This window comes from Bacteroides ndongoniae (assembly GCF_900108345.1).
GTDB lineage: Bacteria > Bacteroidota > Bacteroidia > Bacteroidales > Bacteroidaceae > Bacteroides > Bacteroides ndongoniae.
The window spans coordinates 576,714-633,196 of record NZ_FNVV01000014.1 but is presented as its reverse complement, the minus strand read 5'-3'; the positions used below and the strand labels follow the sequence as shown (position 1 = coordinate 633,196).

Genomic DNA, 56,483 nt, shown 5'->3' with positions numbered 1-56,483 from the left:
CTTTCCTCATCACTATTTTGGAGGCTATCCCATTATTCCTGTATTCTTTTTTGTCTTCGGAGTGTTTACTATCAGCATGACGGAAATGTGCCGCAAGCACTCTCCCAAGTGGATGTTGCAGATCTACTTGCTGCTGAAAGTGATGCGGATGCTGTTTGCCATCATTGTGATGGCTATTTATTGCGTTGCTGTCCGTGAGGAAATCCGGGCTTTTTTGCTGACGTTTATTGCAAATTATCTGATTTATTTGATATATGATTCATGGTTCTTCTTCACGTTCGAAATGAACCGTAAAGCGAAAAAAAGTAAGAAAGATGAAACGAAAGCATAATACGTGGTTCGTAATAATCCTGTTGATGGGATTCCTCTTTTCGGAAACGGTGTATGCCGACACTGTGGCTGCGGTGACTCCCGCCAGTCAGATGGCGGCCGACACGACTGTCGTACAAAAGAGCGAATCTGCAGCAAAGGAACAGGAAGAAGGTACAGTTGATGTGAAAGAAATTGTTTTCGGACACATCGGCGATGCCTATGAGTGGCACATTACTACGTGGGGAAAAACTCATGTCACTGTCCCTCTGCCTATTATTGTCTACAGCCAGACAACCGGATGGCATGTGTTCTCATCGGCCCGGCTCGAAGAGAATAACGGGTCATACGAAGGCCTTTCCATTGCCCCCGAAGGCAGCCGTTACGAAGGGAAGCTCGTAGAGTATGATGCCCAGGGCAATGAAGTACGCCCGTGGGATTTCTCGATTACCAAAGTAGCCTTTGCACTGATATTCAATAGCCTGCTGCTGATGATTATCATTCTGAGCGTGGCACGCTGGTATAAGAAACACCCGCAGGACAGTGAGGCTCCCGGAGGTTTTGTCGGCTTTATGGAGATGTTTATCATGATGGTCAACGATGATGTTATCAAGAGTTGTGTGGGACCCAAATATCATAAGTTTGCTCCCTATTTGCTCACAGCTTTCTTCTTTATATTCATCAACAACCTCATGGGGCTGGTTCCTTTCTTCCCGGGTGGTGCCAATGTGACGGGCAACATAGCCGTTACGATGGTGTTGGCCGTATGTACCTTTATTGCGGTCAACCTGTTCGGCAACAAGGCATACTGGAAAGACATATTCTGGCCCGATGTTCCCTGGTGGCTGAAGGTACCTTTCCCGATGATGCCCCTGATTGAGTTTTTCGGTGTGTTTACCAAGCCGTTTGCCTTGATGATCCGTCTTTTTGCCAATATGCTGGCCGGTCACATGGCCATGCTAGTACTGACAAGTCTGATATTCATATCGGCCAGCATGGGACCTGTACTGAACGGTTCGTTGACGTTTGCTTCGGTGCTGTTCAACATCTTTATGAATGCGTTGGAGCTGCTGGTAGCCTTTATCCAGGCTTATGTGTTTACCATGCTGTCGGCCGTGTTCATCGGATTGGCGCAGGCGGAACATGAAGAAAAGAAAGAGATAAAAACAGAAAAAGAAATACGAGAATTGAATAACTAAAAAAATAACCATTTAAAAATTTAGAAAACTATGTTACTATCAGTATTATTACAAGCCGCTGCGGCAGGTGTGGGAGTCAGCAAATTAGGTGCAGCATTAGGTGCTGGTATTGCTGTAATTGGTGCCGGTCTTGGTATTGGTAAAATTGGTAGCTCCGCTATGGAAGCCATTGGTCGCCAGCCCGAGGCATCAGGAGATATCCGTATGAACATGATTATTGCTGCCGCTCTGATTGAAGGTGTGGCTCTGTTGGCAGTCGTTGTGTGTCTGTTGGTATTCTTCCTGTAATGACCGGAGGGTACCTCCTGTTTCAATTGATAATTCTTAATTTGTAAGTTGCCGGGTTAAAGGTGCGTAAGTTCTTCCGTTATGGTGTTGAAACATCGAAGGACTGACAAGCTTATGAATCCGGAAACCGAGAAACTAAATAGTTAGAAATATGTCATTGTTATTACCCGATAGTGGTCTGCTGTTCTGGATGCTTCTTTCGTTCGGCATTGTGTTTGTAGTGTTGGCGAAGTATGGCTTTCCGGTGATAACCAAGATGGTTGAAGGCCGTAAGACATACATCGACCAGTCTATGGCAGTAGCACGCGAGGCGAACGCTCAGCTTTCGAAACTGAAAGAAGAAAGTGAGCAACTGGTGGCTGCCGCCAATAAGGAACAAGGACGCATCCTTCGGGAAGCGATGCACGAGCGCGACAAAATCATTGTCGAAGCCCGTAAACAAGCAGAAGTCGCTGCGCAGAAGGAACTGGACGAGGTAAGAAGACAGATACAGCTTGAAAAAGAAGAAGCCATACGCGATATCCGCCGTCAGGTGGCCATGCTTTCTGTAGATATTGCAGAGAAGGTTATCCGCAAGAATCTGGATGATAAAGACGAACAGATGGGCATGATCGACCGTATGCTGGATGAAATTTTGGCTGCTTCGAGAAATAAACAGAATTAATGTTGAATTGTAATTCCTGATGAAAGGAATGCTTTCTTCGGAACTTCCGACTTATATCAGGAATTGCGATTCTGTAGTTGAATTTAGATAAGATGGATATAGGAATTGTTTCAGTGCGGTATGCCAAAGCACTCATGAAATACGCCCAGGATACGAAAACGGAAGATTCGGTCTACGCATGTGTGCGTATGCTCGAACATAGTTTTCAGAATCATGCGGATTTACATGCTGCGTTGGATAATCCCATTTTGACGATACGTGAGAAGTATTCGCTTATCAGTACGGCTGCTGCCGGAGATGCTCCAATAAGTCATGAATTCAGCCGTTTTATAACATTGGTGCTGAAGAATGGCCGTGAAAGCATGCTCCGATACATCTGTTTGGCCTTTTTGGATTTATACCGGAAGAGCAAACACATTGGAGTGGCCAAGTTGATAACTGCTGTACCTGTAACTAAGGAAGAGGAAGAACGTATCAGAAACAGTGCCTCTACCTTGTTGCATGCCCGCATGGAGTTGCAGACCGAGGTAGATCCGTCAGTTTTGGGTGGATTTATCTTTGACGTTAACAATTTCCGTCTGGACGCGAGCATTGCGACCCAGTTGAAGAAAGTGAAAGAGCAGTTCATTGATAAGAATAGAAGAATCGTTTAATTGCGACTGGTGTTTGACTGACGATAATGCCGGTCTTTTTAAAAAGGAATAAAATGTTGTCTGAAAATATAAAAGTAAGCGAAGTTTCCGATATCCTCCGCAAGCAACTGGAAGGCATTGATACCCGGGTGCAGCTGGACGAGGTTGGTACGGTGTTGCAGGTCAGCGATGGCGTGGCACGTATCTACGGTCTGCGCAATGCCGAAGCCAACGAGTTGCTGGAGTTCGACAACGGTGTCAAGGCTATCGTGATGAACTTGGAAGAGGACAACGTGGGTGCCGTTTTGCTGGGTCCTACCGATAAGATAAAGGAAGGATTCATCGTGAAACGTACAAAGCGTATTGCCTCTATTATGGTAGGAGAGGGAATGTTAGGACGTGTGATAGACCCGTTGGGTGTTGCGCTCGATGGCAAAGGACCGATTGGAGGTGAACTTTGCGAAATGCCGTTGGAGCGTAAGGCACCGGGAGTTATTTTCCGTCAGCCGGTAAATCAGCCTTTGCAGACTGGTCTGAAGGCGGTGGATGCCATGATTCCTATCGGCCGCGGACAGCGTGAGCTGATCATTGGCGACCGTCAGACAGGTAAGACTGCCATTGCCATTGATACCATCATCAACCAGCGTGCCAATTACGAAGCCGGCGATCCGGTATATTGTATTTATGTAGCCATCGGCCAGAAAGGTTCGACTGTAGCCTCTATTGTCAACACCTTGCGTCAGCACGGAGCCATGGACTACACCATTGTGGTAGCCGCTACGGCTGGCGATCCTGCAGCCATGCAGTACTATGCCCCCTTTGCCGGTGCTGCTATCGGCGAGTATTTCCGCGATACCGGCCGTCATGCCTTGGTTGTTTATGACGACCTTTCCAAACAGGCGGTTGCCTATCGTGAGGTATCATTGATTTTGCGTCGTCCTTCCGGACGTGAGGCCTATCCGGGTGATATTTTCTACCTGCATTCACGTCTGTTGGAACGTGCGGCACGAATCATCAACCAGCAGGAAGTAGCATGCCAGATGAACGACTTGCCCGACAGTCTGCGCGGAAAAGTAAAAGGCGGCGGTTCACTGACAGCCTTGCCTATCATTGAAACGCAGGCCGGCGACGTATCGGCATATATCCCGACCAATGTGATATCTATCACCGACGGACAGATCTTCCTTGATACCAATCTGTTCAATCAGGGCAACCGTCCGGCTATTGATGTCGGTATTTCGGTGAGCCGTGTCGGTGGTAATGCACAGATCAAGGCGATGAAGAAAGTGGCCGGTACGTTGAAGATCGACCAGGCTCAGTATCGCGAACTCGAAGCATTTACCAAGTTCAGTGGCGATATGGACCCCGTTACCGCGCTGACTATCGATAAGGGACAGAAGAATACCCGTTTGCTGGTACAGCCTCAGTACAGCCCGATGCCTGTCGAAAAGCAGGTGGCTATTCTGTATTGTGGTACACACGGATTGCTGAAAGATGTGCCTCTGGACAAAGTGAAGGAGTTTGAGCGCAGTTTCCTTGAACAGCTCGAAATGAATCACCGGAACGATGTTCTCGATGTACTGAAGACAGGTGTCATCAATGACGAAGTGACTCAGAAGATCGAAGAGACGGCAGCAATGGTCGCAAAAATGTTCAGCTGACCGTAATAAGTTCAACATTCAAAACATCAAGAAATGGCTTCACTGAAAGAGGTAAAAAATAGAATAAGTTCGGTCAAAAGTACCCGCCAGATTACTTCGGCTATGAAGATGGTGGCTTCGGCCAAACTTCATAAAGCGCAGGGACGGATAGAGAATATGCTGCCTTATCAGCGGAAACTGAATGAGATTCTGACTAATTTTTTAAGTACAGATGTCTCGTTCGAATCGCTCTATACAGAAGTGCGCCCTGTAGCTCGGGTTGCCATTGTGGTATTTTCGTCCAATACTTCGCTGTGTGGTGCTTTCAACTCCAACGTCGTTAAGATGTTGGAACACCGGTTGGAGGAATATCAGGCATTGGGCAAGGAGAATATCCTGATTTACCCAGTAGGGAAGAAGGTGGAAGAAGCCGTAAAGAAGTTGGGATATGTACCACAAGGCACGTATCAGCCCATGTGCGACCGTCCTTCGTATGCCGATGCTTCGCAACTGGCCGCAACGCTGATGGAGCAGTTCATCCAGAAGGAGATCGATCAGGTAGAACTGGTGTACCATCACTTCAAGTCGACCGGATCTCAGGTCTTGATGTACGAGAACTATCTGCCCATTGATCTGGAGAAAATCCGACAGGAAGCGGGGGGCGACAAGGTGAAGGAGAACCGGTTCAACAACGACTATATCGTAGAGCCTTCGGTTGCCGAGCTGGTAACCAACCTCTTGCCTAAGGTTTTAAGTCAGAAGATTTACACCGTTCTGCTCGACTCCAATGCTTCCGAACACGCGGCACGTATGTTGGCCATGCAGGCCGCAACAGACAATGCCAACGAGTTGATACAAGACCTGACGAAGCAGTACAACAAGAGCCGTCAACAGGCCATTACGAACGAGTTGCTGGACATCATTGGCGGTAGCTTGAAGTAAAAAAGGCCGAAGGTTGAAGGAAACAGAAAAATAAATCGGGTGGGGATGTTCCGAATGAGACGTCTCCACCCGATTTTTTTCTACAGGTTGCTATGTTGTGTCTGTAGGTGCGAAGTTCATTGAAAACCGTGTCATTGGGGAGATGGCATCAGCTTCGTATATTGACAATTCCTGTACTCTTAAAGACGCAGTAAAGAGTTCTTTTCTGATACCTTAAACCCTCTTCGGTCACTTCATTACATTCTCGACCCAACTCTGAATGGCATTACGGCTGGTACTGTTCAGCAGTTTGCCATTTTGCCAAAGCAAATCAGGATAGGCCTTCCTCAGCTCCTTTACGCTGTTGTTTATTCCGCTTCCTCCGGATGTGGCAAAGGGTATCAGCGTTTTGCCTTTCAATGAGTGGCTTTCGATAAAGGTATTGATGATTCGCGGCGCTTGATTCCACCAAATGGGATAGCCGATGAAGACGACATCATACTTGCTGACATCTGTCTGCGTTTCTTTCAACGCCGGGCGGGCTTTCGGATTGTTCATCTCTACAGAGCTGCGCGACTGCTTGTTGTTCCAGTCAAGGTCGTCGGAGGTGTAGGATTGTTGGGGAACAATTTCATGCAGTGTGCCGCCGGTGACATCCGCAATTGTGCGGGCAGCGTTGGCAGTGGTGCCGGTAGCAGAGAAATACACCACCAATGTTTTTCTTTCAGTTTGCATACGTTTTCCTCCTTTGTTTTGGGCGCAAGCGACAAGGCTCAGAGTCATGATCGCCGCCAATGCTAAGATAATTTTCCTCATAACTTGATTGTTTTTGAAATAATATTGTAGTATCACTTGATTTTTAAATCAGGTATCAGCGGTTCCACGTCTATCAGTTCCAGTTCTTTCACCATCGACAGTGTTCCTTGCTTGTATTTCTGGAAATGGGGCGTTTTCAGATGACTTTCGTATGCAGTCTGGTCGGCATAGATTTCCAAAATGGTCACTTGGTGTGGGGCTTCTTTCTCGGCTGTGGCGTAGAGCGTCAGTACGCCTGGTTCCAGACGCATCGAGGCTTCTATCTCTTCTTTCAGAAAAGCGTTATAAGCATCAATCTGTGCCGGGTCAACGGTTATTTTTGAAAGGCGCACCAACTTGTTTCCGGTAGAGACAGGTTGGCCATATTCCTGTTTAATGATGCGCAAAGCTTTGATAGCGGCAGGAAAACCGATGTATGGCAGACACTGAATGACTGCGGCAGTCAACGTTTCGGGTGTGTTGCCCACATTGATATTGCCGTGATAATGCGAATGTAACTGACTTTCAGCTTCGAGTGTGGTCAGAACGCAATAACCTAATAGTTCGCGTGTCTGCAAGTCGAGTGCGCCACGGCTGTATATTTCGCCAAAGAAATAGTCTGTCAGAAACCGCTCCACGTGCTTGCCCATATCTGCGGGCAATCCTTCCATCACCGAGGCAATGCCGCCGGGATAAAGTCTGTTCTGAATCGTTTTGCCTCTTTCGTGTCGGTTGTTCTCCGTTACGGTTCCCTGTTTCTCTATCGGTAAGGAAATTTCGCGTTCCTTGAATACTTCGTTCACAGTACCCACTGCATTCAGCATCTTCGGGAAGCCGATAAAGGGAGCTGTGAGATACATTACTTCGCGAAGCTCTTCGGGAGTGACACCAACATTGAGAGCCGCTTCGGCATGTGCTTTTAGCTGAGGAAGGGTTTGCATAGTGGCAAGGGTGATGCAGGTGATCATCTCCCGCTGTTTCAATGTCAGGTTGCCTGTCTGGAATACTTCTCCAAAGATAAACTTTTGCAGGATGTCCATCATTTCCGGGTCCGTTCCCTGTCCGGTCAGTGCTTCACCGCCGAACAGTGTGTGATAATTCTGTTTGCAAACTTCAATTCTGTCCATATGGCTCTCCGTTGTTTGTGCCATCGCAGGCAAACTGCCCGCCAATGCAAAGGCAATCATTCTCATTATCTTTTTCATCGCTTTCTCTCGTTTTCTATCTGATACAAAAGTACGTCAGGTGAAGCGTAGATTTTGTAATCATAAGTGGGGGAAAGATACCTTTTTTACGGAATTTGGCGGGTGCTTAGAACCTCGTCCTGTCAGTATGTGGCAGAAAGGTCTCCCTAAAGTCCCTCTTTCCCTCCCTAAACTCCCTCTTTACGATCGTAAAGTGCCTCTTTCGGTGTAGGAATATAGGCTTTTTTATTTATCTTTACCCCCAATTGAAAATACGCATACGGTCATGGAGCAGAATCAGGAATTGGCATTGGCATGGGAGTTTATTGAAAATACCGGTACTCATCTTTTTCTTACAGGAAAGGCGGGTACGGGGAAGACGACGTTTTTAAGGAAACTGAAGGAAGACAGCCCGAAGCGGATGATCGTGCTGGCTCCTACGGGGATAGCCGCCATCAATGCCGGAGGGGTGACCATCCATTCCTTTTTCCAGCTTCCGTTTGCGCCTTACGTGCCCGAAACTTCTTTCAATGCCGACGGAAAGGCTTCGTACCGTTTCCGCTTCGGGAAAGAAAAGCTGAACATCATGCGCAGCATCGACTTGCTGGTGATCGATGAAATCAGTATGGTACGTGCCGACTTGCTGGATGCCATTGACAATGTGCTGCGCCGTTTTCGCGACCGGACAAAACCGTTTGGTGGCGTACAGCTGCTGATGATAGGCGACTTGCAACAGTTGTCGCCGGTGGTGAAAGAGGACGAATGGCAACTGCTGGGCAGGTTCTACGACACGCCTTACTTCTTTTCGAGCCATGCGCTGAAACAGACCGAATATTGCACCATCGAGTTGCAGAAAGTATACCGTCAGAGCGACGGAGATTTTCTGGAACTGCTGAACCGCATTCGCGAGAACCGTTGCGACAAGGATGTGCTCGATGTGTTGAACCGTCGGTATATTCCTGATTTTCATCCGCAGAAAGAGGACGGATACATCCGGCTGGTGACCCATAACTATCAGGCACAGCGCATCAACGAGCACGAGCTGGAACAACTGCCCGGGAGGGTATATACTTATCGTGCTACCATCGATGGCAAGTTTCCCGAATATTCTTATCCTACCGACGAACTGCTGGAGCTGAAAAAGAATGCCCAGATCATGTTTGTGAAGAACGATACGTCGGGCGAACACCGTTATTACAACGGTATGATCGGCGAAGTGACGGATATTTCGCAGCAGGGCATTGTTGTGCGTACGCTGGAGAATCCGCAACCTTTTGTATTGCAGGAAGAAGAATGGGCCAATGCGAAATATGTGCTCGACGAAGAGACAAAAGAGATCACCGAGGACATTGAAGGAACATTCAAGCAATATCCTGTAAAGCTGGCATGGGCCATCACGATTCATAAGAGTCAGGGATTGACTTTCGACCGAGCGGTGATTGATGCCAGTGCATCGTTTGCCCACGGACAGGCTTATGTGGCTTTGAGTCGTTGCCGCACGCTGGAAGGCGTGGTGTTGAGTGCTCCGTTGTCGGAACGGGCCATTATCAATGACGAGGCGGTAGAAGCCTTTACATTGAAAGCCCGTGACAGTCGTCCGGATGCGATGCGGGTACATACGCTGCAACAGGCTTATTTTCTGGAACTGCTGACGGGGTTGTTCGACTTCTTCCCGCTGGAGCAAAGCTTGCGCAAGTATGTGCGTCTGATAGACGAGCACTTGTATAAACTTTATCCCAAACAGCTTGCTTCCTATAAAGAGGTGGTGGAGCAGGTACATGAAAAAGTGGTGATGGTGGGGCAGAAGTTTAAGCAGCAGTACACGCGTCTGGTAGGTGCCTCCGTCGATTATATGACGGACCAGCATCTGCAGGAACGCATTCATCAGGCTGCCTTGTACTTTGGTGAGCAGCTTCAGCCGCTGGAGGAACTTCGGAAGAACCTGATACTGCAATCGGACAACAAAGAACTGAAGAAAAAACTGCGCGATGCAGCAGATGAACTGGTGGAGGGTATATTGCAAAAAACAGGATTGCTGAAGTTTGTCGTTCAGGAGGGTTTTCATACAGCACCGTATCTGAAGCAGAAAGCACTGTTGTCCATCACAGACCTTCAACAGGCAGCCGGCAAGCAGGCGGCTAAAGGCAGACAGAAGGCAGCTGCCGGAGGCGGAAAAGCCGATGTGCCTGCCGATATTCTTCATCCGGAGCTGTACAACCGCCTGGTGGCATGGCGCAATGCCGAAGCGGGCAAGCAGGGGATGCCGGTATATACGGTGCTGCAGCAGAAAGCAATATTGGGAATCAGCAACCTGCTGCCTACTGATGAAGCCTCGTTGCTGTGCATTCCGTACATGGGCAAGAAAGGGGTTGAAAAGCACGGAGATGCTATTCTGGAGATGGTGAAGGCTTATCGGAGAGAACAGGGAATGCCCGATGATGCGCTTTCGTTAGATTAAGCCTACAGCGTGATGGATGGCGTTTGTCTGCTCTTTTTCGTGCAGATATAGTTGGAAATATTCATTCCAGTTTTTTCCGGTTTCGAACTTCAGCAAGTCATTGAAATAGGCTGCTGACAGTTTCAGGGTGGCGGCGCAGGTGGTCGGAGGAGGGACCTGTATCTTATCCGGATGACAGCCTTCGGTGTAGCGGTCAATCCATCTTTCGGTTTTGCAGACGATGGCTTTGTTCTGGTTGTCGCGGGTGATGAACTGACGTTCGTAATAGCGTGTGCAATATTCGAGCATCAACTCGATGTGGTACGATAGGATGACACTGCTATGAACGTCGGCCGGATAGCGCAGCTCGTTTTCGAGGTTTCTGAGGCAGCATACGATTTGTTCGGTTTCGCGTTGGGACAAGTGCAGGGCCTCGCTCTTGGCGTAGTCGAAGAACGAGTATTTTTTGATTCGTTTGCTCAGTGATGTGTCGAACTGGTCGGGCTGAAAAACGAGCAGATAACCTTTCGAGGGAAGCGAGTGTTCCTTGTCCATGCGGAAGGTCTGTTCGGGAGGCAAAAATATCATAGTGGCATACGAGTAGTCGCAGCTTCCTTTTCCGCAACAGCAATGGTTCTTTTCGCATTTCTCAGCCAGAATGATGGCATATACTCCAAACTTTATGCTTGTTTGCTGCATGCAGGAGTCCGACAGATTGATAATGCTTATTTCGGGATGCAAGGTCCGGCTTCCCAGGCATAGGTTACACTCATATATGTTTTTTAGCTTCAGCATGTGTCATTCTGTTGTCATATCTGCCGGCAAAAATAGTGACTTATGGCTGTATCCGGATAAACATTATTACGGATTCTGTTATCTTTGTTACGGTTGCAGAGGAGCTGATTGGGTCCGTAAATGCGAGCAATCCATGCCTGAGTATAACGGAAAGTCTGTCCCGCTAATTTTTGATAACCCCGCTTCTGTAATTTTGGTACTGAAATCAGTAAATAGTTTGTTGCGCTGACAGATTTTTCTTCCTTATTTTGCAAGGTGTTTTTCCGGTTGTTTGTGCATTGGAGGGAGGAGATAACAGATCTGTCTGATGCTGGTCGGATGGAAAAACGAATGTATCATAATCATTAAAATATAGAAGCAATGGCAAAAAAAGTGTTGATTTTATCATCCAGTCCTCGTCGGAGAGGAAATTCGGATACGCTTTGTGATGAGTTTATGCGTGGAGCCATCGAAGGCGGTAACGAGGTTGAAAAGGTGTTCTTGCGCGACAAGAATATTCATCCTTGTCTGGGATGCAGCGTGTGCAGTTACGAAAAGAAACCCTGCCCGCAGAAAGACGATGCGGCTGAAGTGATTCAGAAAATGCTGGAAGCCGACGTGATTGTAATGGGCACTCCTGTCTATTTTTATGCGATGAGTGCGCAGATGAAGACGCTGATAGACCGTTGTTGCGGTCCGTATACCGAAATGAAGAACAAAGAATTCTACTTTATCGCTACCGCGGCCGAAGACTACCCTTCGATTATGGAACGCATCGTTGACAGTTTCAGCGGATTCCTCGATTGTCTGGAAAATCCGATGCTGAAAGGTACCGTGTTCTGTGGCGGGGTATGGCATCCGGGCGAGATAAAAACAAAACCCGAAGCCATGCGCAATGCTTACGAGATGGGACTTCGGGTATCGCTTGATTGAGCAGTGTCGGCAGAGGGTCAGTAAGGAGAGTTTCGTCCTTGCTGCACTTCTATACGGAAGCCGAACGAACCGTCCTGCGATTTCAGTTCGAAAGCACCTTTAAAATTATTTTTTTCCCAGGGAAGGGCAGAAGGATTGAATACCTTTCGTCCTTCCTTGTTGTATTCGCCGTAGGTGTTGATACGCATGCCGTTCTTCAGTTTAAAGCTGCCCATTTGCAGGTTGTCCATCAGGCTGCCTACAGAGTTCAGACCAAAAGGATTGAGATAGAAAGACGAACCGCTGCTGAACATGTTGCTAAGCCCCGACGAGTAGGTGACGTCCGGATTGAGCCGGAATAGCTGGCTGTAGTCTTTGCTTGCATTGGGAATGACAATCTTGAAAGACTTGCTCAGGTCGGGAGTCGGCATTTTGATCAGGCTGTTCATATCTATCAGGAAGCCTCCGTAGTTTCGGGTTCCGTCGGGTAGAAGTTGCTCTTCAGCAGGGGGAATGTTGCCTGTCTCCTGGCGCAACGTATCGGTTGCCACTTCGTTTTGGGCAAAGGCCATGCTGCTGTACAAGGCAATGATCGTGAATAGAAATAAAAAACGTTTCATTTTATCTACACATTTTGTCTGCTTCAAAGATAATGCTTTTCTGCCGACCCTTTCGCGTGTCTTAAGACTATTTATCTGTTTTTTCAATATTGCGTGAAAGATGACTTAGCGACATTTCTATTGGGTAATCAGTTTATATCCGATGCCGCGTACATTGATGATACGTATATTTTCGTCCTTGGCCAGTTTGTGGCGCAGTTTGGTGATGAAGACGTGCAGGCTTCGTTGGTTGAAGAAGGAGTCATCACCCCAGAGGTCGAGGAGGATGTCGCGCATGTTCACCACACAGTTGCGGTTCTGGCAGAGGCGGCGCAGTATTTCGGTCTCACGGTGCGACAGTTCCTGTTGGCCGCCTTCGTGAAGGAGGAGTTGACGTCGGATGTCGAGCTGGTAATTGCCAATCGGGTAGAGGGAGGGGGCTTCCACTTCGGCTGTTGTGTAGGTGCAGGCACGGCCTACCAGTGCCTTGATGCGTATGATAAGTTCCTGCATGCCGAATGGTTTCTTCAAGTAGTCGTTGGCACCCAGTTCGAAGCCTTCGACAACATCGTTTACGGCCGAGCGGGCAGTGAGGAAAATGACAGGCGTACGGCGGTCGCTTTGCCGGATACGGCGTACCATTTCGAAGCCGTCCATGCGGGGCATCATGATGTCGGCTACCACTACGTCGGGGTGAATCTCGAAAAAGAGGCGCAGGCCTTCTTCCCCATCTGCAGCGGTATGGATAAGGAACCCCTGACCTTCGAGGGTGTCCTTGATGATCATGGCAAGGGTCTGTTCGTCTTCGACGAGGAGGACGGATATAGAACTGTCGAGCCTCACCCCCGGCCCCTCTCCCAAGGAGAGGGGGGAGGGGGTGTGTTTACTATCTTTGGTTATCATTTTTGCTGTTTCTGTTTTTTGTATTAATCAAAAGTTGGATAATATTCATTATATATATTTATTATCAGATACATCCATTTCCTCCCCTCTCCCTGGGAGAGAGGTCGGAGGTGAGGCCTTGTCTGCCCTCAATCTCACTTTAAACTCACTTCCTTTCCCCGGTTCGCTTTTCACTTCCACCGTACCGCCATGCTTCTCTACCATTGTCTTCACATAGAACAGGCCGAGGCCGTAGCCTTTCACCTCGTGCAGGTTGCCGGTGGGTACTCGGTAGAACTTGTCGAATACGTGGGGCAGGCGGTCGCGGGCGATGCCGATGCCGTGGTCGCTGACACTGATTTCTGTATAGACTTGTCCGTCTGTGTCCGTGTAATGGTAGCAACGGACGGTGATGTCGGCCTGGTTGCGCGAATACTTCACGGCATTGTCCAGCAGATTGCTTACGATGTTGGACAGATGGGGGCGGTCGGCAGGGACGGTCAGGTCTTCGGGGACGATGTCGAGCGTGATGTGGACAGGCTTGTCGGCTTTCAGCTTATGCAGTTCGACGAGGGAGGGCAGGAGGGTAGCTAAGTGTACTTCTTCCCAATGGAGGCGGAAGGTCTTGCGTCGCTCCATCGACATGGAAAGTATCTGCTCTACCAGCCCGCCGAGGCGTTGCAACTGCTCCTGGCAGATGCGCAGGTAGCGTTCGCGCTTGTTGGGATCATCGGCTTGGTGGAAGTTGAGCAAGGCATCGGTGGCGGCATAGGCCACGGCAATGGGTGTCTTCAGCTCGTGGGTGATGTTGTTGGTGAAGTCGCTTTTCATTTCCTCCAGCGTCTTCTGTCGCAGGATGGTACGGATGAGGTACCAGAACGAGAAGCCGAGGATGAGGAGGATGACCGACGAAGTTATCAGTATGCCTGCCATCTGCCGCAGCACGAGGCCGCCCAACGGTTCGGTGGTAAGACGATAGACGTCGTGTTCCGACGAGGAAAAGGCGTATTGGTAGCTGACGGCATCGGGACCGGGCACATAGCCGGGTGTGCCGCCTGTGGCCAGGGTGTCGGTATAGAGCCAGCGGTCTTGGGCGTCGTAGCCAGAGTACAGGTATTGCAGGCGGTAGCGTATGGGGATGTTCATTTCCCTGAGGCGGGTGTTGAGCAGGCTGTCGTATACACTGAAATCGGGACTTCTCAATATGTCGAGCCCCGAGTGCAGTCCGCGTTGCAGGTAAATGGCCATGCCGGTCATGGTGCGTTGGTTGCGCAGCAGCATGTCGAGCCCTTCCTTGGCATGAAGCATGGCGTCGGGGCGCACGGTATCTGTCTCTATCCGCTGTAGCGTATCGTTACGGGCGGTGAAGCCCTCTATCACAGTGTCAGATACCTGATGCAGCACGGTGCTGCTCCGCACAAACTGCTTGCCCTCGTCGTCAAAACCAGTGGAGATGGAGACTTCGCCATGCTCTCTGTTCCTTTCCTGTAGGTGTTCGATACGCACCAGCATCTCGTTGTAGTCGCTGATGCGCATGGCTTCCGTGATGTTGCGCTCCAGGTCGGTGCGCATGGTGCGGTAGAGGCCCGTCAGCCAGTAGGCCTGATAGGCAAAGATGCCCGTCAGCGAGAGGATGACGAGCAGGGCGATGTATTTCGAGGGCAGTTTCATGGGGATAAAGATACGCACTTCCTTTTTATCTCCCGATGTCTGGTAAGACTAAATAACACTTCTTTTTCGGTACTCCGGTGGCTGGATTTCTTCTTATATTCGGTTGTATGTATTAATTTTGTTGCCCGAATTAAAATTGCTGAATATATGAAACATATTATTGATGTAGATACCTGGGTCCGTCGTGACAACTATCGTTTCTTTGAGACCTTTGTCAGTTCGTGGTATGCTGTGGCTACCGAAATCGACTGTACCGAAGCCCGTGCGGCAGCCAAACGCCGGGGGCAGTCGTTCTTTCTCTATTACTTGTATGCCGTGGTACGTGCTGCCAACGAAGTGGACGAGTTGCGTTACCGCATCGACAAGCAGAATCAGGTTGTCTTTCACGATCGGGTGGACATCATTACACCGATTGCTGTGCCCGGCCGTACGTTCTTCACCCTGCGCATACCTTATCACGAAAGTTTTGCCGACTTTTACGCTGAAGCCCATCAACTGATTACCAATATCCCGCCCGACGGCGATCCTTATGGTGCCGAGAAGACGCTGATGGCCCAAGGCGACTACGATGTGGTGCATCTGAGTGCCGTGCCCGGCATGTATTTCACATCCGTTACTTATACGCTGGCCGAAGCGGGCAATGCCTGCAACTACCCTTTGATGACTGCCGGCAAGGCCGTCATCCGCGAAGGCCGGTTGGTGATGCCGTTGTCCATTTATGTGAACCATGCTTTTGTCGATGGCTCTCACCTTTCGCTGTTCTTTCAGAAGATAGAGCAGTATCTGAAGGAGATTGCGGAGGACGTGTGATTTTTTGTTCCCGAAAGTTTGGACGAATTACCGTATTTGCGTATTTTTGGAATGAGAATTGAACATTTTCAAGATTACTTTTGAACATTTCAGTGGTAGGTTTTAAAGTTTTTATATAATGGAATATCTTAGGAAACAATATAATACGCTGAAGGAACGTATTGAAGAGCCTCGCAAATTCATACAGGTAATTGCCGGACCGAGACAAGTCGGAAAGTCAACATTGGTCAGTCAGGTACTCAGACAGATAGAGTTGGCCTATATGATGGAAGTGGCTGATGGGGTAGATTCCAAAGATACGGATTGGATAAGACGGGTGTGGGAGTCTGCCCGTACAACCATGCAGCTTCGCAAGAAAAAAGAATTTCTGTTGGTTATCGACGAAATTCAGAAGATTGACAACTGGAGTGATGCCGTTAAAAGAGAATGGGATGAGGATACCCGGATGGGGTTGAATTTGAAGGTGGTGCTTCTGGGCAGTTCGCGTCTGTTGTTGAAGAAAGGCCTTACGGAATCCTTGGCGGGGAGATACGAATTGATAAGGTTAGGGCATTGGAATTATTTGGAAATGCAGGAAGCATTCGGTTTTACATTGGATGAGTATATTTACTTTGGAGGCTATCCTGGTCCGGCCCATTTGATAAAAGACGAGCGGCGCTGGAAGAAATATGTGAAGGATTCGCTTGTGGCTCCCGCTATCGAGAAGGATGTCATCATGACTTCCAATATCTATAAACCTGCATTGATGAAGCGGCTTTTTGAATTGGGATGTGGATATTCTGCAGAGGTTCTGTCGTTGACCAAACTGATCGGACAGTTGCAGGATGCCGGTAATGTGACGACATTGGCCGGGTATTTGGAAATCTTGAATCAATGCTCTTTACTGGCCGCTTTGCAGAAGTATGCCAAGGATGATGCCCGTAAATATAACTCGATTCCCAAATATCAGGTGTACAATAATGCGTTGATGACAGCTTATAAGGGACGAACTTTTGAAAAGGATCGAATTGACCCGAGGGTTTGGGGCCGATGGGTGGAAAGTGCGGTCGGGGCTTATCTGCTGAGTATGGCCGAGGAATTGGAATATCAGTTGTATTATTGGCGTGAAGGAACCGATGAAGTGGATTTTGTTATCGTGAACGGAGGAGAATGCATTGCCATTGAAGTAAAAAGCGGCCGCAGAGGAATGAACAGTGGACTTCCCAAGTTTGTAAAGGCTTTCCATCCGAAGCGTTCCTTTGTAGTGGGAACATCCGGTGTATCATTGGAGGATTTTCTGAAAAGTGATTTGGAAGAACTAATTCACTGGACGTAACCGGTTCGAGAGGACTTTATCGTCTTTTTCTATATCCGATAACACTTGATAAGACTTCATAAGCCTGCGATAACGCGGGCTTTATTTGTCTCTGTCTATCTTTGTGCCACCGAAAAGAACGGCAGAAGGATACAATCATCCCCGTTGATGGCAAGAATCATCCCGGTTGATTGGGGGAATCATCCCGGATGATTGTATCCTAAGGTCATGAGGAAGAAAGGCTGGGTGCAGGCATACACCGCTCCTTGTCTGCGACACTGGCGGCCGGACTTCGGAGTGATCTATCATGCTGTACAAAAATGAAGAAAAGAATGATGAGACAAAAACTATTGGCATCGGCGGCCTGCCTGCTGCTGGCTTTGCCGCTCTCCGCCCAGGAGAATCTGGAAAAAGAAAACACGCGTACGCTGTCGGCCGACAGCATTCTGACGGGCGATGCCCGCATGGACAGTCTTTACCGGCATTTGCCCGAGGTGATGGTGACCGGCGAACGTCCCGTCGTGAAGGCTTCGGCCGGTAAGCTGGAGTACGACCTGCCGCGGATGATCAAAGACCGCCCGGTGGATAACGTATACGAAGCCTTGAAAGAACTGCCCGGCGTGATGGAGCAGGACGGAGCACTGACGTTGGGCATGCAGGCGGTCACCATCGTGCTGGATGGCAAGGTGACCAACATGAGCGGTGCGCAGCTGTACGCCTTGCTGAAATCGTTGCCTGCCGACCGCATCGAACGCGTCGAAGTGATGTACAACGCGCCTGCCCGCTATCAGGTACGCGGAGCGATGATCAACGTCCGCCTGCGCCACCGCATCGGCGACCCGGGCGTGATGCAGGGCGAAGTTTATGGAAAATACAATCAGGAGCATGAAGCCTCGTTCGAGGAACGTGCTTCCTTGTTATACAACGGGCATCGGTTCTCGGCCGACTTTCTTTACTCTCACACCCACGGCGAAAGCTTTAACACCACCGACAAGAAAGCCCGCCACTGGCAGCAGGCTGACGGTTCAACGCATCTCATCGACAACTACGAGGAGATGCGTGCCCGCAGCCATACCCACAGTTTCCGCTTGGGTACGGACTACACGCTGGCCGAAAACCATTCGCTGAGCTTTGTCTACAACGGTGCCTATGCGACGAGTCACACCCGACAGAACTCTACGGGCACACAGACGGCCGAAAGCCTGAGCGAACAGACCTCGTGGTTGCACAACGGCCGTCTGGACTATCAGACACCCATCGGACTGAAGGCAGGCGTGGAGTTCACATGGTACAACGCTCCGGGCAATCAGCTGCTGCACAGCCGTATGGGTGATGATGCCCTCGACTTCTATACCGAAGACGGACAGCGCATCAATGCCTGGAAGTTCTTCCTTGCGCAGGAACATCAGCTGAAGAACGGCTGGGGGCTGAACTACGGTGCAGTCTACACCACGAGCGTGGACCATTCATACCAGACGTATGAGGAGTTGATTTCAGTTGACAAGTTGACGAGGTTTCAGGCCACAAGGAGCTTGTCCCCTTGTCAACTTGTCCACTCGTCCCCTCGTCAACTGAAGGACGTCAAGTCACGCCGACGTGAGCAGACGCTCAATCTGTATGCTGGTTTCAGCAAATCCTTCGGACAGAAACTGATGACCGATTTCTCACTGGCCGTGGAGCGCTACAAGACACCCGTATGGGACGAGTGGGACGTCTATCCCGTCCTCAATCTGACCTACCTGCCTGCCGACGGGCACATCCTCCAGCTCAACTTCAGCAGTGACAAGAGCTATCCCGGCTATTGGGCGGTGCAGGACGTCATCTCGTACTTGGGTGGTGGCTACAGCGAGATACACGGTAACCCGTTACTGAAGCCCGCCATCGACTATTCCACTTCGCTGACTTATATCCTGAAGTCGAAGTACGTCTTCCGTGCCTGGTTCAACCACACTAAGGACCGTGCCGTGCAGACGCTCTACCAGTCGCCCGACGAACTGCTGGAACTATACAAGTACTTGAACTTCGACTTTGAACAACAAGCGGGCCTGCAAGCCTCCATACCCTTCAAAGCCGGACAGTGGCTCAACTCGCGCCTCACCCTTATGGGCCTTTGGATGCGCCAGAAAGACAGCGACTTCTACGACCTGCCCTTCGACCGACATCGCCTGTTAGGCATCGCCGTGCTGAACAACACCTTCACCCTGAGTCGCAAGCCCGACATCCGCCTGACCATCGACGGACGTCTGCAGGGGCGTGCCATACAGGGCATCTACGACATTCCCACGTGTGGCGACCTTTCGGCCACGCTGCGCTATACCTTCCTCGGCGGTAATGCCGTGCTCACCGCTTGGTGTCGCGACATTCTGCAAACCTCTATGCCCTGCCCGCAGATACGTTATGCCCATCAGTGGGTGACAAACGAGTACTCCAGCTTTCGCAGCGTGGGCCTATCCTTTGCCTGGAAATTCGGTGGCTACAAGGAGAAGAAGCGCGAGGCGGTGGATACGTCGCGGTTCAAGTAATGAGTTGTAGAAAATAAATACTATCTTTGCCGGAAAGTAAAACATTGGATATGAAATCGAGTTTATTGCTAAGTCTATTGTTTGTTACTTTCTTGGGAATTTCTTGTACCGGTTATGAAAAAAAACAGACGAATAAGACAGACATTATCGACAGTATTGTCCGCCCGACTGCCGATACAGCGTTTGTCAGAAAGAACGGGGCTGCGCTTCATACAGCCTTATCTTCCAAGATACACTCCTTGAAAGATACGTTGCTTCGTTGTAATATCATCGGCTACGGTATGGGAGAGTATGAGAACGTCTATCTGATAGCCAACACACCGGAATGGCAGGAACGTTTCAGAAAAGAAGTGGCCGACCATCCTCTTATCCGTTTTCATGGTTACGACGGGAACGATGTCTGCAAGGAAGAAGGCGTGAACCATCTGTACGGCTTGCATCTATGGATCGAAGCGGAAGTCCGGCCCTTGTCCACACAGACTCTTTCTTGTGTATTCAGCAACGAAAGCGATACGGACATCTTATGCAGCAAGCACTACTCCCTGGCCTACGAAAAGTCTCCCGGCCACTGGTGCTACTTGCCCATCAACACTTATGCCGAAGATATCGGCATCATTGTCAAGCCCGGAACCGAACATCGTTTCACAGCCCGTCTGTATCCCGAACTCTTCCCCAATCTTCCCACCCGCTACCGCCTGTTTTATGAGGTGTGGAGAGAATGGGGAGAAGATGCAAGAGAGAAGATTGTACTCATGGAAGAATTTCGAATGAAGGAATAATATGAAAAAGATTGTTTGGCTAAGTATATGTTTCATCTGTCTGCTGAGCCTGTCTCTTCGGGCAGAAGTCGTGCCACTTGATACGATACCTTTCGAATTGGGTACCGACAACCGTTTGTATGTGACAGTCTATATCAACGGGCAGGATGACCGTCCCCTGCGCTTTCTGCTGGATACGGGGGCGACGGATGTGGTGCTCAATTCCAATTCGCTGCGCACCGAAGGGCTTGCCACCTTTACGGGAAGTGTGGAGAACAGTGGCGCCAATTCGGTGGAAACCATTCCTTCCACAGAGTCCTCTCAGGTGGTGAGGATGGGTAGCCGGGCCATTTCCGGCTTGAAACTGATAGCTATTCCTTATCCGCCCGATGCCTGGGACGGTGTGCTGGGGCTTTCATATCTTAGAAATTTTGATGTCCGTATCGATTATAGGCGGAAATCCATCTTCCTGTATGAATTGGGTGACGGGCAGAAAGCGGCATCGGACAAGGATGTCAGGCTGAAGATGGACTATTGTCTGGGAGTGCCGGTCGTTCCGGTCGGCGTGCGTGTCGGCGGAGTGGATTATCTGGTGTCGGTAGAGGTGGATACCGGTTCCGACCGTGTGTTCGATCTCAATACACCTTTCGTCCGTCGCAACGGTCTGCTGGGCACACAGAAACCATTTGCCATCTCGCGCATAGCCGGTACGGTGAAGGACGGCGGTGAACTTCAGAATGTGTACTTCGATTCGGTAACACTGGGAGATGCACTGACTTTGCCTCGCATACCCGGTGCCTTTTCTACAGTGACGGCAGGGGTGCAGGCCAGTGACGCGATGGACGGGGTGTTGGGCAACAATTTCCTGCAACGCTTCAACCAACTCTATGACTTCAAGAACAATTATCTCTATCTGGAGGTGAACGACCGGCTCTATACTCCTTTCTATGACTTTCTGGTTCGTTGAACAGGAAGTTCATATCATTGTAACGCTTTGTACATACCCCTGACACATCTTGTGTTCATCTTTGTATCAAGAAAAACAACAAGCTGAACAATGATGCGTCTACGTACATTTTATTCTACCATTGTGTTGTCCGACATTCATCTGGGGACATCACATTCCAAGACAACCGAAGTGACTAACTTTCTGAAATCGGTGAACTGCCGCCGTCTGATATTGGATGGAGACATTATCGACGGATGGGCTTTACGCAAGGGGGGCACCCGCAAGTGGCAGGCACGCCATACGGAGTTCTTCAAAGTTATCATGAAGATGATGGAGAAACAGGGAACGGAGGTTATCTATGTGCGGGGCAACCACGATGACTTTCTGGACAGTCTGGTGCCCTTTACTTTCTACAACATCCGCATTGTAAAGGACTTCATTCACGAAAGTCACGGCAAGCGTTACTACGTGACGCATGGCGACATCTTCGATACCGTTACTACAAACATGAAGTGGCTGGCACAGTTGGGTGACTTGGGCTATACCTTCCTGCTGTGGCTGAATAAAATCTACAACAACTATCGTACGCGTCACGGTCAGCCTTATTATTCGCTCTCACAAGCCATCAAGCAGAAGGTAAAGACTGCTGTTTCCTACATTTCCGACTTCGAACAGGAGTTGGTGAAATTTGCCCGTGCCCGCAAGTGCGACGGAGTAATATGCGGACACATTCATCATCCGGCCGATACGTGGTACGATGACATCCATTACCTCAACTCGGGCGACTGGGTAGAGACTATGTCTGCCTTGGCTGAAGACGAAGACGGCAACTGGACGGTCATCCGTTATGGAGAGTTGCAGATGGAGCAAACCGGGAATCCGGTTCGTCAGATTGCCTCCTGATTTTTCAGTATCTTCATTGCGATGTCCATATACCGTGTGATGTCGGTAGTAATCTCTCGGTCGTATACATCACAACGTTTGCGTCCCAGACGTACGACGATGGCATCCATCTCGGGGATGGCGATGATGTACTGTCCCAACATGCCGCGCAGGTAGGGGCAACGCATGCCGTGATAATCCATGATCCACGTCTGGAAGCCATAATAGCTGAGCGTATCTTTACCCCATTGGTCTTTCAAGTACGAGGCAGGGCGCATCAGTTCGTTCATGTAGGCTTCCGATACCAATTGGCGGCCTTGCCAGTTACCATGATGCAGTAACAGGCGGGCAAAGCGGGCTACATCGCGTGCCGTGGTGTGGAAGCAGCAGAAGGCTTTCTCGTCACCGTCTTTCTTGTCCAGCAGCCAGTAGGCATCCCGTTCGGCTTGCATGGGCTTCCAAAGTTTTTCTTCTGCATAGTCACTCAATGTCTGCCCAGTGGCGGCTTCGATAACGAAGGCCAACAGCTGTGTCTCCCCGCTACGGTAGGAGTATTGCACACCGGGTTTATCAATCACTTCCAGGCCGGTTACCAAGTCGTACAAGTCGTTGCCGTAGTAGCCGTGTGTGGTGACGGAGAAAAGCGAAGCATAGGCTTCGTCCCACGCCATGCCGCCGCTCATGGTAAGCAGGTGACGCAGAGTGACGTCGGCCTGCATTCCTTTCGTATAGGCAGGAATGTAGCGCGACACGGGATCATCCAGATTGTGTATCTTTCCTTCGTCGAGGGCAATACCGGTCAGCAGTCCTACGATGGTTTTCGTGGCAGAATAGATGTTCGAAGTCAGCGTGTCGTTCCAACCGTCGCGATAGCTTTCAAAGACGATGCTGTCGTGATGGATGACGAGGAAGGATACGGTATGCAGACTGTCCAGATAGTGCGCATCATTCTCCGTCAGCCGGTAGCGGTTATAGTCGGAAGAGAGGGGCCAGTGCCATACGTCATTGGGATTGTGGTGTACCGTATGGCGGTGGAAGGTTTCCAGATCATCGATGACGGGCATCCAATGGATGAGTGCCTGACGGGCATAGTAGGGTAGAGAGGCATAGACGATGGCGAGCACTGCTACCAAAGCGATGAGCACGCGGAGGGTGGTTTTCTTTTTTGTTTTCATAGGTTTACTTTTTGTTCTGGATACTCAGGCAATATTCCGATGGCGTCATTCCTGTTTGTTTTTTGAACATCCGACTCAGATGCTGGGAATATTCAAATCCTAAACTGTATGCTACTTGGGTAACTCCTGTTCCACTAGCAAGCAGATTTTTCGCTTCTTGAATAATATACTGACGGATATGATTGCTTGCCGTATCTCCAGTTGTCTTTTTTATGAGATCGCCAAAATAGTTGGACGACATGCAAAGTTTGTCTGCAAAATACTGAACTGTGGGCAGTCCGAACGATAATTGTAAGTTCTCATCGAAATAATTCCGCAACAGATTCTCGAACTTGATGAGTATATCCGAATTTTCCAGTTTCCGTGTCATAAATTGTCGGTTATAGAACCGTTGGCAAAAATTCAATATCAGTTCAATGTATCCGACAATGATTGCATCTTGGACGGCATCATGCTTGCGCTCGATTTCCTTATGGGTCTGTTGCATTAGTGTGATGAATAAATCGTGTTCTTCGTCTGTCATGTGCAAGGCTTCGTTGACGCGATAGTCGAAAAACGAATATTCCTTGATTTTCTTTTCCAAATGCGTTCCGTGTAGCAGGTCTGGGTGAAATAGCAAGGCCCATCCTGTCAGATTGACTTCTTCACCGTTATCTTCTTTGCCACCTATCTGGCCGGGAGCTACACAAATGAGTGTCCCTTTATGGTAATCGTATTTCCCACGTCCGTATGCTAAGTCTATTTCTGATTCGTCGTGCAAAAATATTCCATAAACTCCATAGTTATTCAGGCAATGGCGTACAGGCGAAACTTCTGCAAAGTCTATAACGTTGACACATGGATGAAAGTCTGTAGCTCCGACATAGCGGCTGTAATCACTTACGTTTTTTACTTTCAGTATCTTACTCATGAAGTTTATACTAATTTGATGTTCAATCACAAAGATACGTCTTTCTTGTTAGAGAGAGAAGTAAAAAACGGGTTTATATCAGTGAAATGGATACAAACATCCCACTTATTGTCACTTTTGTCTTGTGAGTGCTTTCTAATTTTGCATTAAAATAATGATATACAATTATGAAAAGAAGAGATTTTTTGAAAATGACATCCATATCGACTCTGTTGGCAGCAGGAGAATGGATGGGACTGTCTAACGTATTTGCACAATTTCCATCGAAGTCGGTAAGCGGATATTCAAATGGTAGTTATCAGTCGGACAGTAGCATGGAGCATAGAAAGCTGAAAGGTTTGGATGTTTCTGCTATCGGGCTTGGTTGTTTGCCGATGGTAGGTTATTATGGTGGAAAGTTTGACAAGCGTGACATGATTGCCTTGATACGTCGGGCATATGATAAAGGAGTAACTTTTTTCGATACGGCAGAAGTGTATGGGCCTTATACTAGTGAGGAGTGGGTTGGTGAAGCACTGGCTCCGTTTCGGAAGGAGGTTAAGATCGCCACAAAGTTCGGATTCGGTGTTGAAGAAAGGCAACCGACTGCACTTAATAGTCATCCCGATCATATCCGCCGTGCAGTGGAGGGATCGTTAAAACGTTTGCGTACGGATCATGTTGACTTGTTGTACCAACATCGTGTCGATCCGAATGTGCCGATGGAAGAAGTTGCAGGTGTAGTAAAAGATTTGATACAGGAAGGAAAAGTGTTGCATTGGGGAATGTCCGAAGCGAGTGCTTTTTCTATTCGACGTGCTCATGCAATATGTCCTGTTTCGGTTGTGCAAAGTGAATATGCCATTTGGTGGCGCGAACCTGAAACAAAAATATTTCCTACACTCGAAGAGCTTGGCATCGGTTTTGTTTCCTATTGTCCGTTAGGACGTGCATTTCTTACTGGTATGATTGATGAAAACAGCCGTTTCAAACAGGGAGATCGGCGGTGGAATTTGCCACGATTTACTCCCGAGGCTTTGAAACATAATATGCCACTTGTGGCACTTGTCCGTAAATGGGCGCAACGTAAAGGATTGACACCTGCTCAGTTCGCACTTGTTTGGATACTTTCGCGTAAGCCATGGATTGTTCCGATACCGGGAACTACCCATCCCGGTCACTTGGATGACTTCCTTGGTGCAGGAATCATTCGTCTGTCGGCTTGGGAAATGGAGGAATTCGATAAAGAATATGCCCAAATTGATCTGATGGGGCATCGTGCCGATCCGTTTACTGAAAGTCAAATTGATAAATAAGAATAAGCAATGGATTATGTAACATTAAATAATGGTGTACAGATGCCGATGCAGGGATTCGGAGTTTTTCAGGTGTCAGATGCATTTATGTGCGAACAGGCTGTTTCCGATGCCATTAAGGTCGGTTACCGGCTTATTGATACGGCATCTGTGTATGGGAACGAACGGGCTGTTGGTGCTGCTGTTCAAAAAAGTGGTATTCCGCGGCAGAATTTATTCATTACAACCAAAGCATGGATATCAGAAATGGGATACAAGCAAACCATGCAAGCTTTTAAAGATTCGCTTATCCGTTTAGGAATGGACTATATTGATCTTTATCTGATTCATATGCCTTTTAATGATTATTATGGAGCATGGAGGGCCATGGAGGAACTCTATGCGTCAGGACATGTACGTGCTATTGGAGTTTGTAATTTCGAGCCGGATCGCTTAATAGACTTATGTTTGAATGTAAAAACTGTTCCGGCCGTTAACCAGATTGAAGTACATCCTTATACCCAACAGATAGAAGCAATGAAAATTATGCAATCACTTGGCGTACAGATGGAGGCATGGGGCCCTTTGGCTGAGGGTATGAACGGATTGTTCACAACCCCTCTTTTAACCGCTATTGGGCACAAGTATGGCAAATCGGCAGCACAAGTTGTGTTGCGCTGGCATCAGCAGCGTGGGACAGTTGCTATTCCGAAGTCGGTTCACAAAGAACGCATGGAAGAGAATTTTGCCATCAATGATTTCGTATTGAGTCAGGAAGATATGGAGACCATTGCTACGATGGATACTGCTCATCCTACAATTCTTGATTTACATGCTCCGGCAGAAGTTGAACGTTTGTATCATATCAAACCTATAAGTTGAAAATGTTGGTATAATTATTATAAATGGTCTGTATTATAATCAATAGTTGTACGGAAACAACAGCGTAAATATACTCCCTTCACCGGGACAGGAACGGACGTCGATGCTGCCACTGTGTTGGTGCATAATCTGCCGGGCAAGCGTGAGGCCGATGCCCGAACCTCCGGGCTTGGTAGTGAAGAAGGGGACGAAGATACGTTCCTGCACTTCGGGTTCGATGCCTGTACCATCGTCTGTCACGCGAAGAAAGATACGGCCAGTAGGGGTGACACCTGCCGATAGGGTGATACATTTGGCATCGTTCTCGCGGGCATTTTTAATCAGGTTGATGAGCACCTGCTCCACTTGACCTTTGTCAGCCAGTAGGCGGAGTGGGGCAGGAGGTGGTGTGAAACGCAAATCGTTCTTATCAGTCTGCATGAATCGGAGGACGTCTTCCAACAGTGTGGCAGCGTCAAGAGGTTGCAGCAGGGGCGAGGGCAGGTGTGATACTTCCCGATAACTGCCTACGAAGCGGGTCAACGCATTCCCTCGTCGGGCAATGGTGGCAAGCATCTGTCGCATGTCTTCCTTGTCTTGTTGGTTGCCTTTCAGCCCGTCTACTTGCTTGCCTAACAATTCGGCCAGGGAGACAATGGGGGTGACGGAGTTCATGATTTCGTGGGTCAGTACCCGTATCAGTTTCTGCCAGGCCAATGTCTCTTGGGTGTCCAGTGCCGAATGGATATTCTTCAGGCTGGCAATGACCAGCTTTCGTCCTTGTAGGATGAATTCCATGCCCGACAAGGCCAGTTGTGTTCCTTCTTCCTGTTGGTGAACCTGTATTACGTGCAGTGAACCGGGACGCAAGTCACGTAGCAGGCGGGGCAGATCGGGATGGAAAAGGCGTAAATCATCTACAGTCTTGGGGGCTTTCAATATCCAGGTTTCTGCTTGCAGTTCGTTTACAGTAGTGGTCAGCAGACGTGTAGCGGCCTCGTTCTTCCATTCGATGTTGCCTTGTGGCGTATAGACCAGTACGGCGGTGTCGATGTGGTTGGCCAGTGCCTGAAAGTAAAGCAGGCGCCCTTCCTTGCGTTGCAGGTTGGTGCGATAGTGTTCCAGTGCCTCCTGCATGCTGTCCAGCAGTTCGGGTGGCAGGCCGCGATGACCGCTTGCCTGGTTGCTGCCGAAGGCTTCGGGAAATTCGGAGTAGCGCACCGACTGAATGAACTGCTCCATGAGGCGTGACGTACGCTTCATATACTGGCAGACAGCCCAGGCAATGCCCAGTGTCAGCAGGGCGGCCAGACACATGTTGATATAGAAACCGTGTACTGTCATCCAGGCTGTAAGGAGGCACGATGCCAGCAGGGCGGCGGTAAGCAGCAAGGGGGTACGGGTCCAGTGGGTTTTCATATTGTTGTTTTTTAGGAGTTGACAAGTTGACGAGTTGACAAGTTAACAAGACTACAAGGCGGTTTCTAAAGACTCGTCAACTTGTTCCCTTGTCTCCTTGTCAACTACAATTTATACTTCTCAATCCTCCGGTACAGCGACGTCCGCGTGATGCCCAGCATCTCGGCGGCCAGGGTAATGTTGCCGTTGCACAGGCGGAGCACTTCGTCAATGCTTTCACGTTCGATGCGCTCCAGGTTGTAGCGTTCCTTCTCGTCTATCGGTTCGTGCATCAGGCGGCTTTGCAAGTGGAAGTCGCGGGCGGCAAGTATCGGTCCCGAGGTGAGGATGACTGCCCGCTCCACGGCATGCTCCAGTTCGCGCACATTACCTGGCCAGCGGTATTGCTGTAGCTGACGGCGTGCTTCACGGCCGATGCCCTTTATCTCTTTGTGATACTTGCGAGCATAGCGCTGCAGGAAGAAGTCGGCCAGCAGGAAGAGGTCGTCCCCCCGTTCGCGTAGGGGAGGCAGACGCAGTTCGATGGTATTGATACGATAGAGGAGGTCCTGGCGGAACTCGCGTCGGTCGATGGCGGCATACAGGTCGGTGTTGGTGGCGCATATCAGTCGCACGTCCACAGGATAAGTGGTTGTGGAACCCAGGCGCGAGGCACGCCGCTGCTCGATGACGGAGAGCAGTTTGGCCTGCATGGGCAGACTGAGGTTGCCTATCTCGTTCAGGAAGAGTGTGCCGCCCGTGGCTGCTTCCATGCGTCCCGGCTTGGGGCGGCGGGCATCGGTAAAGGCACCCTTTTCGTAACCGAACAGCTCACTTTCGAACAGCGGTTCGGGGATGCTGCCTAAGTCGATGGCTACGTAAGGTTTACTGCGGCGGGGCGACTGCTCGTAGATGTAGCGGGCCAGCAGGTCCTTGCCCGTACCGTTTTCGCCCAAGAGCAGAAGATTGGCATCGGTGTCCGAGCACTTGCGCACGGTCTGTAGCAGGGCTTGCATGGCGGCCGATTCGCCGATGATGCGTGTCGGTTCGGCAGGCGTGGCCAGCGCTTCGGCACGTTGTTCAAGGGTCTTCTTTTGTTCTTTCAGCACTGTTACCTCGTGTCGGCTGAAGCTGAGTTGCAGGGCAGCAGATACGGTAGCCAGCAGTTTGTCGTTCTGCCAGGGCTTGGGGATGAAGTCCGTGGCTCCCTGCTTGATAGCCTGCACAGCTTTCTCCGTATCACTGTAGGCGGTGATGAAGATGACCACTGCCTGCGGGTCAAGTTTCAATATCTCCTCCAGCCAGGCAAAGCCTTCGCGTCCGCTGACAGCGTCGCGGCGGAAGTTCATGTCCAGCAGGATGACGTCGTGCCTGACGCGCGACAGCAGGGGCAGCATCTCGCGCGGATCGTCGAGGGTAGTTACCTGTTCGGCCAGCGGGCGCAGCAGCATTTTCAGGGTGAAGAGGATGTCTTCGTTGTCGTCTACGATGAGTATTTTTCCTTTTTTCATGGGGCTTTGTTTTTCATCACAAGATTACACGGATGAACACAGATTTAATGATTATCACGAAAAAATAATCTGTGCCAATCCGTGTAATCTGTGGTGCCTACAAAGATACGTATTCTTTTCCGATAAACGCTGTACGGTAGCGTGCGATTGGTGTACGGATTCGGACGTTTTTTATTTTCCTTTTTGATGATAATATTCTGATGGATAGTAACTTGATGGTTTGGCACAGATGTTGTCCTGTTTTCTGTGTAAATCGAATGTATATCGTGATGAACAGACTCTCTTTACTTTTACTAACATTGTTTCTACTGGCAATAGGAACCTCGTGCCGACAACCTCGTCCGGGCATGAGCCGCGAGGAAGCGACAGCCGAACTGGAGGCGCAGGCTGCCGAACAGGCCGCCCGTCGCCAACAGGCTGCTGCTACTTTGGATACTTTTGCCGCCGACTATCGCCCACCCGCAGGCATCAAGCATCAGCCGACTGTTATCCGTGCGGGTGCCAAGGTGCTCAACGTACCCGCTGCCCTGAAGAATGTACGTCCACTGGAGCCCAACGCATTGGGCACCCTTTCTTTCCATCCCACCGGTTACGAGGGACACGGCCTCGGTGCGGAGTTGAGACCCGTGGACGACGGCTGGCTGCTGACGGACTACGAAGGCATCTGCCTGCTGGACAAAGACATGAAGCTGCGCAAAGTGCTCTTCAGGAATGATGTGGAAATCGGTGAGATGAATATGGGCAACGGTCAGACCGGATATAGCATACGCATGAACCGTACCCTTCGCCAGGTAGGCTACGACCCGTCCGTCCGTCAGCTTCGCGGCCTTTATGCAGGCAAGCCGACGCAGGAAGGACAGCACGGCTACGAATACGCCATCGCCACTTTGCCCTGGGACGTGCTGATGGAAGCCGCCGAGTCGTGGACACCCGACCAACTGCCCAGCAAGCTGCCCATCGTCAGGACGCAGGGCAACGCCTTTGCCGTCACGGAAGGCGGCTGGCTGATGACCGAGCCTTTCAGCTCGCGATTCTGTACCTTCGGGCAGAAGGGCGACACGCTGTGCCGTTTTACGGTGAACGATGCCGAGGACTACGTGCCCACCTCCACCTATCGCAGCGGTGAGGGCACCGACGTCTATCATTATGACGGGAAGCTCCGTCTGCGCATGGCTTACGACGACACCGTTTACGAGCTGGCAGATGCCTCCACGCTCAAGGCCGTCTGGCGGCTGGACTTCGGCACGCTGAAGCGCCCCACGGGCAAGTACGTGACAGAAAGCCTGAATAACAGCCTCGACGGCTATTACATAGTCAACAGCTGGATCGATACCAACAGGCACCTGCTGATACAACTGTCGTGCGGTTACGATTCGCCCAATGCCCGCAGCCAGGGGAAGGTGACGCTCTACACCTTGGTCTATGACAAGCGTACGGGCGACTTCTTCAGCCTGCCCGGACAGGCCGACAAGGAAGGCCGTTATACATACGCCAACCTGCCTTTCCGCGTAGAAGGGAAAGACATCTCCCTACTGCCTTCGCTGACGGCAGGCGACCGGGCCGCCATCCTCATCAAAGGAAAGCGGCTGAAGGAGATGTTGCCCGACCTGCCCCTGTCGAAGCAGGTAAAGGAAGATGAATTGGTCATTGTACGGATGGAGTGACGCCAACGTATGGGCTTTGCCTGTCCGATGCCCTTCCTTACCGGTACCAGGATACGGACGGAGCATGGAATCATCCCCGTTGATTGTAGGAATCATCCGTATTGATTGTAGGAATCATCCCGGATGATTGTACCCTCAGTCCGTAGGGAAGGAGGGGAACGCCTGCGGAAAAGACCGGCCGATGCACTAACCTTGCAGGGCTGCTGACAGACAGGTGCGAGAGAAATCGTATATTTGCGAGTTTTCGAGTTCTTAAGTTTTCGAGTTTTTAAGTCGGAGTCAAACGACAACTGATGCACTTACCGGCTAAAGAACTCACAAACCTAAAAGCCCAAAGCCCCAGAAACTCATAAACTCAAAAACTCATAAACTTTAAAACTAAAATGCTAACTCATAAACTCAAAAACTTATAAACTTAACAACTAAAATGCTAACTCATAAACGATTGAACTTATAAACTTAAAAACTTAAATACCGAATTATGCTAAGACATTACATCAAAGTAGCGCTTCGGCTCATCCGCCGGAGCCTGCTGTTCTCCTCCATCAACCTGATGGGGTTTGTGCTGGGTCTGACGGCTGCCTTCCTCATTTACCTGTGGGTGGTGGACGAGCTGACGCACGACGACTGCTTTCGCGACGGCAACCGCATCTATCGTGTGACGGAGCTTCGCCGCGAAGCGGGCGGAGAGGTGAAGGAGTCCCCCCGCCTGCCACGCACGCTGGCCATGGACTTCCGGCAGAAGTTCCCGCAGGTGGAGGACGCGACGGCCATCAAGTATGGCGACCGGTACTCTTACGAGGCAGAGGACGGAAAGAAGATGACGGTGACCGAAGTTTACGTGGACAGCACCTTCTTCCGTTTCTTCACCTTCCCCGTGGTGGAAGGTACCCTCCAACGCATCAACGACAACCCGAACAACGTGGTTATCTCCTCCGAACTGGCCCGCAAGTTCTTCGGTTCGGGCCCTGCCGTCGGGCAGAAGTTGATCTATTCGTTCGGCAACTCCACCAACGACGTCTATACGGTGGTGGCCGTGGTGGACATTCCCCGCAAAAGTCACATCCGCTTTGAAATGGCCATGTCGATGGATGCATATGGCAGGGGAGGCGTAAGCATCGATTGGGATACCTTCACGGAAAGCATGCACGTCTATGTCAAGATGAAGCAAGGATCGACCATGCTCCGCAGCGAGGCGCAGGCCATGAGCCGCCTGCTGGCCGACCGTGGCGAGAAGAACGTACGTCTCGGCTTCCAGCCCTTGCACGACATCTACCTGCATACCCGTTTTGCCGACCCCGACGTGGAGAAGCACGGCAACCTTTCCACCGTATATCTGTTCATCGCCTTAGCGGTGCTTGTCATCTTCATGGGGGCGTTCAACTTCACCACCCTGTCCACCGCCCGCGCCTCGCTGCGCTACAAGGAGGTGGGCGTGCGCAAGGTGACGGGAGTCAAACGCCGTGTGCTCATCGGGCAGTTCCTGTCCGAAGGAATGGTGCAGGCATGCATCGCCTTGGTGTTGGCCATGGCATTGACCGAGCTGACACTGCCCTTGTTCAATCGGGTGATGGAGACCGACCTGCGATTGGAGGCGAGTTGGAGCGTGGTGCTCTACATGCTTTTCGGCATTGTGGGTGTGGGTTGCCTGGCTGGCAGCTATCCGGCTTTCTATCTCTCGTCCGTCAATCCGTTGCTGGCCTTCAAGGGCGGGCGCAAGACGGGGCGCAAGGGCGGACTGATACGCGGATTAGTGTGCGTACAGTTTGTCATCGCCCTGGTGCTGATGCTGCTGACGGGCATCGTCTTCAAGCAGCTGCACTACATGCAGAACAAGGACATGGGGCTGGACAAGGAAAACATTGTTTGCATTTATACCAGTCTGTGGTACAACGTAGGCGACTTCAAGCAGGAGCTCCTGCGCAATCCCTACATCAAAGGCGTCTCCATGTCGTCGCCCATCGAGAACTTCGGCGAAGGCACTAATTACAAGGACGGCAGCAAGGTGGAGTGGACCGATGTGGACGGACGCACCGACTCTGTGCGCATGGTGCAGCTGTGGGCCGATGGCGACTTCGTGAAGACCTTCGGTATGCAGTTGGTGAAGGGCAAGCTGATGGATGACGACTTCAACAACTACTGGGATCAGGGTGAGACCAAGACCGCCGTCATCAACGAAACGGCCTGGCGCGCCATGAAGGTGGCCGACCCCATCGGGATGGAAATCCGTTCGGAGTGGGGAATGCCGCTGCGCATCGTGGGTGTGGTGAAGGACTTCAACTTCCAGTCCATGCGCGAGCAGATCAAGCCTGCCTACATCTGGTACAACCCCGAGGCTCTGAGCTATCTGTACATCAAGATAGCTCCCGAACGGCGGCAGCAGACCTTGGCCTTCATCAAGGAGAAGTTTGAGGAGTTTGCCAAGCGCGACGATGCCTTCATTAAGGATTTCAGCTACCAGTTCTTCTCCGACAAGCTGAACCAGAACTACGCCCGCGAGCATCAGCAGAGCCGCATGTTGTTGTTCTTCACCGTGCTGGCCATCCTCATTGCCATGATGGGTGTGTTCGGCCTGGTGGCACTCTCCACCGAACAGCGCACCAAGGAGGTAGGCATCCGCAAGGTGAACGGTGCACACTCCGACCGCATCGTGCGCATGTTCTGCCGCGAGTACCTGGTGTGGGTGGGTATTGCCTTCATTGTGGCGTGCCCTGTGGGCTACTGGCTGATGCGTAGCTGGCTCAGCGAGTTTGCTTATCAGACGCCCATCAGCTGGTGGCTCTTCCTGCTGGCCGGTCTGCTGACGGTGCTCATCACCCTGCTGACGGTCGTAGGACAGACGTGGCGCAAAGCGTCGCAGAATCCGGTGGAGTCGTTGAGATACGAGTAAATGAAGAATGAAAAATGAAGAATGAAGAATTTAAAGTATCGGTTTAATTTCTTCACTCCTTAATTCCTAAAATAACAATATGAAAACAGATAACGTAATCAAGGCCGTGGCCCTTACCAAAATATTCCGCACCGAAAGCGTGCAGACAATCGCATTGAACGAAGTGAACCTGGAGATACATTCGGGTGAGTTTGTAGCCATCATGGGCCCATCGGGCTGTGGCAAGTCCACGTTACTCAACATCATAGGCCTGCTGGATAATCCCACCTCGGGCGAACTGTGGTTCATGGGACAGGAAGTCTCTCAATGGAAGGAGAACGACCGCACCGACCTGCGCAATGGCAACCTGGGCTTCGTCTTCCAGAGCTTCAACCTGATAGACGAACTGACAGTGTTCGAGAACGTCGAGCTGCCGCTGCTCTATGCCGGCGTACCCGTCCGCGAACGGGTGGAACGGGTGAACCGTGCCCTCGACCGCATGCAGATAGCCCATCGTTCGGAGCACTATCCGCAGCAGCTCAGCGGCGGTCAGCAGCAGCGTGTGGCCATTGCCCGCGCCATCGTCACCAACCCCAAAATCATCCTGGCCGACGAGCCTACCGGTAACCTCGACTCCGCCAATGGCAACGAAGTGATGTCCCTGCTGAAGGAACTCAATGCCGACGGTGCTACGGTAGTCATGGTGACGCACTCCGAAGAGAATGCCCGTGAGGCCCGCCGCATCATCCGCATGATGGACGGGGTGATACTGACTGAAAGTTCGATGTAGGGCAATTAGCAAATATCGGGTTTATTTAAAAACTTTTGTGGGCAGAATGAATGCTGATCTGAGGAAAAGGCATAATTTTGCCCACAATTATTTTTTATTGCAGGCCGCATGGAAAGGGTCTTAGTCGTATCAAACTCGAACGAACTGGTCAGAATGAAGCCGGAGCGGATAGCTTACATCTCCTCGGACGGCAATTATGTGACGGTTGTACTCCACAACCGCACGGAGCACGTCTTTGCCTTCAACCTGCTGCGTATGCAGAAGCTGGTAGAGACGCAGCTGGGTGAAGCGGCGGCCTGTTTCATCCGCATCGGAAAGAGTCTGATCATCAATCGCAATTACATTTATAAAATCAATCTGACCAGGCAGGAGCTTGTCCTGGCGGATATGGATCTGGACGGTACTTTCAGATTGTCGGCTTCGCGGGAAGCGTTGCGGCAGCTGAAGGAACTGTTGGAAAAGGAGGCAGGATTATGACGAAACATGAAGAAGACGAAATACAGGTATTGGGCTCGCCGGCCGGTGGCAAAAGACCCGTGCGGAACAGGTGGCTTTGGGGAATCGTCGTACTGTTGTTGGTAGCCGTTGCCTGTATCGTATGCTGGTGGTGTTTACCCGACAGAAATAATCGCCCAGTTGGGGAAAAAGTTTTTCCTAACTGGGAAAAAAATATTCTCCAGTTAGACAAAAAACAGCAGCCTTTGACGGACAGTGCGACACATGCCCGGGTCAGCCTGCTGGCCGATACGGTGAACGATGTCCCGATGCAATTGTTTGTACTGGAAGGGACCGATGTCCGGCTGTGTATCGGCTTGCCCTCTGTGCAGGACACAACGTTGCTGATGGCTCTGCCTGCTGCCGATGTACGCAAGGACAATCTGGGCATTGTGGGCGATTTTGTATTGGATGGTTGCCGTTACGGCAATGGCAAGCGGAAGGAAGGCTATGGTGCCTTGCTGCAAGGGCAGCTGTTTCTGGGTGTTTCGGCCTCGGACACGGTGATGAACTACTGTGCCGAGCGTCAGGGTTCGTTTTTCAGGCAATATCCGCTGGTCATCGGTGGAAAGATCTGGCCGAACCGCCTGAAAGGAAAATCCCTGCGCAGAGCAGTGGCCCGCAAGAAGGACGATCCCCGTGTCTACGTCGTCTTGAGCCGTCAGCGTGAGTCGCTCTACGATTTCTCGGAAGCCCTGGCCGATTATGGTATGCTCGACGCCCTTTACCTGCCCGGTGGTGATGCCTATGCATTTTGCCGTACACCCCAAGAAATCTTATGGCTGGGCACTTCGCAGGAGCATGTCTATCCGAATACCAGTTATCTGGTCTTCCATAAATGATATTTCGTATGCGCAGCGCACCATTTCATACATTATTTGTTATACTTCGTAACAGACGCTGCTTGATGGCTTTCCGCCCTGCCGGTTTTTGCTTACATTTGTGTGGACCGGACAAGTGGAAGTCTGCTTTTGGCTGATACTTGTGTTATGCAATTATTTTATAAACTAACAAACAACCATTATTTTATGAAAAGACACTATTTCTTTCTGGCTGCTTCACTCCTGCTGATTTCGTGTGGCAGCAAACAGGCGAAAAACACTGATACCGAAACAGCTCCCATCGGCGGAAGCGATGCGGCCATGGGGTACACATACTCCAAGGTACTCGACAAGAAAATCCGGATTTTCGAAGACGGGATGCGTATGCTGTCTGCTATTGATCCGCAGGCTACGACGGCTGCCTTCGCGGTATTTCCGTCCGACTCATCCAAGGTCGAACTGTTCATGCCCGAAGAGACGGTCGTACTGGAAAAACGTGTCCGCCCCGACGGCACCGCAGTGTGGAATATAGAAGACGATGATACATACATGTTCGAACGGTGCGCTGACGAGTGGCTGGTGTCACGAAGAGGAAAAGTGCTGTATGCCTCTACCGGATGCGAAAACAAACGTCAGGCCGAGTTTGCAGGCAAACAGGGTGAAGCTCTTTCTGCCATTTTCTTCACTACGGCAGGGCTGGCTCAGATCCGTTACGACGGTGTCGACTACCTGCTTCGCCAATATGTGACCGCTTCGGGCTATGGATACAAAAATCCGTTTGTCGACATTCGCGGTAAGGGACAGGATATGACGCTGACTTTCTCGGCAGAGGGCAAATCCATCGCTTTCACCGAAAAGAAATAAGCATACTGTTATCTATAAAACGTAAATCAACCATGAGAAAATCAATGATGCTGGTGGTGGCTGCCGGCTTACTGGCTTCGTGCCACACAGCCACTCAGAAAAACGAGAGAGATTTTACCGGAAACTGGATTGAAGTCATGCCTGCCAATCCTCAGATTGTGCAGGGAGTGACCCTGAATGCCGATGGCACTGCATCTTCCATCGGTATGGCTACGCTGAAGTATGAATCGTGGAGCCTGTCGGGCGACCGCCTGATACTCAACGGAAAGAGCATCGGAAACGGACAAACCATTGACTTCTCGGACACGCTGGACGTCGTGAAGCTGACTCCCGACTCCATGACGCTGGGACGCTCCGGATCGTATCGCATCGACTACTACCGTACAGCCGAAGTCATTGTCGCTCCTCAGGACAAGGCTTTGCTCGATTCCCTGAAGAAAGCCGAGGGTACCGGAGAATTGCAGACGCGCATCTATCGGGGCACCCTGCCGGCTGCCTCCTGTCCCGGCATTGTGTACGACATAACCCTTTACAACTACGAGCATAGTGGCGGTGGCGTGTTCAGGGCACGGCTCACTTATCTGGAAGCCGAGAACGGACAGGACCGCACCTTCGAGTATTGCGGACGTCAGTATACCTTGCGCGGCAATGCGGTAGACAAGGATGCCACCGTCTTCCAGTTCGTTCCTTTCGACAAGGAGGAAGAGACGATGAACTTCCTTTTCCTTGGCGACAAACTGACAATGCTTGATCGCGACCTGAAGCCTATCGATTCAGAACTGAACTATACGCTACAGCTGCAACCGCAGTAATCCGTGCCATCCGTCCCTTCCCAAAAGACGCTTTATTTTTTACGTGCAGCGATGGCCAGTATCACCCCCAGCGCTACTCCCAGCAAGGCAGCGAACAGCACCCGCATTTCGCCCGGCAGCAGGAAGGTGATGGTGTGTGCAGGAAACCAGAACAGGGGAATGGTCTTCTTGAACACGAATCCCCACTGTACCCGCCAGTTCAGGTTTTGCATGATCTCACCCATCGGAATGGGGGTGAACAGACCGCGCAGCGTTCCGCCTGTAGCCAGGATGTGTGTGTCCGTTATCTTGTGGAAGGTCATGAATACAGGGGCAAAGATGCTGTTCAGGCAGACGGAGATGGCAAATGCTAGCCCAATCTTTTCCATACAGAGAGGCCCCGCCATGATGCCCGCCGGATTGTCCACTCCCAGGTAAGCGGCTGCGGCAGGCACACCTGTCGAGAACACGATAAAAGCCAGGTTGATGCCCATACCCAGCACACCCCATACTACGGCACGGGGGCATACGCCGAAGCCTTTGCGCAGGTATTTTCCTGTACTGATGCGCAGGCCCAGCAGCTCGCCCAGCGTGGAAAGAATGGCAAATTTCAGGAAGCTCATCACCATGCCGTGTGCGGCATTGAACGACTGATAGCCTGCATACAGGCCGTCGGATACAAAGAACGGCGCGAACAGAGCCGCGACAATCACGATGAAGTAGAGGTCGGTGCGTTTCATGATTATTAGGTTGTATTTGTACATTTTGTATTATGGCGGCACAATGTACTAATTTAAATGAATCCGGCAAACTTTTGTCTGGTGAAAATACGTTTATGAAAGAAAAATGTCTATCTTCGACACAGATTTATTACTTAATCAATAATAGAAGCATGAAAAAACAGGTATTCTTTTTCTTGATGGGGACAACCTTGTGCTTGTTCTCCTGCCGTCCCTCTTCCCGAACGTCGGAAGCAACGGATGTGCATGAGGAAACGACAGTTTCCGATTCCGTACAGACCTGTAAGGGGCGACTCATTATGGGCCACGAAGCCTATTCCTTTACCCCCGAAGGCGATACCTTGTCCTATTGGGTAGTCGACCGTTCGGGCGAACTGAAGAAACGTTACGAGGCAGCTTTGCCTGCCGGTTCCCAACCCTATACTCCTGTTTCAGCCGAACTGAAGGTGAAGATGATGGGGCCTTCCTCCGAAGGCTTTGCTGCCGATTACGACGGAGTGGTCGAAGTGCAGCAGATCATTCGCGTGGGCGACTGATTTCGCTTCCGGCTTTTCGTGCCAGTTCGGCACGGATACGGCTCAGCGACTGAGGAGTGATGTACAGGTACGAAGCAATGTGCTTCAGCGGTACGTGTTGCAGCAGTTCGGGCATCCGTTCCAGCAGCGACAGATACCGTTCTTTGGCCTGTGTCGCTCCTTCGTTGATCAGCCTCTCTTCAAACATCAGAAACTCCCGTTCAAACATCCGCCTGCCCAGGTTGGCAGCTGCTGCCGACGAGTGGAAGAAGGCTTCCAGTTCCTGCCGCCCGATGCGGTATAGCAGGCTGTCGCTCATGGCTTCGATCGAAGTCCCGGATGGTCTTCCGCCCATGTATCCCCGGGTCGAGAAGAGCGATTCGCCGGTGGTGGCAAACCAGATACTCACGTCTACACCATTGCGCAGGTAATAGCCGCGCCAGATGCCTTGGCCTATCAGGTAGAAAGAAGTGTTCAATTCTCCTTCGTGCACCAGTACTTCGCCCCGGCGGTAGGTCACAGGTTCCATCAGGGCCAGCAGGGCAGCTGCATCCTTGCTGTCCAGGTTGTATTTCTTGCTGAATATGTCAACGAATTTTTCCATGTCTTTTTATCTTCGGTTTCCGTAGGAGGTAATTTTCAAGTTTCTCTTTCCTCTTTCCCCGGCAGTAAATAGTCAGCACGAAGATCAGTGTCAGTGTCTCGGCGGCAGGTACGGCCAGCCAGATGCCGGGTACCCCCATCATGATGGGCATCAGCCAGAAGCATAGCAACACCAGGATGAAGCCGCGCAGCAGGGTGACAGCCATGGCCGGACGGTCTCGCTCTACACTCTGGAAATAGCCGATCGATACAATGTTGATTCCGAAGCACACAAAGCCGGCTGCAAAGAGCGGAAGTCCGTGCAGGGCAATGTCGTATGCCGCACAGCCCCGATCGACGAACAACCCCACAATTCCTTCGGTAAACAGTTCCGTGATGATGAATACCACCACACCGCAGGTCACTGCCGTCCACAGTGCCAGGCGGAAGGCCGACCGTACCCGGTCGGCCTGCGAGGCTCCGTAGTTGTAGCTCAGTATCGGCTGGGCCGACTGGGCAATGGCGTTGTACACCATGAAGATGATGGGGAAGAAATAACAGGCTATGCTGAAGGCTGCCACTCCGTCTTCGCCCAGATAGCGGATAAAGACATAGTTACCCACAAACATCATGGTAGCGATGGCCGCTTCACACAGGAAGGTCGAAAGTCCCAGCCGCATCATGTAGCCCACGTTGCGCACGGTCAGCCGCAGGCTTTTCAGACTCAGCTTGATGCGCTCCAGCCGGATCACATGCTGCCGTTGCATCAGGTAGACCAGTATCATCAGTGCTCCTACAATATATCCCAGGCTGGTAGCCAGTGCTGCTCCGAACATGCCCCACCGGAAGACGTAGATAAACAGCCAGTCGAGGAAGATGTTGATCAGTGCCGGGATGATGTTGCATGTCATGGCGTAGTTGGGCGAGCCGTCCAGTCTGACGAAAAACATGCCCGAGCTGAGCAGGGCGCTGAACACCAGGAACGGTACAAACCAGTGCATGTATTCCACAGCCAGCGGCAGCAACCGTTCGCTGCTGCCCAGCAGGCGTGCCACCTGCTCCACGTTGCACAGGATGGCCACGGCATAGGCAATAAGCAGCAGGGACGAAACGATGATGGCCTGTGTCACGTTGATGCGTGCCACCTTCGGTTTGCCGTGCGACAGGTGGATAGATGCCACCACCGATGCTCCGATGCCGAACATCAGCGCCACTCCTGTGTTGATAAGGAACAACGGGGCTGTGATGTTGACCGCTGCCAGCGCATCGCTGCCAATACCTTTGCCTACAAAAATACCATCTGTGATGATGAAGATGGCCGAAAATACCATACCCAGTACGGTAGGAATCAGCAGCTTCCTGAACAGAGTAGGAATGTGCATGCTGCCAAAGTCGATACTGTCTTTCAATGTCTGCTTGTTGTTTTCCATTTCTGATCTTCTTTTTGAGCGCGCAAAGGTATAACAAATCCTGCCACCAGAAATTATCAAATGGTAAGAAATGGGAGAGGGCTCTTTTTTGTAGAAAGTGTGTCAAATTAAGGAACCGCTTTCTTTTAGGCACGGATTACGCGGAAAAACGCAGAGATAGAAGAATAATCATCCGCGAAATTCCGTGTAATTCGTGCCTGAAAACAACAAGATGTCAGTTACTTTTAGTTTTGACACACCCTCAAAAAAGTAACGGGAAGGTTTGCCCTTTCGAAGTCGGGTGCTTCCTCCTTCTTTGACATCCCTTCCCGTTGCCGGAAAATTCTAAAATCAGATATATTTATTTAATCACCTCAGCCAGTTTTTCTTGCAATGCTTCGCCTGCCAGGCCACGGGCCAGAATCGTACCGTCCTTGTCGATGAGCACTGTGTGAGGAATGCTGCTTACGGCATACAGTTTGGCGCCTTCACAATCCCAGTATTTCAGGTCCGACATTTGCGGCCAGCTGATGTTCAGCTGTTTGATGGCGTTCTTCCAGGCTTCTCCGCTCTGATCCAACGAAACACCTACAATCTCGAAGTTCTTGTTTTTGTATTTGGCATACAGGTCTACCAGGTTCGGCATTTCGCGACGGCATGGTCCGCACCAGCTTGCCCAGAAGTCTACAAGCACTACCTTACCTTTGCCTACATAGTCCGACAGTTTCACCTTTTCGCCTTCAGGAGTCTGCATTTCGAAGTCGGTGAATTTCTGTCCAACGGCAGTTGCTTTCATCTGCTTCACGTTAGCCTTGATCTGAACGATTCTTTCGTCCTGGTCGTACATGGCAGGAATCTGCGGCATCAGCGGATCCAGCTCGTTGACGTCCATGTAGTAGTAATTCTGCTTCAGCAGGTGAATACCTACCGGATTGGTGATATTCTTGGCGATACCGTCTTTGGCCACACCTATCATTTTTTCCTGCAGACCTTCAATTTCCTTCCCTTTGGCCTCACGTTGTTCGTCGGTCAGGGTAGTGTCCGAAAGTGCGCTGTACAGTGTCTCCATCTGTTTCATCAGGCTATTTAGCTGTGTTCTGATTTCCTGATAAGCATCGTTGTTGGGCGTACCGGTAGCGGCGTCGCTGTCCTTCGTCAGCTGGATGGCGATTTTTCCGTTCTCCAGGAAGAAGTCCATAGCCATGCCGTTGTCCTCGTTGTTCTTGTACGTCAGGTAGCGGTTAACGGCTGTATCCTGCTTTCCGGTAAAGGTAAATGTTCCGTTCTTGATGACGGCCGAGTCAAGTTTAACCAGTTGGCGGCCTTCCACTCCCTGCAGGTACACCATGTCGCCGTCGTTGGCACCTTCTACAGTTCCGGTGATGGTATAACCGTTGTTTCCACTGTTACAGGCAGCCAGCAGAGTCGCTGCCAATACATAAGTCAGTTTTTTCATCATTTGCTTATTTTAATGGTTAATAGTAAATGGATAATGATTAATGATTAATGATGAATGGTTAATGGTAAATAGTCAAAGAACTGCATAAATTCTTCATCCTCCCTCCATTCTTCACTTTTAATTATTAATTTTTAATTACTAATTTTTTTCGGGCGTTAAAGGTACGTATTTAATCACAATCTCCGATGCTTTTTACAAAGATTTGCTTATTGCCACTTCCGCGACCTCAGTATCAGGAACGAAGCCAGTCCGGCAGCCAGCATGATTCCCCATGCCATGAGGTAACCGTACTTCCAGTCCAGCTCGGGCATGAATTTGAAGTTCATTCCCCATACGCCTACCAGGAAGGTAAGGGGGATGAAGATGGTAGATACGATGGTAAGCCGTTTCATGATGTAGTTCATGCGCATGTCGCTGTTCGATATATACAGGTCCATGAGCGATGACAAGGTTTCGCGGCATCCTTCAGTCAGCTGTACGGCATTCAGCAGATGGTCGTTGACGTCGTTGAAGAATGGCCGGTTCGTCTCGTTGATCAGTTCCGAGTCGGGATGCACGATACGCGAGTACTGGTCTTTCAGCGGCACGACGGTACGCTTTATTTCCATATAGCGTTTCCTGAGCAATTGCAGCTGCATGCGTATGTTGTAGCTGGTAGTGGCGGCTAGCAGTTCTGTTTCAAGATCGTCCAGCTGGTCGCCTATCTCAATGGCCTGCGAAACGTAGCTCGACACCACCTCGTTGAAGAGCACCGAAAACAGATAGTCCGACGAGCGTGTCCGTATCTTCAGCACATTGTTTTCCAGGGCCTTGGCTGCATCGTCGAAGAACCGGGCTTCTCCTTCGGTGAAGGTCAGCACCACGTTGTTGCCTTGTATCAGCCGGATGGCGATGGCTGTATCGTCATGGAAGATACGTGTCACGACAAAGTTAAAGTCACCGTTTTTCTCTATCTTGCTGGGATGGTCCACATTCAGAATATCCTGCATCATCAGGAAGTTGATGTTGAAGTAAGTACACAGGTTTCTGATGTACTCCGTGTCTTTCAGTCCGTGCACTCTTATCCATAGTTTGTCATCAGGAGCAGTCAGTGAAGCAATCTTGTCGAAGTCCTGACAGACAATCTCATCGCAGTGCTCCGCCGAATAGCAGATCAGGTGTACATGGGTATGCGTTCCGTTGTCACCGTTGTAGGTGAGCCGTTCGGACAACAGGTTATTTTTCATTCTCTGTTCCTCCTTCTTCATTCCTCATTCTTCACTTTTCATTCTTCATTCTTCATTCTTCATTTTCTATCCTATTCCCAACAACTCTATTTCGAAAATCAGTGTCGAACCTCCTGGAATACCCGGTTGCGAAAACTTTCCGTAACCCATTTCGGCAGGGATGTAGATTTCCCATTTGTCGCCCACATGCATCTGTTGCATGGCTACAATCCATCCTTCTATCAGTTCGTTCAGTCGGAAAGCGATGGGCACACCGCCACGGCTGCTGTCAAACTTCTTACCATTGATGGTCCATCCCGTATAGTGGGCCGTTACGATGCTTCTGGGAGTAGGGTGGGGACCGTCACTTTTTCCGGAAGCCAGCACCTTGTAGTAGATGCCTTTCGGCAGTGGCATCACTCCTTCTTCGGCAGCCTTTGCCGCCAGCCAGTCTTTGTTGGCTTGTATATAATCTTTCTTTGCCATATTTTAGGGTTTATTGTTTAGGGTTTAGAGTTTATTGTTTAGGGTTTAGAGTTTAGGGTTTATAGTTTAGGGTTTATGGTTTAGGGTTTATGGTTTAGAGTTTATGGTTTGTGCTGAATGGTAAATACTTCATTAACTTCGCTCAAAACCTCTTTTGATTTTTCACATAGAAGTAAATTCTTCATTCCTCATTCTTCATTCTTCATTCCTCATTCTTCATTCCTCATTCTTCATTCTTCATTCCTCATTCTTCATTCTTAATTTTCTTTATTTCCCTGCACGGATTCCCCACCACCACCGTATGAGCCGGGATATCCTTTGTCACCACACTGCCTGCTCCGATCACGGCACCGTCGCCGATGCTCACTCCCGGCAGGATGACTACATTCCCTCCGATCCACACGTTGTTGCCGATGCGGATGGGGTAAGCATACTCCAGTCCGGCATTGCGTTGTTCCACGTCCAGCGGATGACCGGCGGTATAGATGCCCACATTGGGAGCGATGAATACATTGTCGCCTATGCTGACGTCCGCTCCGTCCAGAATCACCAGGTTGGTGTTTGCAAAGAAATTCTTTCCGATGTGGATGTGGTAACCATAGTCGCAGTAGAAAGGCGAAATGATGCATCCTCCTTCGCCCATGTTCACAATACGGCGTATCAGCCGGTCCCGTTCCTCGCCACGGTCGGGCGGCAGCAGATTGTATTCGTGCAGCAGGCAACGCGTCTCCAGCATTTCCTGTTGCAGCTGCGGGTCGTTATTGGCATCGTACAGCAGCCCTTCGGCCGCTTTCTGTTTTTCGGTTTTCATAAAGCTGAGTTTGAATGCTTGTTTTCTGCACTTTGCAGAAAGTTTTTCAAAGGGGATAAATATTCTGTTTCCAGATTCCAATACTTAGGGTTGTCAAAGAAGAAATCTTTTTGCTTTTTAAAGCGTTCGGTTTCCTTTCTCGATTTTTTAAAAGATTCTATATAAGCATATATCTTAGCCTTTCTGTTGGGCGAAATGTATTTGAGGCTTCCATCTGGATTTACGTGTCCAGCAACGCATTTCTCATATCCTTCAAAACATTTGGTTTGCAGAATTTCCCACCTTTCCCGGTTTTCTCCCCAGAGAAAAACAAGGTATTTCTCTAAAAACTGTGCATCTCTCCCTTCGACAAAGATTCTGATCATCTTATTTCAATTTCTTGATTAATGACATATTGAAATTTCTCATAAGGATATTCATAGGCCTTCATTTCATCTGTTGGCAGATGCCTTAAGGAATAGCACATGATTTCATCCTGCATTTCTTTGTCATCGATTTCACTCAGTATCTTATTGAGCGCCTGGAGTGATTCGATATTGTGTGTAGTAGCAAATACCTGTACGTCGAGCATTCGGGCGGTTTTCAGGATTGCTTTCCATAGCGAAGCCAATGAAGAGAAATGCATGCCGTTATCTATTTCATCAATAAAGATAATCCCTTCTTTGCAGCCATAAAGTGAAGTGATAATCGCCAGTAATTTTCTTATCCCATCTCCTAACATGTTGATAGGAACCAATCTGTTTAGTCCGATGTCTACGCTGACTCCCGATTTCAGTACATGAATGGATTTTATTTTGGGCTCTACGTGCTGTAGTATCTCTACGATGACCGGCTCTTGTTTCGCTTCAATGATGCGTGTCAGGTTTTCGACGGCGATGCTGAATGCGAATTTCGAATTGATGTAAACTCCCGACAGTGTTTCCTTGTATTGTTTCGACGTTTCTATCCGGACGTTTCCCCCTTTTTCTTTAGGGTCAATAAGGATGGCCGAGCGGTCGCTTATCGTTTCTCCATTTGTTAGGGTATAGCTGAAGTTCATGGATAGTCCGGTAGTGATATTCGCTTCCTGATTCGAAAGGGCCTGTGTCGAAATCTGTTCTCCCGATATCACGATGCGCGCAGACTCTGAGATGATAGGAGCTATTTCCAGTGTCCTTACAGTACCGTCTTGTTTTTGTCCCTGTATCAGAATATGATTTTCCGATGCCATATTGTAGAAGTTCAGGCTGATATCTTCCTGAGCGAAAGAATCGTAATCCCTGAACTGGTTGATTCTCAAAATCAGGAGAGGATTTGAAAAGCCGGACAGCAGGAACAGTGCGTCAAGCACACTCGACTTTCCGCAGTTGTTCTTGCCTACCAGCAGATTGACCTGCTTTAAGTTAGGCAGAAAAAGATGCTTGATCCCCCTGAAATTATTAATTTCAACTTCTTTAAAAATCATATCTGCAACGTATTATCGGGCTAAAGTTACAATAATTTTGATTATAGTCTGTATTTGGACGGACAAATTTTACTTTCTGTCAAAACATAAAAAATCCGTGCAATCCGCGTCTCCGATGGCTTTCACCACAGATCACACACAGATTACACGGATTTTTATGATACGTTATAAGCCTACTTCAATCAATAAGCAAAGATCGGATAATTCTTCATCGTCTCGTTTACGCGGGCACGAACCTTGGCGATTACCTCTTCGTTGTCCACGTTCGACAATACTGTTTCGATCATTTCTGCGATTTCCAGCATCAGGTCTTCCTTGGCACCGCGTGTAGTGATGGCCGGTGTACCCAGACGGATACCCGAAGTCTGGAAGGCCGAACGGCTGTCGAACGGCACCATGTTCTTGTTCACGGTGATGTCGGCCGAAACCAGTGCCTTTTCTGCTACCTTACCGGTCAGGTCAGGATATTTCGAACGCAGGTCTACCAGCATGGAGTGGTTGTCCGTACCGCCGCTTACGATGGTAAATCCACGGTCGATCAAAGCCTGTGCCAGTACGGCGGCATTCTTCTTCACCTGTGTAGCATATTCTTTCCATTCGGGTTGCAGAATCTCACCGAAAGCTACAGCCTTGGCAGCGATGACATGCTCCAGCGGGCCTCCCTGAATACCAGGGAATACGGCTGAGTCAAGCAGCTGCGACATCATCTTGATTTCACCCTTCGGCGTTGTCTTGCCCCAAGGGTTGGGGAAGTCCTTTCCCATCAGGATGATACCTCCACGCGGACCGCGCAGGGTCTTATGAGTTGTCGAAGTCACGATGTGTGCATACTTCACCGGGTTGTCCAGCAGTCCGGCAGCAATCAGACCGGCAGGGTGAGCCATGTCGATCATCAGGATAGCGCCTACCTTGTCGGCAATTTCACGCATGCGCTTGTAGTCCCATTCACGTGAGTAAGCCGAACCACCACCGATAATCATTTTCGGTTTTTCGCGCAGAGCCACTTCTTCCATCTGGTCGTAGTCTACACGTCCGGTTTCTTTATTCAGGTTGTATTCGCAGGGATGATAGATGATTCCCGAAGTATTCACCAGCGAACCGTGTGACAGGTGACCGCCGTGTGCCAGGTTCAGACCCATGAATTTGTCTCCCGGATTCAGTACGGCCAGGAAAACGGCAGCATTGGCCTGTGCGCCTGAGTGCGGTTGTACATTGGCCCATTCTGCACCGAAGATCTTCTTGATACGGTCGATGGCAATCTGTTCGCTCTGGTCTACTACCTCGCAGCCTCCGTAGTAACGCTTACCGGGGTATCCTTCCGCATACTTGTTGGTCAGGCAGGATCCCATTGCCTGCATCACTTCGTCACTTACAAAGTTCTCTGATGCAATCAGTTCAATGCCTTTCAGCTGGCGTTGATGTTCTTTTTCGATAATGTCGAAAATCAAATCGTCTCTTTTCATTTCTTATAAGATAAATTGATAAATCCGCATTTGTTTGCTATAGGTTCGCAAAAGTAGGCAAATAAATTAAGTTTCGCAAAGCAGGACCCCGTTTTTTCGGTTGCAGAGAATATTTTTCAGATACGGACGGTACAGATGGGCGTATACTTGTTTTTACCACAGAGAACACAGGGTTTCACAGAGGTGAAATCAGTTTGGATTCCCCGGATTCAATCTTTTACAGGCATTCTGAACCTGCTTATCAGCAATACGTTACTTTGTGCCAATCGTTTATATTGAGGTGAATTTTTCAGAATGTTGCATCTTCCTGACGGAATCCAATAATAAGTATGGTTTGGAGCCAGTGCTTTCAGGTTCGGCGCTTTTGTTTTTAACCATTGTTTCAGCCATTCTGCTTTCTTGATCACTTCGTTTACATTACTAGTATCAGCCGGATGAATTTCAACGAAATAGGCCTTACTTTCATATCCGATGGCATAGTCCCAGCGTGCTTCGTTAGGATGATTCTTCAGTGTACACGCATCAATGTCCACACTCCCTTCCAATAGTCGTGTGTTATTTACGGCTATCAGTTGGCTTTCTCCTTCTTTCAATGCCTGCAGTCCGGCTCTGTACCCTCCGCATACTTCGGGAGTGTTCTCAACAGCTTTTCTAAAAGCATTGTCAGTTTGACTTTTAATAGTTTTATTCTCCATAGCGACTGACGATCTCTGATGATTTGCCGGCAAAGCTGGACAGTCCTCCCCATTCAGCTACATCTGCATCATTGCTCAGTGCGTCCAGGGTAGATATATCTGCAAAGGTCACTCCTTGAGAGTTTGTTTGCTTGCCCGAATAGAATGTCTTGATATTTTTACCTTTCAGGTTATCAAACAGGTTGGCTGCAGTCGAGTGCATAGAGATACCGAATATCTCGCTCATCGCCGTTTTAAAGTCTTCTTCCGGTAAATTCTGAAGATTGTTGAAAGCCCATACAAACTCTGGAAATGTGGTAGAGTGTGTCGATACGATAACCTTATATCCGTTTTTTATCAATTCGATGATCTCCAGCAATACCGACTGGATGGCCTGTGGGTGCAATCCCATTTCTGGTTCTTCAATAATTACCCATTCATAATCCTCTCTGTTTACTACCTGTGTAGGAGGACCGGACAAACAATAGATGCCTAGCAATAACGGCATGAATTCCTTTTGTCCTGCACTCCAGGCCATAAATGGTATTTTCATGTCATCAATTTCCAGTTTCATCTTCCGTTGGTTGCCTGCTTGGTCTATGATTACTTTTCCGTTATGAAAGATGGTCTGTGTAATCGAATTTCTCACCGCTCCTTTCAGCCTGTTTCTCATGGGGAAAATAATATCTGGGTTTCCCAGTCCTCCCTGCATGAATACTCGGAGTGTTTCGCTGAATCTTCTTAAGACATACGGCGTATCCCAATCAAATTCCATGAAGTTTTTAGGACGTCCGTCTGCGATACTCAATATTCTTTGGGCAGGAATATAGAATACAGATTCCTTAGGCATTTCCGATGCCTTTTGCTGGGCGAGTGTATCCAGCAATGTCCTGGGGGAAAAATTTTTCCCATCAGAAGTTATTTCCGTATCTTTCTTGAACAATTGCGACAGTCCTTCACCGAAATATCCTTCCAGCAAATTGGTCGCATCCTTTTTGTTCAGTATATAATTATAATTTCTGAGTGTGGAAATAATATGTTGCTGGTCTATGATTAGTTTTAGTAACTCCAATGACAGACTTTTGCCACTAGCCTGAGGTCCGATCAGAAAAGTCAAATCGCCGAAGTCCATCTCTGCCTCCCTGATAGGTCCGAAGTTACGTATCGTCAGTCTCATAACAAAGTAAGTTTTTTTGTTTTTAAGTATTTAACCCTTTAACCCGTAGGCTCATAAGCGAAATCTCATCCCCCCCTTCAGAAGAACACCCCCAGCGAGAAGCTCATCACGTTGTCTTTGCGGTGGAAGTAGATGCCTTTGTCTGGCTCTACTGTTCCGGGCATTCCTTCAACGGGAGGAACGGTATATTCAATCTGCTTCGACATGTTGTGCAGTCCGACGTCGTACCGGAAGTCGAAGAAGATACGCGAGATGGTTACCGCCACACCCAGTGTGGCACAAAGGTTCAGTGGGCGCAAAGTCTCGTGTATGTCGGTCTGGTCAAAGTTCTCGAAAGTGATATCGCTCTGCTTCTGCAGCATGAAACGTATCTTGGGCCCTCCGAAAATGGCCAGGCTGTACGGCCCCTCCTTGATGATGTTGTAGCCGTATATCACCGGGACGTCCACACTGTGTATCGTCGATGCGATGGAGGCCTTTTCCGGGATGTCATTGGCATTGCTGCCTTCCGGCAACGGTTTGTCGAAGCTGATGTCGCAGCTGTTCACCGTGTACGATACTTCCGGTTGCAGGAAATGCTTCCCGAAGTTGATGCGCATAAACAGCGACCCGAAGTAGCCTATCCGGTAATTGTTCTGTATCTCCTGGATGCTGACACCGTTCACGTTCAGGTGCGGCACCAGGAACAGGGAAGAAGTAAATCCGCCCTTCGCGCCAAAGTTCACCGTATGGTCGTGCTCGGGCTTTTCCTTCACCTCCTCCGTTTCCGGAGTTCCGGGCACAACCAGATCCTGTCCCCACATTCCTGCCGGGAACAGACATGCGCAGAGCAGCATACAGCAGTGCCAAAATCTTCGTTTCATTTTTTCTTCTTTTCTACCGACCAGCCGAATTTTCCTATCTTATCTCCCAGTTCATAGTATCCGCCATGCACATACACCAGCGGATTTGTCTCGGCCAGTTCCAGTTTTCCCGTTTCCGGGTTCAGGTGGTTTGTTTCCGCCCGTACGTTCACCACGTCTGCCACGAACATGTCGTGCGACCCCAGCGACACGATTTCTTTCACCCGGCATTCGATGCACAGCGGCGATTCTTCGATCAGGGGAGCCTTCACAACCGTACATTTTCCCGGTGTCAGGTGCATTTCCTCGAATTTGTTGTAATCCCTGCCCGAACGCACGCCACACCAGTCGGTAGCCCGTGCCATGTCCTTGGTGGTCAGGTTGATCACAAACTCCATGTTCCGCTTGATGATGTCGTACGAGTACCGTTCCGGCCGTACCGAAATGTAGCACATCGGCGGGTTCGAACAGATGGTCCCCGTCCATGCCACTGTCAGTATGTTGTATTCTTCGGGACAGCTTCCGCAGCTCACCAGCACAGCCGGCAGCGGATAGATCATCGTCCCCGGTTTCCAGTCTTCTTTCATTTTATTTAATTGATAATTGATAATTGATAATGGAGAATTGATAATTGATAATTAGTGGTTGAGGTTATTTTTTGTTGTTTTTACGATACTGATTAACAATTTGAGGAGTTCTTCACAATCATTGTTTATGGATAAGAACTCATTATCTTTCAAGTAATTGGTATCGTGTAGCAATGAAAGCCAATAAATTGTTTCGTTTGCTTCTTTCAAGGCGACATTCATCTTGTTCAGGAAGTCAGCTTTACTTTGTGCGTGAACAGCTTCTTTGATGAGCGCACCGATGGCTGTACCGCTTCTCAACAACTGACGGGCAATGTCGTATATCCTCTTGTTTTCATCCAAATACTTGTATAAATTGATGATACGGATGGAGAATTGATAACTCCTTTCTTCGACAACGTTGATTCTTTGTCTTCTATCGTCATTATTCATTATCAATTCTCCATTCTCCATTAATTAAATAATCTCAATTTCCTCTCTCTTCTGTTCCTTCTCGCAATAGTGGCATTTGATGACGCAATGCTCCTTGTCTATCACGTGGAAGCGGGTAGGCATCGGCTCGTTGTTGGTGATGCATTTCGGATTGGCACATTTCACGATGCCGTGCAGTTCGTCGGGCAGACACACTTCCCGTTTCTCCACCACTTCGTAGTTGCGGATGATGTTCAGTTTCACGTTCGGAGCCACCACGGCGATACGGTTTATCTCGTCGTCGCAGAAGAATTTGTCGGCAATCTTGATAATGCCTTTCTTACCCAGTTTCTTGCTGTTCAGGTTGAATCCGATGGTAATGTTGTTGTTCATATGTTCCAGTCCCAGCAGCGACACCACGGTAAACAGCTTCTCGGAAGGAATATGGTCGATTACAGTGCCGTTCTCCAAAGCGGCCACCTGCAGTTCTTTCTTATCGTTCATTTTTTTAATTGAAAATTGATAATTGAAAATTGATAATTGGGGGATTGGCAATGGAAATTATTCACTGATTTCCCATTATTCATTCTCCATTTTCACTTCCTCCAGCGTGATGCCCAGCACGTCGCACAGGATCGCTTCACGGGCATACAGTCCGTTCTGTGCCTGCTGGAAGTAATAAGCCTTCGGATTGTCGTCCACGTCGTAGGCAATTTCGTTCACGCGGGGCAGGGGGTGCAGGATGCGCAGGTTCGGACGCGTATGTTCCAGCATCTTGTTGCGCAGGATGTATACGTTCTTCACCCGTTCGTACTCCATCAGATCCGTGAAACGTTCCCGCTGTACGCGTGTCATGTACAGGATGTCGGCATCTGCTATCGTCTCTTCCGTGAAGTCGGTATGTTCCACATATTTTATACCGTGTTCGCAGCAGTATATTTTGTATTCTTCCGGCATCTTCAGCTCATCGGGTGCGATGAAGTGGAAAGTCGGGTTAAAGTGTCTCATGGCCATCAGCAGCGAGTGTACGGTACGTCCGTATTTCAGGTCACCCACCAGGAAGATGTTCAGGTTTTCCAGTGTTCCCTGCGTCTTGTAGATCGAGTACAGGTCGAGCATCGTCTGCGAAGGATGCTGGTTGGCACCGTCTCCTGCATTCACGATGGGCACGTTGGTCACCTCGCTGGCATATCGGGCAGCTCCCTCCAGATAATGTCTCATCACGATGATGTCTGCATAGTTGCTCACCATCTTGATGGTATCCTTCAGTGTTTCACCTTTCGATGAACTGGTCGCTTTCGGGTCGCTGAATCCGATGACGCGTGCTCCCAGCCGGTTGGCAGCCGTCTCAAAGCTGAGCCGTGTACGTGTAGAAGGCTCGAAAAATAGGGTTGCTACGACTTTTCCGTCCAGCAGGTGTCGGTTCGGACGTTCTTCAAACTGTTTTGCCATCTCAAGCATGTAGAGAATTTTCTCTCTGCTGTGTTCGGCAATGGTCACTAAACTTCTGTTTTCCATATTGTTGAATACTTTTTTTGATAGGTCCCGTACGGGTAAGTTACTTTACGGGACTCCAATTCTTATTTTCCGAGAGTGTAAAGGTAGATAAAAAATGCGGTAGCTGAAAACAATCGGCTCCATTTTTTTGCGGCAAAAAAACTACATATCGTCCATAGACAGCCCTTTGCAGGATATTTTATATCTTTGGATAAGATAGGATGCGGTTCGGCATAGCCAAATTGAAAACTTTAGTTTTCATTTGTCTCTGCGCTCACCTTTTTCTATCTTTGCTCCTTTCTTTTTATGTTTCCGAAACGCCCATTTCGGAAATGGCTGTTTCGCTATTGCGAAGATAATACGTTTTTCTATAAAAACGAGGGTGTGTCAAACCTAAGTAATGGTATCTGACACACCCTCTAATAAATATGCAAAACTTTCATTACAATGCTTCAACTTCTTTTTCTGTAAGCCCTGTAATTTGAGCAATTGTTTTCGTCGGAATGCCTGCATGTTTCATGGCAGTGGCATTCCTTATGCGTTCCTTTTCTATGCCTTTCTCTATGCCTTTCTCTATGCCTTTCTCTATGCCTTTCTCTATGCCTTTCTCTATGCCTTTCTCTATACCTTTCTCTATGCCTTGTTCCATACCTTCCTTAAAACCTTTCTCTCTTCCTTCTCTTGTGGCACTACTGATGTGCATCTTCGCGGTGCTGATGATATCCCAAAATTTTTCATAACCAAGCAATTGTGCTTCTGAGAAAGCTGACTCTTCCAGTTGGCTGACAGCTTTGCATATTTCGGGGTTATTCATTAGTTCTTGCGGCACTTCACGAGTTTTCTCGTTAATTTCCGTCAAATAGCGCAACCAGAGAACCTGCATCTTCTTATCGCTATAACTGTGGGGTGTAAACTTAGGGAGTTCAATGAAGATGAAGCGCAACCCTTCAATCACCTCTTTGGTTTCGGCCGATTCTACAATTTGAAAATCATGATAAAATTCTTCACTTTCCGAAAAAGTGTCATTCACCAGATTAAGCGAATACACAGGCTGTAATATTTCGTAATCACCTCCCTTGTCCAACTGGCTGACGTAAGCTTTAGAAGCATTGAACAGTACGCGTTGCTTGTAAGCCGAAGTCCACATCATTTGCATTTCTACGATGAACTGACGGCCCATGTGATCACGGCAACGTACGTCAACAATACTATCTTTGCGAAGCGGGTTCAAAGGTACCAGCTCAGGATTAAGGTATTCTACCCAGGTGATTTCCTCGTCGGCATCTTTAAATGGTAACAGTGCATTCAGGAAGCTGATTACTAAGTCGGGGTGTTCGCCGAACACTTTCTTGAAAGTGAGGTCGGCTTTCGGATTGAGGTATTTCATAATTGACAGTATATGTTTTCTACATGCGAAGATACCACTAATTATCTCAATAACAATAGGCAGGGTATTTTTTTATCACTCAAGTTTCGATCTTACCGAACTGCATAGGCGATGATGTCGTAAGCTCAGGTTTCAGTTGACAAGCAACAAGTTGACGGGTTAACAAGGCGTTTGTAGCGAGCCGTTTCAAGAGGCACTTTATCAAACAGGGAGTTCCAGCCTAGCAGACTTGTTAACTGAAGCCTTGTCAACTAATAAGTTGAGTACTTGCGAATTGAAAACCAACGAAGTTAAACGTAAGTAAATTCGGTTGTTTGTGACAAAATGACACACATGCAATTCAGATAACGCCATACCGTTTCCCTGTTTCTGTCAATTCGTGTAATCCTTCCTGAAAATCAGTGCCTTCCGTGCTACTCCGTGTTTTCTGTGGTGAACATCTGTCTTCTTCCTTGCCCTTGTTAAAAAAAAATTCGAATTTACCTCCTGTTTTAGTTGCTCGTTAATAAAATAATGTGCATCTTTGCAACCCGTAAGACGGGCTTCGGTAGTTCATATTGGTCCATTTCGGACGCAGCCGGACGACATTGAAAAAAATAATTCTTTTTCTTGCCGGTCCATGCAGTATTTGAGCTTCCGTTGCGTTCTCTTACTGATAGATATTTGTAAATTGGGAAAGGTATAAAAACTGAAGATTCCATCCGTGCTGTTTGTCCCGGTTGTGAAAGGACAGAAAGACTTGAAATTTTCAGTAATGTACGGATTTTAAATAGTAAGCTATTGTATTTCAGTTTGTTATAATACATACTGATATGGCCGAGATTTGACTATGAATGAATTAAACGCTGGTACGGTCGATGCCGGAATGCTGGAGGGAGTCCGCAACGGTCATCAGGTTCGCTGGTACGTGCTTTCCTTGCCGTCCTGTCATCGGGGACCTGCGCAAGGGTTGCAGACCGAGCTGAATCGCCGTATTCGCGAAGGTGGTACTTTGTTCGACTTTTTTGCTCCTTCCTATGTCGAAGTGAAAGAGTCCGGAGGCAAGCTGGTCAACACCGAGCGTCCCCTGCTGTACAATTATGTGTTTGTTCATGCTTCCGAAGTCGAAGTATTTCGCCTGAAACGCCAATTCCCCCTGTACAATTTCCTGCCCCGTGTTCGCGACCGCGAGGGAAGCCATTATCCCTATCTGTCCGATGCAGCCATGGCCAATCTGAAATGGGTGGCACGCTCCTATAGCGATGTGCTTCCTCTTTACGTCCCTCAGGCCGGGCAGTTGCGTAAGGGCGACCGCGTTCGCATCACCGAAGGACGTTTTCAGGGAGTAGAAGCCGAAGTCGTTATCCAGCCGGGCGCCGGACGTAAAGAGATTGTGGTCTGTGTCGACCAATGGATGTGGGTACCCCTGCTGCACGTGCAACCGGGCCAGTACGAAGTCATCGCGCTGAACACCACCGGCAAGCACGTCTATACCCGCCTCGACAACGACCGCCTTTTTACAGGTCTGCACGATGCCGTGTGCCGCTATCACACTCCCGCAGGAGTGACCGATGCCGACCGTGCCCTGGCCGACGACGTATTACGTCAGTATGCCGAATTGCAGATGGATACCGACATACTGCGCAGCAAGCTCTACTGTTTGTTGTTGTGTGCACGCACTGTTTTGGGACAACGCGACGAGTGCCGTCAGCTGTTGGCTGCCGTTTCAGCCTTTCTGCCTTTGGTCAAGGCCGAGCAGTCGCAGGCACTGTTGCTTGTCACCCTTTACGGTTGCACCGACAGCAGTATCTATTACGACCGTGCCCACGCGCTGATTGACCCTTGGCGACGCGAGCCGCAGCTCAAGAAGAGCAAACAACGCCTTCTTCGTTTTCTCGACGATTACGACCGGGTGCTGGGACATCAGACTTGAAGCGATGAAGAGGATATGGACAGAAATTGATTAAGAGTTTTTAGAAAATTAGATTGTTTTGTGTATTGAAAATAAATAGAGACTATGATAGACATTGATCTTGAACACATCGAGAAAGATGACCATTATATTTCTGATGGAATGAATGGATTGGAACGCAATGTGAAACGCATTGCGGATTGTTTGGTAGCTTTGGTTGCTCTGATTGTTTTCTCACCTCTTTTCCTGATCTGTTATATAGCAGTCAAGAGGGAAGACGGCGGTCCCGCCATTTTCAAGCAGGAACGAATCGGGCGTTTTGGTCGTCCTTTCTATATATATAAGTTCCGTAGCATGA

General features: G+C 49.4%; 55 protein-coding genes (2 of these 55 cut by a window edge). 27 read left to right on the top strand and 28 right to left on the bottom strand.

From position 1 onward, the window contains the following. From BQ5591_RS13615 to BQ5591_RS13585, 7 genes are all read left to right on the top strand, one after another. Window positions 1-331: the 3' portion of a hypothetical protein gene (locus tag BQ5591_RS13615; protein WP_071150728.1), read on the top strand. It extends 89 nt beyond the left edge of the window; the window shows 331 of its 420 coding nt (coding positions 90-420); its start codon lies beyond the left edge, outside the window; its stop codon occupies window positions 329-331. A 91-nt stretch (window positions 332-422) separates the two neighbouring features. Next, window positions 423-1,508, top strand: a complete 1,086-nt coding sequence (gene atpB / locus BQ5591_RS13610) for a F0F1 ATP synthase subunit A (protein WP_394331819.1) — start codon at window positions 423-425, stop codon at window positions 1,506-1,508. Between the two features lie 30 nt (window positions 1,509-1,538). After that, window positions 1,539-1,796 carry an ATP synthase F0 subunit C gene (gene atpE / locus BQ5591_RS13605; protein WP_022163427.1) on the top strand — a complete coding sequence of 86 codons (258 nt, stop codon included), beginning with the start codon at window positions 1,539-1,541 and terminating at the stop codon, window positions 1,794-1,796. A 151-nt stretch (window positions 1,797-1,947) separates the two neighbouring features. Further along, entirely contained in the window at window positions 1,948-2,460 is a 513-nt protein-coding gene (atpF, locus tag BQ5591_RS13600; protein WP_022163426.1) for a F0F1 ATP synthase subunit B, read from the top strand. Window positions 2,461-2,552: 92 nt separating this feature from the next. Continuing rightward, window positions 2,553-3,113: a F0F1 ATP synthase subunit delta gene (locus tag BQ5591_RS13595; protein WP_071149764.1), complete on the top strand. Its 561-nt coding sequence runs from the start codon at window positions 2,553-2,555 to the stop codon at window positions 3,111-3,113. A 56-nt stretch (window positions 3,114-3,169) separates the two neighbouring features. Then, complete coding sequence (gene atpA / locus BQ5591_RS13590) at window positions 3,170-4,753, top strand: F0F1 ATP synthase subunit alpha (protein ID WP_113740920.1); 1,584 nt, start codon at window positions 3,170-3,172, stop codon at window positions 4,751-4,753. Between the two features lie 33 nt (window positions 4,754-4,786). Continuing rightward, window positions 4,787-5,674 carry a F0F1 ATP synthase subunit gamma gene (locus BQ5591_RS13585; protein ID WP_071149762.1) on the top strand — a complete coding sequence of 296 codons (888 nt, stop codon included), beginning with the start codon at window positions 4,787-4,789 and terminating at the stop codon, window positions 5,672-5,674. A 228-nt stretch (window positions 5,675-5,902) separates the two neighbouring features. On the opposite strand, the gene BQ5591_RS13580 is transcribed toward BQ5591_RS13585, so the two are convergent. Both BQ5591_RS13580 and BQ5591_RS13575 read right to left on the bottom strand, forming a co-directional pair. Beyond that, a complete protein-coding gene (locus BQ5591_RS13580; protein ID WP_071149761.1) occupies window positions 5,903-6,469 on the bottom strand; it encodes a flavodoxin in 567 nt (188 codons plus the stop codon). Between the two features lie 32 nt (window positions 6,470-6,501). Beyond that, a complete protein-coding gene (locus tag BQ5591_RS13575) occupies window positions 6,502-7,653 on the bottom strand; it encodes a carboxymuconolactone decarboxylase family protein (protein WP_071149760.1) in 1,152 nt (383 codons plus the stop codon). A 265-nt stretch (window positions 7,654-7,918) separates the two neighbouring features. On the opposite strand from BQ5591_RS13575, the gene BQ5591_RS13570 reads away from it, so the two are divergent. Further along, window positions 7,919-10,090 (top strand): HRDC domain-containing protein, encoded by a 2,172-nt coding sequence (locus BQ5591_RS13570; protein WP_071149759.1) that lies wholly within the window; start codon window positions 7,919-7,921, stop codon window positions 10,088-10,090. Here the strand turns inward: BQ5591_RS13570 and BQ5591_RS13565 are convergent. Continuing rightward, a complete protein-coding gene (locus BQ5591_RS13565; protein ID WP_071149758.1) occupies window positions 10,082-10,864 on the bottom strand; it encodes a hypothetical protein in 783 nt (260 codons plus the stop codon). The two genes, BQ5591_RS13570 and BQ5591_RS13565, sit on opposite strands and share 9 nt — an antisense overlap. Before the next feature lie 360 nt (window positions 10,865-11,224). On the opposite strand from BQ5591_RS13565, the gene BQ5591_RS13560 reads away from it, so the two are divergent. Then, the gene (locus BQ5591_RS13560) at window positions 11,225-11,776 is read left to right on the top strand and encodes a flavodoxin family protein (RefSeq protein ID WP_022163414.1); all 552 of its coding nucleotides are present in this window, start codon (window positions 11,225-11,227) and stop codon (window positions 11,774-11,776) included. 17 nt (window positions 11,777-11,793) lie between these two features. Here BQ5591_RS13560 and BQ5591_RS13555 read toward each other — a convergent pair whose 3' ends face one another. From BQ5591_RS13555 to BQ5591_RS13545, 3 genes are all read right to left on the bottom strand, one after another. Next, entirely contained in the window at window positions 11,794-12,375 is a 582-nt protein-coding gene (locus BQ5591_RS13555) for an occludin (RefSeq protein WP_071149757.1), read from the bottom strand. Between the two features lie 117 nt (window positions 12,376-12,492). Beyond that, window positions 12,493-13,140, bottom strand: coding sequence for a response regulator transcription factor (locus tag BQ5591_RS13550; protein WP_071150727.1), 648 nt, complete (start codon window positions 13,138-13,140; stop codon window positions 12,493-12,495). Between the two features lie 165 nt (window positions 13,141-13,305). Then, the gene (locus BQ5591_RS13545; protein WP_071149756.1) at window positions 13,306-14,907 is read right to left on the bottom strand and encodes a sensor histidine kinase; all 1,602 of its coding nucleotides are present in this window, start codon (window positions 14,905-14,907) and stop codon (window positions 13,306-13,308) included. A gap of 147 nt (window positions 14,908-15,054) precedes the next feature. Between BQ5591_RS13545 and BQ5591_RS13540 the strand changes: the two genes are divergently transcribed. The 6 genes from BQ5591_RS13540 (at window position 15,055) to BQ5591_RS13515 (ending at window position 22,143) form a co-directional block, all read left to right on the top strand. Continuing rightward, window positions 15,055-15,717, top strand: coding sequence for a CatA-like O-acetyltransferase (locus BQ5591_RS13540; RefSeq protein ID WP_071149755.1), 663 nt, complete (start codon window positions 15,055-15,057; stop codon window positions 15,715-15,717). A gap of 118 nt (window positions 15,718-15,835) precedes the next feature. Continuing rightward, the gene (locus tag BQ5591_RS13535; protein ID WP_071149754.1) at window positions 15,836-17,032 is read left to right on the top strand and encodes an ATP-binding protein; all 1,197 of its coding nucleotides are present in this window, start codon (window positions 15,836-15,838) and stop codon (window positions 17,030-17,032) included. Between the two features lie 314 nt (window positions 17,033-17,346). Then, window positions 17,347-19,533 carry an outer membrane beta-barrel protein gene (locus BQ5591_RS13530; RefSeq protein ID WP_071150726.1) on the top strand — a complete coding sequence of 729 codons (2,187 nt, stop codon included), beginning with the start codon at window positions 17,347-17,349 and terminating at the stop codon, window positions 19,531-19,533. Window positions 19,534-19,583: 50 nt separating this feature from the next. Next, window positions 19,584-20,312: a hypothetical protein gene (locus BQ5591_RS13525; protein ID WP_159434482.1), complete on the top strand. Its 729-nt coding sequence runs from the start codon at window positions 19,584-19,586 to the stop codon at window positions 20,310-20,312. A gap of 1 nt (window position 20,313) precedes the next feature. After that, window positions 20,314-21,258: a retroviral-like aspartic protease family protein gene (locus BQ5591_RS13520; protein WP_071149752.1), complete on the top strand. Its 945-nt coding sequence runs from the start codon at window positions 20,314-20,316 to the stop codon at window positions 21,256-21,258. 93 nt (window positions 21,259-21,351) lie between these two features. Next, a complete protein-coding gene (locus BQ5591_RS13515; protein WP_071150725.1) occupies window positions 21,352-22,143 on the top strand; it encodes a UDP-2,3-diacylglucosamine diphosphatase in 792 nt (263 codons plus the stop codon). Here BQ5591_RS13515 and BQ5591_RS13510 read toward each other — a convergent pair. Next, on the bottom strand, window positions 22,128-23,297 hold the full coding sequence (locus tag BQ5591_RS13510) for a serine hydrolase domain-containing protein (protein ID WP_071149751.1): 1,170 nt from the start codon (window positions 23,295-23,297) through the stop codon (window positions 22,128-22,130). The genes BQ5591_RS13515 and BQ5591_RS13510 overlap by 16 nt on opposite strands. Before the next feature lie 4 nt (window positions 23,298-23,301). Further along, a complete protein-coding gene (locus tag BQ5591_RS13505; RefSeq protein WP_071149750.1) occupies window positions 23,302-24,207 on the bottom strand; it encodes a helix-turn-helix domain-containing protein in 906 nt (301 codons plus the stop codon). Between the two features lie 167 nt (window positions 24,208-24,374). Here BQ5591_RS13505 and BQ5591_RS13500 point away from each other — a divergent pair, with 167 nt between their 5' ends. Further along, a complete protein-coding gene (locus BQ5591_RS13500) occupies window positions 24,375-25,502 on the top strand; it encodes an aldo/keto reductase (protein ID WP_071149749.1) in 1,128 nt (375 codons plus the stop codon). A 9-nt stretch (window positions 25,503-25,511) separates the two neighbouring features. Beyond that, a complete protein-coding gene (locus BQ5591_RS13495; protein WP_071149748.1) occupies window positions 25,512-26,363 on the top strand; it encodes an aldo/keto reductase in 852 nt (283 codons plus the stop codon). A 39-nt stretch (window positions 26,364-26,402) separates the two neighbouring features. Here BQ5591_RS13495 and BQ5591_RS13490 read toward each other — a convergent pair whose 3' ends face one another. Together BQ5591_RS13490 and BQ5591_RS13485 are read right to left on the bottom strand one after the other, a co-directional pair. Further along, window positions 26,403-27,761 (bottom strand): sensor histidine kinase, encoded by a 1,359-nt coding sequence (locus BQ5591_RS13490; protein ID WP_071149747.1) that lies wholly within the window; start codon window positions 27,759-27,761, stop codon window positions 26,403-26,405. Window positions 27,762-27,865: 104 nt separating this feature from the next. Further along, window positions 27,866-29,251: a sigma-54-dependent transcriptional regulator gene (locus BQ5591_RS13485; RefSeq protein WP_071149746.1), complete on the bottom strand. Its 1,386-nt coding sequence runs from the start codon at window positions 29,249-29,251 to the stop codon at window positions 27,866-27,868. A gap of 269 nt (window positions 29,252-29,520) precedes the next feature. Between BQ5591_RS13485 and BQ5591_RS13480 the strand changes: the two genes are divergently transcribed. From BQ5591_RS13480 to BQ5591_RS13450, 7 genes are all read left to right on the top strand, one after another. Then, the gene (locus BQ5591_RS13480) at window positions 29,521-30,915 is read left to right on the top strand and encodes a DUF4933 domain-containing protein (protein ID WP_071150724.1); all 1,395 of its coding nucleotides are present in this window, start codon (window positions 29,521-29,523) and stop codon (window positions 30,913-30,915) included. 481 nt (window positions 30,916-31,396) lie between these two features. Then, window positions 31,397-33,805, top strand: coding sequence for an ABC transporter permease (locus BQ5591_RS13475; RefSeq protein ID WP_071149745.1), 2,409 nt, complete (start codon window positions 31,397-31,399; stop codon window positions 33,803-33,805). Between the two features lie 79 nt (window positions 33,806-33,884). Next, the gene (locus BQ5591_RS13470) at window positions 33,885-34,574 is read left to right on the top strand and encodes an ABC transporter ATP-binding protein (protein ID WP_071149744.1); all 690 of its coding nucleotides are present in this window, start codon (window positions 33,885-33,887) and stop codon (window positions 34,572-34,574) included. Between the two features lie 108 nt (window positions 34,575-34,682). Then, window positions 34,683-35,051 (top strand): LytTR family transcriptional regulator DNA-binding domain-containing protein, encoded by a 369-nt coding sequence (locus BQ5591_RS13465; protein ID WP_022163750.1) that lies wholly within the window; start codon window positions 34,683-34,685, stop codon window positions 35,049-35,051. Then, window positions 35,048-35,911 (top strand): hypothetical protein, encoded by an 864-nt coding sequence (locus tag BQ5591_RS13460; RefSeq protein WP_071149743.1) that lies wholly within the window; start codon window positions 35,048-35,050, stop codon window positions 35,909-35,911. Before BQ5591_RS13465 ends, BQ5591_RS13460 begins: the two co-directional genes overlap by 4 nt. A gap of 186 nt (window positions 35,912-36,097) precedes the next feature. Beyond that, window positions 36,098-36,754, top strand: a complete 657-nt coding sequence (locus tag BQ5591_RS13455; protein ID WP_071149742.1) for an MliC family protein — start codon at window positions 36,098-36,100, stop codon at window positions 36,752-36,754. Between the two features lie 32 nt (window positions 36,755-36,786). Then, window positions 36,787-37,566, top strand: a complete 780-nt coding sequence (locus BQ5591_RS13450; RefSeq protein ID WP_083380983.1) for a lipocalin family protein — start codon at window positions 36,787-36,789, stop codon at window positions 37,564-37,566. Between the two features lie 32 nt (window positions 37,567-37,598). Here the strand turns inward: BQ5591_RS13450 and BQ5591_RS13445 are convergent, their stop codons facing one another. Beyond that, window positions 37,599-38,285: a hypothetical protein gene (locus BQ5591_RS13445; RefSeq protein ID WP_071149740.1), complete on the bottom strand. Its 687-nt coding sequence runs from the start codon at window positions 38,283-38,285 to the stop codon at window positions 37,599-37,601. 152 nt (window positions 38,286-38,437) lie between these two features. Here BQ5591_RS13445 and BQ5591_RS13440 point away from each other — a divergent pair, with 152 nt between their 5' ends. Next, window positions 38,438-38,821: a hypothetical protein gene (locus tag BQ5591_RS13440; RefSeq protein ID WP_071149739.1), complete on the top strand. Its 384-nt coding sequence runs from the start codon at window positions 38,438-38,440 to the stop codon at window positions 38,819-38,821. Here the strand turns inward: BQ5591_RS13440 and BQ5591_RS13435 are convergent. The 17 genes from BQ5591_RS13435 to BQ5591_RS13355 form a co-directional block, all read right to left on the bottom strand. Then, window positions 38,802-39,404: a Crp/Fnr family transcriptional regulator gene (locus tag BQ5591_RS13435; protein WP_022163744.1), complete on the bottom strand. Its 603-nt coding sequence runs from the start codon at window positions 39,402-39,404 to the stop codon at window positions 38,802-38,804. The two genes, BQ5591_RS13440 and BQ5591_RS13435, sit on opposite strands and share 20 nt — an antisense overlap. Further along, on the bottom strand, window positions 39,388-40,791 hold the full coding sequence (locus BQ5591_RS13430) for an MATE family efflux transporter (protein WP_071150723.1): 1,404 nt from the start codon (window positions 40,789-40,791) through the stop codon (window positions 39,388-39,390). Before BQ5591_RS13430 ends, BQ5591_RS13435 begins: the two co-directional genes overlap by 17 nt. Window positions 40,792-41,152: 361 nt before the next feature. Continuing rightward, entirely contained in the window at window positions 41,153-42,247 is a 1,095-nt protein-coding gene (locus BQ5591_RS13425) for a TlpA disulfide reductase family protein (RefSeq protein WP_022163742.1), read from the bottom strand. A 209-nt stretch (window positions 42,248-42,456) separates the two neighbouring features. Next, on the bottom strand, window positions 42,457-43,476 hold the full coding sequence (gene corA, locus BQ5591_RS13420; protein ID WP_071150722.1) for a magnesium/cobalt transporter CorA: 1,020 nt from the start codon (window positions 43,474-43,476) through the stop codon (window positions 42,457-42,459). A 66-nt stretch (window positions 43,477-43,542) separates the two neighbouring features. After that, complete coding sequence (locus tag BQ5591_RS13415) at window positions 43,543-43,941, bottom strand: BamJ family beta-barrel-assembly machinery protein (protein WP_022163740.1); 399 nt, start codon at window positions 43,939-43,941, stop codon at window positions 43,543-43,545. 244 nt (window positions 43,942-44,185) lie between these two features. Beyond that, entirely contained in the window at window positions 44,186-44,752 is a 567-nt protein-coding gene (locus tag BQ5591_RS13410; protein WP_071149738.1) for a sugar O-acetyltransferase, read from the bottom strand. Beyond that, window positions 44,749-45,117 carry a hypothetical protein gene (locus BQ5591_RS13405; RefSeq protein ID WP_071149737.1) on the bottom strand — a complete coding sequence of 123 codons (369 nt, stop codon included), beginning with the start codon at window positions 45,115-45,117 and terminating at the stop codon, window positions 44,749-44,751. The genes BQ5591_RS13410 and BQ5591_RS13405 overlap by 4 nt, the downstream gene beginning before the upstream one ends. Further along, entirely contained in the window at window positions 45,114-46,196 is a 1,083-nt protein-coding gene (locus BQ5591_RS13400; protein ID WP_071149736.1) for an AAA family ATPase, read from the bottom strand. The genes BQ5591_RS13405 and BQ5591_RS13400 overlap by 4 nt, the downstream gene beginning before the upstream one ends. A gap of 182 nt (window positions 46,197-46,378) precedes the next feature. Next, window positions 46,379-47,659, bottom strand: coding sequence for a serine hydroxymethyltransferase (gene glyA, locus BQ5591_RS13395; protein WP_022163303.1), 1,281 nt, complete (start codon window positions 47,657-47,659; stop codon window positions 46,379-46,381). A 209-nt stretch (window positions 47,660-47,868) separates the two neighbouring features. Continuing rightward, on the bottom strand, window positions 47,869-48,354 hold the full coding sequence (locus tag BQ5591_RS13390; protein WP_071149735.1) for a hypothetical protein: 486 nt from the start codon (window positions 48,352-48,354) through the stop codon (window positions 47,869-47,871). After that, window positions 48,344-49,510, bottom strand: a complete 1,167-nt coding sequence (locus BQ5591_RS13385; RefSeq protein WP_071149734.1) for an AAA family ATPase — start codon at window positions 49,508-49,510, stop codon at window positions 48,344-48,346. The genes BQ5591_RS13390 and BQ5591_RS13385 overlap by 11 nt, the downstream gene beginning before the upstream one ends. Before the next feature lie 77 nt (window positions 49,511-49,587). After that, window positions 49,588-50,313, bottom strand: coding sequence for a porin family protein (locus BQ5591_RS13380; RefSeq protein WP_394331818.1), 726 nt, complete (start codon window positions 50,311-50,313; stop codon window positions 49,588-49,590). 56 nt (window positions 50,314-50,369) lie between these two features. Then, window positions 50,370-50,939, bottom strand: a complete 570-nt coding sequence (locus tag BQ5591_RS13375; RefSeq protein WP_022163301.1) for a flavin reductase family protein — start codon at window positions 50,937-50,939, stop codon at window positions 50,370-50,372. A gap of 51 nt (window positions 50,940-50,990) precedes the next feature. Continuing rightward, a complete protein-coding gene (locus tag BQ5591_RS13370) occupies window positions 50,991-51,371 on the bottom strand; it encodes a four helix bundle protein (protein WP_022163300.1) in 381 nt (126 codons plus the stop codon). A gap of 24 nt (window positions 51,372-51,395) precedes the next feature. Continuing rightward, window positions 51,396-51,854, bottom strand: a complete 459-nt coding sequence (pyrI, locus tag BQ5591_RS13365) for an aspartate carbamoyltransferase regulatory subunit (protein ID WP_022163299.1) — start codon at window positions 51,852-51,854, stop codon at window positions 51,396-51,398. 75 nt (window positions 51,855-51,929) lie between these two features. Continuing rightward, window positions 51,930-52,868 carry an aspartate carbamoyltransferase gene (gene pyrB, locus BQ5591_RS13360; protein WP_071149733.1) on the bottom strand — a complete coding sequence of 313 codons (939 nt, stop codon included), beginning with the start codon at window positions 52,866-52,868 and terminating at the stop codon, window positions 51,930-51,932. Window positions 52,869-53,289: 421 nt separating this feature from the next. After that, entirely contained in the window at window positions 53,290-54,234 is a 945-nt protein-coding gene (locus BQ5591_RS13355; protein ID WP_071149732.1) for an Rpn family recombination-promoting nuclease/putative transposase, read from the bottom strand. 829 nt (window positions 54,235-55,063) lie between these two features. Between BQ5591_RS13355 and nusG the strand changes: the two genes are divergently transcribed. Together nusG and BQ5591_RS13345 are read left to right on the top strand one after the other, a co-directional pair. Next, window positions 55,064-56,146, top strand: coding sequence for a transcription termination/antitermination protein NusG (nusG, locus tag BQ5591_RS13350; RefSeq protein WP_205410642.1), 1,083 nt, complete (start codon window positions 55,064-55,066; stop codon window positions 56,144-56,146). A gap of 84 nt (window positions 56,147-56,230) precedes the next feature. Next, window positions 56,231-56,483 carry the 5' end (the start) of a sugar transferase gene (locus BQ5591_RS13345; protein WP_071149731.1) on the top strand. The gene runs 398 nt beyond the window's last position, so the window shows 253 of its 651 coding nt (coding positions 1-253); the start codon lies at window positions 56,231-56,233; its stop codon lies beyond the right edge, outside the window.

What these genes read in the sequence shown, in the direction of transcription:
- atpB (WP_394331819.1), top strand. Translation starts at nt 423, where the DNA reads ATGGCGGCCGACACGACTGTCGTACAAAAGAGCGAATCTGCAGCAAAG.
- atpE (WP_022163427.1), top strand. Translation starts at nt 1,539, where the DNA reads ATGTTACTATCAGTATTATTACAAGCCGCTGCGGCAGGTGTGGGAGTC.
- atpF (WP_022163426.1), top strand. Translation starts at nt 1,948, where the DNA reads ATGTCATTGTTATTACCCGATAGTGGTCTGCTGTTCTGGATGCTTCTT.
- BQ5591_RS13595 (WP_071149764.1), top strand. Translation starts at nt 2,553, where the DNA reads ATGGATATAGGAATTGTTTCAGTGCGGTATGCCAAAGCACTCATGAAA.
- BQ5591_RS13585 (WP_071149762.1), top strand. Translation starts at nt 4,787, where the DNA reads ATGGCTTCACTGAAAGAGGTAAAAAATAGAATAAGTTCGGTCAAAAGT.
- BQ5591_RS13580 (WP_071149761.1), bottom strand. Translation starts at nt 6,469, where the DNA reads ATGAGGAAAATTATCTTAGCATTGGCGGCGATCATGACTCTGAGCCTT.
- BQ5591_RS13575 (WP_071149760.1), bottom strand. Translation starts at nt 7,653, where the DNA reads ATGAAAAAGATAATGAGAATGATTGCCTTTGCATTGGCGGGCAGTTTG.
- BQ5591_RS13570 (WP_071149759.1), top strand. Translation starts at nt 7,919, where the DNA reads ATGGAGCAGAATCAGGAATTGGCATTGGCATGGGAGTTTATTGAAAAT.
- BQ5591_RS13565 (WP_071149758.1), bottom strand. Translation starts at nt 10,864, where the DNA reads ATGCTGAAGCTAAAAAACATATATGAGTGTAACCTATGCCTGGGAAGC.
- BQ5591_RS13560 (WP_022163414.1), top strand. Translation starts at nt 11,225, where the DNA reads ATGGCAAAAAAAGTGTTGATTTTATCATCCAGTCCTCGTCGGAGAGGA.
- BQ5591_RS13555 (WP_071149757.1), bottom strand. Translation starts at nt 12,375, where the DNA reads ATGAAACGTTTTTTATTTCTATTCACGATCATTGCCTTGTACAGCAGC.
- BQ5591_RS13550 (WP_071150727.1), bottom strand. Translation starts at nt 13,140, where the DNA reads ATGATCATCAAGGACACCCTCGAAGGTCAGGGGTTCCTTATCCATACC.
- BQ5591_RS13545 (WP_071149756.1), bottom strand. Translation starts at nt 14,907, where the DNA reads ATGAAACTGCCCTCGAAATACATCGCCCTGCTCGTCATCCTCTCGCTG.
- BQ5591_RS13540 (WP_071149755.1), top strand. Translation starts at nt 15,055, where the DNA reads ATGAAACATATTATTGATGTAGATACCTGGGTCCGTCGTGACAACTAT.
- BQ5591_RS13535 (WP_071149754.1), top strand. Translation starts at nt 15,836, where the DNA reads ATGGAATATCTTAGGAAACAATATAATACGCTGAAGGAACGTATTGAA.
- BQ5591_RS13530 (WP_071150726.1), top strand. Translation starts at nt 17,347, where the DNA reads ATGAGACAAAAACTATTGGCATCGGCGGCCTGCCTGCTGCTGGCTTTG.
- BQ5591_RS13525 (WP_159434482.1), top strand. Translation starts at nt 19,584, where the DNA reads ATGAAATCGAGTTTATTGCTAAGTCTATTGTTTGTTACTTTCTTGGGA.
- BQ5591_RS13520 (WP_071149752.1), top strand. Translation starts at nt 20,314, where the DNA reads ATGAAAAAGATTGTTTGGCTAAGTATATGTTTCATCTGTCTGCTGAGC.
- BQ5591_RS13515 (WP_071150725.1), top strand. Translation starts at nt 21,352, where the DNA reads ATGCGTCTACGTACATTTTATTCTACCATTGTGTTGTCCGACATTCAT.
- BQ5591_RS13510 (WP_071149751.1), bottom strand. Translation starts at nt 23,297, where the DNA reads ATGAAAACAAAAAAGAAAACCACCCTCCGCGTGCTCATCGCTTTGGTA.
- BQ5591_RS13505 (WP_071149750.1), bottom strand. Translation starts at nt 24,207, where the DNA reads ATGAGTAAGATACTGAAAGTAAAAAACGTAAGTGATTACAGCCGCTAT.
- BQ5591_RS13500 (WP_071149749.1), top strand. Translation starts at nt 24,375, where the DNA reads ATGAAAAGAAGAGATTTTTTGAAAATGACATCCATATCGACTCTGTTG.
- BQ5591_RS13495 (WP_071149748.1), top strand. Translation starts at nt 25,512, where the DNA reads ATGGATTATGTAACATTAAATAATGGTGTACAGATGCCGATGCAGGGA.
- BQ5591_RS13490 (WP_071149747.1), bottom strand. Translation starts at nt 27,761, where the DNA reads ATGAAAACCCACTGGACCCGTACCCCCTTGCTGCTTACCGCCGCCCTG.
- BQ5591_RS13485 (WP_071149746.1), bottom strand. Translation starts at nt 29,251, where the DNA reads ATGAAAAAAGGAAAAATACTCATCGTAGACGACAACGAAGACATCCTC.
- BQ5591_RS13480 (WP_071150724.1), top strand. Translation starts at nt 29,521, where the DNA reads ATGAACAGACTCTCTTTACTTTTACTAACATTGTTTCTACTGGCAATA.
- BQ5591_RS13475 (WP_071149745.1), top strand. Translation starts at nt 31,397, where the DNA reads ATGCTAAGACATTACATCAAAGTAGCGCTTCGGCTCATCCGCCGGAGC.
- BQ5591_RS13470 (WP_071149744.1), top strand. Translation starts at nt 33,885, where the DNA reads ATGAAAACAGATAACGTAATCAAGGCCGTGGCCCTTACCAAAATATTC.
- BQ5591_RS13465 (WP_022163750.1), top strand. Translation starts at nt 34,683, where the DNA reads ATGGAAAGGGTCTTAGTCGTATCAAACTCGAACGAACTGGTCAGAATG.
- BQ5591_RS13460 (WP_071149743.1), top strand. Translation starts at nt 35,048, where the DNA reads ATGACGAAACATGAAGAAGACGAAATACAGGTATTGGGCTCGCCGGCC.
- BQ5591_RS13455 (WP_071149742.1), top strand. Translation starts at nt 36,098, where the DNA reads ATGAAAAGACACTATTTCTTTCTGGCTGCTTCACTCCTGCTGATTTCG.
- BQ5591_RS13450 (WP_083380983.1), top strand. Translation starts at nt 36,787, where the DNA reads ATGAGAAAATCAATGATGCTGGTGGTGGCTGCCGGCTTACTGGCTTCG.
- BQ5591_RS13445 (WP_071149740.1), bottom strand. Translation starts at nt 38,285, where the DNA reads ATGAAACGCACCGACCTCTACTTCATCGTGATTGTCGCGGCTCTGTTC.
- BQ5591_RS13440 (WP_071149739.1), top strand. Translation starts at nt 38,438, where the DNA reads ATGAAAAAACAGGTATTCTTTTTCTTGATGGGGACAACCTTGTGCTTG.
- BQ5591_RS13435 (WP_022163744.1), bottom strand. Translation starts at nt 39,404, where the DNA reads ATGGAAAAATTCGTTGACATATTCAGCAAGAAATACAACCTGGACAGC.
- BQ5591_RS13425 (WP_022163742.1), bottom strand. Translation starts at nt 42,247, where the DNA reads ATGAAAAAACTGACTTATGTATTGGCAGCGACTCTGCTGGCTGCCTGT.
- corA (WP_071150722.1), bottom strand. Translation starts at nt 43,476, where the DNA reads ATGAAAAATAACCTGTTGTCCGAACGGCTCACCTACAACGGTGACAAC.
- BQ5591_RS13415 (WP_022163740.1), bottom strand. Translation starts at nt 43,941, where the DNA reads ATGGCAAAGAAAGATTATATACAAGCCAACAAAGACTGGCTGGCGGCA.
- BQ5591_RS13410 (WP_071149738.1), bottom strand. Translation starts at nt 44,752, where the DNA reads ATGAAAACCGAAAAACAGAAAGCGGCCGAAGGGCTGCTGTACGATGCC.
- BQ5591_RS13405 (WP_071149737.1), bottom strand. Translation starts at nt 45,117, where the DNA reads ATGATCAGAATCTTTGTCGAAGGGAGAGATGCACAGTTTTTAGAGAAA.
- BQ5591_RS13400 (WP_071149736.1), bottom strand. Translation starts at nt 46,196, where the DNA reads ATGATTTTTAAAGAAGTTGAAATTAATAATTTCAGGGGGATCAAGCAT.
- glyA (WP_022163303.1), bottom strand. Translation starts at nt 47,659, where the DNA reads ATGAAAAGAGACGATTTGATTTTCGACATTATCGAAAAAGAACATCAA.
- BQ5591_RS13390 (WP_071149735.1), bottom strand. Translation starts at nt 48,354, where the DNA reads ATGGAGAATAAAACTATTAAAAGTCAAACTGACAATGCTTTTAGAAAA.
- BQ5591_RS13385 (WP_071149734.1), bottom strand. Translation starts at nt 49,510, where the DNA reads ATGAGACTGACGATACGTAACTTCGGACCTATCAGGGAGGCAGAGATG.
- BQ5591_RS13380 (WP_394331818.1), bottom strand. Translation starts at nt 50,313, where the DNA reads ATGTGGGGACAGGATCTGGTTGTGCCCGGAACTCCGGAAACGGAGGAG.
- BQ5591_RS13375 (WP_022163301.1), bottom strand. Translation starts at nt 50,939, where the DNA reads ATGAAAGAAGACTGGAAACCGGGGACGATGATCTATCCGCTGCCGGCT.
- BQ5591_RS13370 (WP_022163300.1), bottom strand. Translation starts at nt 51,371, where the DNA reads ATGAATAATGACGATAGAAGACAAAGAATCAACGTTGTCGAAGAAAGG.
- pyrI (WP_022163299.1), bottom strand. Translation starts at nt 51,854, where the DNA reads ATGAACGATAAGAAAGAACTGCAGGTGGCCGCTTTGGAGAACGGCACT.
- pyrB (WP_071149733.1), bottom strand. Translation starts at nt 52,868, where the DNA reads ATGGAAAACAGAAGTTTAGTGACCATTGCCGAACACAGCAGAGAGAAA.
- BQ5591_RS13355 (WP_071149732.1), bottom strand. Translation starts at nt 54,234, where the DNA reads ATGAAATACCTCAATCCGAAAGCCGACCTCACTTTCAAGAAAGTGTTC.
- nusG (WP_205410642.1), top strand. Translation starts at nt 55,064, where the DNA reads ATGAATGAATTAAACGCTGGTACGGTCGATGCCGGAATGCTGGAGGGA.